This is a genomic window from Methylobacterium sp. 17Sr1-1, from assembly GCF_003173775.1.
Classification (GTDB): Bacteria; Pseudomonadota; Alphaproteobacteria; order Rhizobiales; family Beijerinckiaceae; genus Methylobacterium.
Genome location: NZ_CP029552.1, coordinates 4,152,672 through 4,210,032, shown reverse-complemented (window position 1 = coordinate 4,210,032; position 57,361 = coordinate 4,152,672). Strand labels below are relative to the sequence as shown.

Below are 57,361 nucleotides of genomic sequence, written 5' to 3'. Positions count from 1 at the left end.
GTCGAGATCATCGCCGACAGCGCGCTGTTTCGCGGCGTCTGGCACGTCGGCGAGAAGTACCCGGTCTGGATGAGCCACGGCGACCGGGTGACGAAGCTGCCCGACGGCTTCACCACCGTGGCGATCTCCCCCAACGCCCCCTTCGCGGCGGTGGCCGACGAGGCGCGCCAGTTCTACGCGGTGCAGTTCCACCCCGAGGTGGCGCACACCCCGCACGGCGCGCTCCTCATCCGCAACTTCGTGCGCGACATCGCCGGCTGCACCGGGGACTGGTCGATGGCCGCCTTCCGCGAGGAGGCGATCGAGCGGATCCGCGCCCAGGTCGGCGGCGCCAAGGTGCTGTGCGGCCTCTCGGGCGGCGTCGATTCGGCGGTGGCGGCGGTGCTGATCCACGAGGCGATCGGCGAGCAGCTCACCTGCGTCTTCGTCGATCACGGCCTGCTGCGCCAGGGCGAGGCCGAGGAGGTGGTCCGCCTCTTCCGCGACCACTACAATATCCCGCTCGTCCACGTCGAGGCCTCCGACCTGTTCCTTGGCGAGCTCGCCGGGGTCACCGACCCGGAAGTCAAGCGCAAGACGATCGGCCGCCTGTTCATCGACGTGTTCGAGGCCGAGGCGAAGAAGATCGGCGGCGCCGACTTCCTGGCGCAAGGGACGCTCTATCCCGACGTGATCGAGAGCGTGTCGTTCACCGGCGGTCCGTCGGTGACGATCAAGAGCCACCACAATGTCGGTGGCCTGCCCGCCCGCATGAACATGAAGCTCGTCGAGCCCCTGCGCGAGCTGTTCAAGGACGAGGTGCGGGTGCTCGGCCGCGAGCTCGGCCTGCCCGAGGCCTTCGTCGGCCGCCATCCCTTCCCGGGCCCGGGCCTCGCCATCCGCTGCCCCGGCGAGATCACGGGCGAGAAGCTCGATGCGCTGCGCAAGGCCGACGCGATCTACCTGGAAGAGATCCGCAAGGCCGGTCTCTACGACACGATCTGGCAGGCCTTCGCGGTGATCCTGCCGGTCAAGACCGTCGGCGTGATGGGCGACGGGCGGACCTACGACCACGTCTGTGCGCTGCGTGCCGTCACCTCGGTCGACGGCATGACGGCGGATTTCTATCCCTTCGACATGGCGTTCCTGGGCCGGGTCGCGACCCGGATCATCAACGAGGTCAAGGGCATCAACCGGGTGACCTACGACATCACCTCCAAGCCCCCCGGCACGATCGAGTGGGAGTGAGGGAGTCCGGAGTACCGCGCCGAGACGGCCGTGGGGCATAAGACGAGAATGCGACTCAACCTCCGGCCTTGAATCGCATACCGTAGGGTCTCGTGAGATGCGCGCGGCGGCCCCAGCGCGGCGCGACGGGGCTTATTGGCGATGCGGAGTGAAGCGAGCGCGGTGCGGGTGGACAAATCCGATGTGGGCTCCGCTCTGCACGACGCCTGTTCCCGCCTCGTCTGGAACGCGCCGGACCACGCCCTCTGCCTCCTCGATCCGGACGGCCGGGTGGCGGCCTGGAATCCGGGCGCCGAGCGCCTGACCGGGTTTCCCGCGGCGGAGGTGATCGGCCGCGCCTTCGCGTACGGCGATTCGCCCGAGGAGAGCGCGGCGGCTCTCGCGGCGGCGCGGGAGACCGGGCGCTACGACACGGAAGGATGGTGGCCGCGCCGCGACGGCACCCGGTTCCGCGCCCACACGGTCATCGAGGCGCTTCGCGACGGCGAGGCCCTCGCCGGCTACGCCCAGATCATCCGCGACGCGACCCCGCGCGCGGAGGAGGAGGGCGGCCAGTTCCAGGCCGTGGCGCTGATCCTCGACCTCGCTCTCTCGACCATGTCGCAGGGGCTGTGCCTGTTCGATGCCGACGGCCAGGTGCGGCTCCTCAACCAGCGCTTCTTCTCGCTGTTTCCGGCGGCCGGCGGGCGCGACCTCGTCGGAATGCCGATCGCGGCGCTCTGGGCCCTCGCCTTCGCCGGTCCCGAGGCCGGGCCGCCGGAGGGCACCGTTCTGCTCGCCGGCCACGAGGCGGCGCTCGCCCGCGGCGAGACCGTGGTGGTCCCCGCGCCGGACGGCCGCGCGATCGCCCTGGTGCGCCGGAGCGTGCCCGGCGGAGCGTTCGTCGTCACCTTCGAGGACGTGACGCGCCAGCGCGAGGCCGAACTGGAGATCAGCCGGCTCGCCCATCACGATGCCCTCACCGGCCTCGCCAACCGGGCGAAGCTGTGGCGCCACCTGCACGAGGGCGCCGTCGACGGCGCGCTCCCGGCCGGGACCGCGCTCCTGTTCCTCGACCTCGACGGCTTCAAGGCCGTCAACGACGATCTCGGGCACCAGGCGGGCGACGCGCTGCTGCAGCAGGTGGCCGAGCGCCTGCGCCGCGCCGTGCCGGAGGGAGGGCTCGCCGCCCGGTTCGGCGGCGACGAGTTCGCCCTGCTGCTGCCGGGAGCGGCCGGGAACCTCGCGGTCCCGCTCGCCGAGGGGCTGCTGATCGACCTCGCCCGGCCCTACGCGATCGAGGACCAGCGGCCGCGCCACGTCACGGCGAGCATCGGCATCGCCTTCGCGGACGGCGCCACCACGCCGGACGCGATGCTGCACCAGGCCGATTGCGCGCTCTACGCCGCCAAGGGCGCCGGCAAGGCCGCCTGGCGGCCGTTCACGCCGGAGCTGGAGACCGAGCGCAGCGACGAGGAGCGCCTGGAGCAGGATCTGCGGCACGCCATCGCGGCCGGCCAGCTCGGCGTCGCCTACCAGCCGATCGTCGGGCTGGCCCATGGCGGGGTCAACGCCCAGGAGGCGCTGCTGCGCTGGACGCATCCGGAGCGCGGCCCGGTCTCGCCGCGACGGTTCATCCCGCTCGCCGAGAAGTCGGACATGATCCGGGTGCTCGGCCTGTGGGTGCTCGACCGGGCCTGCCGGGACGCCGCCGGTTGGACCGATCCGGCCCGGGTCTGCGTCAACGTCTCGGTGCGTCAGCTCGGCGATGGCAGCCTGCCGCGGGCGGTGGGCGAGATCCTGCGGCAGACCGGCCTCGCCCCGCGGCGCCTCGAACTCGAGATCACCGAGACGGTGCTGAGCAACACCGCCGACGGGATCGTCGACGACCTGCACCTCCTCCACGCCATGGGCGTGCGCATCTCGCTCGACGATTTCGGCGTCGGCTTCTCGTCCCTCGGGCGCCTGCGCGCCTACCCGTTCGACCGCATCAAGCTCGACGCCTCGTTCGTGCGCGACGCCGTCGAGCGGCCGGATTGCCGGGCGATCGTCGGCGTCGTCGCCGAGCTCGGCCGCCGCCTCGGCATCGAGACGGTGGCGGAGGGCGTCGAGACGCCGGCCCAGCTCGCGGTGATCCACGAGGAGGGCTTCACCGAGGCGCAGGGCTACCTGTTCGGCCGCGCCGTGCTCGCCCCGGCGGCGTGACGCCGCCGGAGCGCGCCGGTGAGCCTTGCCGCCGTCAGGCGATCGGCCCGGTGTGCTTCTCCAAGAGCGCCCAGGCGTCGTCGCCGAACTTGCCCTTCCACTCCTTGTAGAAGCCGGCCGATTGCAGCTTGGCCTGGAACGCCTTGGTGTCGACGTCCTGGATCGTGAGGCCGCGGGCGCGCAGGTCCTGCTCGGTCGTGCTCGCGCGCTTGGCCATGTCCTCGCGCTGCGCCACCGCCTGGGCGTTGAAGTGCTTGGCGATCACGGTCTTCACGTCCTGCGGCAGGCCGCGCCAGACCTTGCCGTTCGACAGGAGCCAGAAGCCGTCCCACATGTGGTTGGTCTTCGAGAGGTACTTCTGTACCTCGTAGAGCTTGGCGGTGTCGATCAGCGTCAGCGGGTTCTCCTGACCCTCGGCGATCTTGGTCTGCAGCGCCGAGTAGACTTCCGCGAAGTTGATCGTCATCGGGGCGGCGTCGAAGGCCTTGAACATCGAGGTCCACATCGGGCTCGGCGGGACCCGGATCTTGAAGCCCTTGAAGTCCTCCGGCTTCAGGATCGGCCGGGTCGACGAGGTGGTCTGGCGGAAGCCGTTCTCCCAGATGCGGTCGAAGGCGAAGAGGCCCGACTTCTCGATCTGCGCCCGCACATGGGCGCCGAAGTCGCCGTCCATCGCCGGCCACAGCTTGTCGTAGCCGTTCCAGGCGAAGCCCACGCCGCTGATCGAGGCCGCCGGCACCAGGGTGGCGAGGATCAGGGGCGAGAGGGTGAAGAATTCCAGCGCGCCGGAGCGCAGCTGGCTCAGCATGTCGGTGTCGCCGCCGAGCTGATTGTTGGGAAACAGCTTGACGTCGACCTTGCCGCCGGTCTCCTCGCGGATCGCGTCCGTCGCCTTGGTCATGTAGACCGTGAGGGGATGGCTGATCGGCGTGTTGTTGGCCGCCTTCAGGGTGTACTCGGCCGCGTGCGCCCGGGTGATGCGCAACACCGCCGGGCCCGCGACGGCGCCGGCGACGGCGAGATGGAGCGCGCGGCGGCGCGTGAGCGTGGTCATGGGTTCCTCCCTCGGATGGGCCCGGCTGTCCGGACCGATGGCGTGCTCCCCGCGTCTCGTGCGCGGGTCCGTCGAGGCTTAAAGCACGTTTTTTCCGCCCCGGCATCCGTCCGGACGGTGCGCCGCCGCCCCCCATTCACTGTTACGCGCGGGCGGAAATGCTCTAAGGAGGGCCGACCGCATCCCGCGGGCGGCGCTTCGACCTCGACGCCGCATCCCCGTCCGTCCGCGGCCGGCCTCACGGGCCCGGCCCGAAGGTTCGCCGTTGCCGTTCGCTATGCCCCTCGTCCGCTCGATCCTGTTCACCGTCGCCTTCTACCTCGTCACCGCCGCGCTGCTGATCGGCGGCCTGCCGGCCCTCGCCACCCGGCGCAGCGTGGTGTGGCTGGCCCAGACCTGGGGCCGGATCACCCTCCGGCTGCTCGAGGCCATCGTCGGCCTCAGGGTCGAGTTTCGCGGGCTGGAGCATCGCCCGGCCGGGGCGTGCCTCGTAGCTGCCAAGCACCAGTCGGCCCTCGAGACCGTGGCCCTCGTCACGGTGCTCGACGACTTCAGCTACATCCTCAAGCGCGAGCTGATGTGGCTGCCTCTGTTCGGCTGGTACCTCGGCCGCAGCGAGATGGTGGCGATCGACCGCTCGAAGGGCTCACGGGCGCTGGCGCTGATGAACGAGGAGGCCGCCGCCGCCATGGCGGACGGCCGCCGCCTGATCATCTTCCCCGAGGGCACGCGGCGCGCGCCGGATGCGCCGCCGGCCTACAAGTACGGCGTCGTGCACATGTACGACCGGCTCGGCGTGCCGTGCCTGCCGGTCGCGCTCAATACCGGGGTGTTCTGGGGGCGCCGCCGCCTGACCTACCGGCCGGGCACGGCCGTCATCGAGTTCCTGCCCGCGATTCCGCCGGGCCTGCCGAAGGACCGGTTCTTCGCCGAGCTGCAGGAGCGGATCGAGACCGCCTCGGATGCCCTGGTGCGGGAAGCGGGGATGCCCAAGTCGGCGCACGCCGCAGCGCGGTCGCAGGAGACGTAAGGGGCCGGGTCCTTCGGAACCATCCCATCCCACTCACGACCGCTGGATGAGGATGGAGGTTGGAAGGCGCAGAAATCTCGGCCATCAAGCGATTATAGTTCAAAAATACCAGTAATTTCTTGGTTTTCTGTACGACCGGACGTCGCGCAAGCACAGCCGTTGCGCGGATGCGCGCCGCGAAACATGAACTCTTCGTAATCCGCGAAACGATTTCGCCCCCTCGTGCATTTCATGGGCCTCACTCCACAGGAGGCTATGATGCGTTGGAGCATGATTGCTGGCGCCGCGATCCTGTCCGTCGGCGCCTTCGTCGGCACGGGAACGACCGCGGAGGCGCGTGACGGCTGCGGCCCCGGGTTCCACCGGAACTGGCACGGCTGGTGCCGTCCGAATTTCGGGCCGCGGGTCGTCTACGCCCCGGTCGTGGGCTACCGCCCGGTCGTCGTCGGCCCGCGCTGGGGCTACGGTTATCGGCGCGTCGGCTGGCATCGGCCGTGGGGTTACGGCTACCGCCCCGTCGGCTGGCACAGACCCTGGGGCTACGGTTACCGCCGGGTCGGCTGGGGCGGTGGCTGGGGTCACCACGGGTGGCATCATCGCTGGTGAACGACCGCGCCGCGGCCGGGAAAACCCGGCCGCGGCGCCCTTTCACGCACCCTCCGCCGACCCCGGCCTTGAACCCGGCGCACCGCCTCTCCAGATCCGGTGAACTCCGATCGTTCGCGCTTGACGGACCTCCGGAATCGGAACTAGGCTGGAACAAATGGCGAACAAACGAGCCCTGTCCTGGTCTGTGGCGATGCGGGACATCCAGAACGACCGCGCGAGGAGAATGGACGTGCGTGAGGAGCGCCTGAGAACGGCCAACGGCCTGCGCGGCACCCCGGCCCTGCCGCTGAGCGCCTGGCGCGGCCGCTCCGGCCGCCGCTACGTGGTGGGGATCCACGCCCTCGAGGACGATCCGGCGGAGGTCGGCGAGGCGGTGGTGATCGCGGTGCGCCGCGGCGGCGACGGCACCGCCGAGCTGGTGGCGGTGGCCGCTGCCGGCGAGAGCCCGCGCGAGCGCCTCGCCCGCGGCTGGCTCACCCGCGCCCGCGCCCGCGGCGCGACCGAGATGCACCTCCACCGCCTGGCCGAGGACGCGGCGGCGCGCCGTGCCGTGGTGGCGGATCTCGGCGGCGCGCCGGCCTGAGACTTCTCAGTAGATCGGTCCCGACGACCAGGTCGGGCTGCCGAGCGGCAGCGGCTCCGGCAGGGCGCGGGGCTCGGCGGCCAGAGCCGGCCGCGAGACGGGCGGCGGGGCGTAGGCTTGGACCGGTGCCGGGCGAGGGGAGGGCGCACGGGCGACCTTCGTGCCGGTCTCCCGGGCGCTCGTCGGCGACAGGCCGTAGGGATCGTCCTCCTCGACGTCGATCGGCGCCGGATCGGGGGCGGGTTGCCAGGCCGGCTTCTTGCGGATCGGCGAGAGTGGGGTGCCGGGCGGCGGCAGCCGCGACTCGTACTTGATCAGCGGCTTGCAGATCCGGCGCAGGCCCCTCGGGTCGTGCCGCGCCAGGTCGAGATGCAGGTGGTCGTAGTGGTAGACGTTCGACCCCGGTGCCAGCACGGTCGTGAAGTGGTTGCAGGCGCCGAGGAAGACCTCGCGCAAGAAGCCCTGCTCGGCCTCGGTGCCGCGCCAGCCGCCCTTGACGGTCACGACGTAGCCGTCGGCGAAGCGGAAGGACATCACGTCGACGGCGTTGCCGAACGAGTGCTCCGAGAGCTTCGCGCCGACCTGGTTGTTGCGGCCGCGGCAGGAATACGAGCCGGAATTGATCTCCACGACCGGCTGGCCGAAATACACTTCCGCCGCCGGCTGCACCGTGCCGGCGAGCCAGGCCTCGACCTCGGGAATGATCGGGCAGGCCAGCGTCATGCGCTGCTTGAGCGCCACGGTGCCGCCCGCGAGCCGGGTGACCCGGAACGGGTGCACCATGCCGCAGACGCCCGGCCCGTCGATCTCCTTGACCGGCTGGATGTCCTCGCTCGGACGAACGAGTTTCTGGGCGAGGCAGACCTCTTCGGCCTGATTCCGCCAGGGTTCGCGCTGCTCAAACCGGTTGAGCGCGCATCCGGTGAGCCCCAGGCCGAAAAGCGTGAAGGCTGAGAACGCTACGATGCCACGACGCATGGTGCGTAAGATGCGCACGATGCCGTAAACAGCTCGTCAACCGTCGCCGTCAGAGCTTGGCCCGGGATGGGGCGGTTTCCTCACGCGAACCACGTTCCTTGCTATGGGCGGTTCGCTCACGCGAACCGCTTGGCTCCGGCGACGCAGAGGACCACCAGCCCGGTCACGACGACCATCGACGGCGCGACCGGCTCGCCGAGCAGCAGCCCCGCCAGCAGGAGGCCGAGGAAGGGCTGGAGCAGTTGCAACTGCCCCACCCCGGCGATGCCGCCCCGCGCCAGGCCGCGGTACCAGAACACGAACCCGACCAGCATGCTGAACACCGAGACGTAGGCGAGGCCCAGCCAGGCGGGAGCGCCGACCCCCGCCACGCCCGCCGGCCGGGTCGCCAGCGCCAGGACCAGCATCGCCGGCAGGGCGAGGACCAGCGCCCAGGAGATCACCTGCCAGCCGCCGAGGCGACGCGACAGGGCCGCGCCCTCGGCGTAGCCGAGCCCGCACAGCAGGATCGCGGCGAGCATCAGCAGGTCTCCGGCGAGCGAGCCGGCGCCGCTCTGGAGGAGGGCGAACCCCGCCACTGCGCCGCTGCCGAGGAGCGAGAACAGCCAGAACGCCGGCCGCGGCCGCTCGCCCCCGCGCAGGACCCCGAACAGGGCGGTGGCGAGCGGCAGGAGGCCGATGAACACGATCGAGTGCGCCGAGGTGACGTGCTGGAGCGCGAGCGCCGTCAGGAGCGGGAAGCCCAGGACCACCCCGAGCGCCACGATGGCCAGCGAGGCGAGGTCGGACCGGGCCGGCCGCGCCTGCCGCAAGCCCCACAGCAGGGCCGCCCCCAGAATGGCGGCGATCACCGCCCGGGCCGAGGTGAGGAACAGCGGCGAGAAGCCCCCCACCGCCACCCGCGTCGCCGGCAGCGAGCCGCTGAAGATCACCACCCCGAGGAGCCCGCTGCCCCACCCGTCCGCCGACCGCTGCATGGTGCGAATCACTTCCCCGAAAGCTCTGCATGCTGCCGGAGAGATACCGCGCGACGAACTACCCCACGAAGGTACGGTCCCATACAGTCGCGCCGAACTGTACGGGTCGGATCACCCACACTGTCGGGAGACGAGGGGCGATGGCGGAAGGCGGCCGGACGGCGGCGGTGATGGCGGCGATCCGGGGGCGGATCGCCGCGCGGGGGCTGGCGCCGGGCGAGACGCTGCCGTCGATCCGCGGGCTCGCCAAAGCCATGGGCGTCTCGCCCTCGACGGTGGTCGAGGCCTACGAGCGCCTGGCGGCGGAAGGGGCGGTGCGCTCGCGGCCCGGTGCCGGCTTCTACGCCGCGGCGCCGGCCTCAGCCCCGGCGGTCGCCGAGGCCGGCCCGCGCCTCGACCGGGCGGTGGACCCGCTCTGGGTCTCGCGGCAATCCCTCGACGGCGAGCCCGCGATCCCGAAGCCCGGCTGCGGCTGGCTGCCGCCGGCCTGGATGCCGGTGGCGGCGCTCCGCCGGGCCGCCCGCGGCCTCGCCCGGACCGAGGACGCGGTGCTTACCGATTACGGCGCCACGCGGGGGCCGCTGCCCCTGCGCCGGCTGCTGGCGCGGCAATGCGCCGGCGAGGGGCTGGCGGTCGGTCCCGACCAGGTCCTGCTCACCGGCTCGGGCACGCAGGCGATCGACCTGATCTGCCGCCTGCTGCTGCGGCCGGGCGACACGGTGCTCGTCGACGATCCGTGCTACTTCAATTTCCAGGCGCTGCTGCGCGCCCACCGCGCCACCGTGGTCGGCGTGCCCTATACCGAGGCGGGACCGGACCCGGAGCGTTTCGCGGAGGCCGCGGCCACGCACCGCCCGCGGCTCTACGTCACCAACTCCGCCCTCCATAACCCGACCGGGGCGACGCTCTCGCCGGCCGTCGCCCACCGGATCCTCAACGCGGCCGCCGCTTATGACGTGGGAATCGTCGAGGACGACATCTTCGCGGCCTTCGAGCCGGAGCCCTCGCCGCGGCTCGCCGCCCTCGACGGGCTGGAGCGGGTGATCCGGATCGGCAGCTTCTCCAAGACCCTCTCGGCCTCGATCCGCTGCGGCTACGTCGTGGCGAAGGCCGAGTGGATTGAGGCCCTGATCGACCTCCAGGTGGCGACGAGCTTCGGCGGGGTCAGCCCGGTCGCGGCGGAGCTGGTCGCGGGCGTGCTCGGCGACGGGCAGTACCGCAAGCACCTCGAATCCCTGCGCCGCCGCCTCGACCGGGCCCGGCGCGAGGCCGCCGGACGGCTCGCCCCCCTCGGCATCCGACCCTGGCTGATGCCGCGGGGCGGATTCTATCTCTGGTGCAGCCTGCCGGAGGGCCGCGACGCCGCGGACGTAGCCCGGGCAGCGCTCCGCGAGGGCGTGGTGCTCGCCCCCGGCGACGTGTTCAGCGTCTCGCGCACGGCCGGGGACCGGATGCGCTTCAACGTGGCGCAGATGGCGGATGCGCGGGTGCTGCCGGTGCTGGAGCGGGCGCTGGCGGATCGGTGAGGCATGCACCGAGGTTGCAGCACCTGCCGCGACATTCCCTCAGACGCGGCTCTCCGCCTCGATCGGGACCCTTCCGCCTTGGAACGCCGCGAGGCTGAGCGCCGCCATCGCCCAGGCGCAGAAGGCCGCGTAGAGCATCACCCAGCCGAAGCCGTCGAGCAGCGCTTCGCGCGCCGCCGCGGCGCCCAACTCGACCCCGCCCGGCATCCCGGCCGCGAGGTTGCCGGCGGCGATCGTCTCGGCCAGCCGGTCGAGAAGGTCAGCCTGTGCTTGCGGCAGCAGGCGCGCAAGGCTGGCGCGGATGCCCTGCACCAGGATGAAGCCCATCAGGGCGATGTTGATCGCCAGCGAGATCATCCGGGCGCTCATGTCCATGCCCGAGGCCATGCCGGCCCGCTCGGCCGGGACCGCGGCGGTCGCCGTGTTGGTGACGGGCGTGTTGGTGAGCCCGAGGCCGGCTCCGGCGAGGAGGCAGCCCGGCAGCATCGCGGCCCAGCTCGCCGGATCCATGGCCGTGGCGGTGCGCATCAGCACGAAGCCGAGCCCGATGGTGAAGAGACCGAGCGGGATGACACGGTGCGGCCCATGGCGCCGCAGCAGCGCTTCGGCGACGGGCGGGACGAACAGGGTCGGCAGCGTGTAGGCGAGGAGCGCGAGGCCGGCCCCGACGCTGTCGAGCCCGAGCACCGCCTGGAAGTGGATCGGCAGGTAGATCACGAACGGCCAGAAGCTGAAATTCATGCCGCTCGCGCCGAGGAGGGCGCCCGAGAAGCGGCGGATGCGGAAGGCGCGGAAGTCGAACATCGGCCGGGCCGTCAGGGTCTCGACGGCGACGAACGCGGCGAAGCCCAGCGCGCCGAGGGCGGCCGTGGCGAGCCCGGCCGGATCGTCGGGCGACAGGGCCTGTCCCCTCGTGATGAGGAAGACGAGGCAGAACACCGCCAGCGACAGCGTGACCATGCCGGCGAGGTCGATCCGCACCGCGTGGGGATCGGAGGATTCCTCCACGCCGGCCCGGGCCAGCAGCATCGCGACGACGGCCAGGACGGCGTGGACGAGGAAGACCCAATGCCAGGTCGACAGGGCGACGATGGCGCCGCCGACGAGCGGACCGAAGCCGAGGCCGATGCCGAAGACGATGCCCCACCAGCCGAAGGCCCGGCCGCGATCCGGGCCGTCGCGGAACTGGTGCGAGAGCACGGCGACCTGACAGGCCAGCATCGCCGCGCCGCTGCTGCCCTGGAGGAAGCGGGCGGCGATGAGCAACGATGCGCTGGCGGCGAGCCCGCAGACCAGGGAAGCCGCGCCGAACACCGCGATGCCGGCGAGGAAGACGCGCTTGCGGCCGAAGCGGTCGGCGAGGGCGCCCATCGCCATCAGCCAGGTCGTCATCGCGATGGTGTAGGCGTTCATGATCCATTGCAGCTGCCGGAAGTCGGCCGGCAGAACCTGCTCCAGGGTCGGCAGGATCGCCGGGATGCTGGAGATCTCCAGCCCCAGCATCAGGGCGGACAGGCAAATGGCCGCGAGGGCGAGGACTTTGCGCCGCGGTCGAGGGGTGGACATGGACGGCTCCTGTGCGGGCTGCCGTCGCGGGAGGCACGATGACGGTGCGCGTTGGTCCGTCATCGCGGACGCCCCCGCCGCGGCAGCGTGGGTGACGGCGCCGCAGGTTGTTCCGGTCTCGACCATGACACAACGCGATGGCAGACTATATCAGTGACAACGGAACATGATGGGTGGCGACCGTGCTGACGCTGGATGTCGATGCCGTCCGGGCCTTCGTGCTGGTGGCGGAGCACCGGAGCTTCACCCGCGCGGCGGAGGCTCTGGGCACGACGCAGGGCGCCGTCAGCGTGAAGCTGAAGCGGCTGGAGGACCGGCTCGGCCATCGGCTCATCGAGCGGACGCCCCGGCAGGTGCGGTTGTCGGCGCAGGGCGAGACTTTCATCGGTCCGGCGCAGGACTTCCTGGCGGCGCATGAGCGCGCCGTCGCCGGGCTGACGGTGGCGCGTCGCCGCTTCCGGCTCGGCATCGCCAGTCACGTGATGGGTCCGGAGGTGCCGACCCTGCTCGCGCGGCTGAAGAGCCTCGACCCGGCCCTCACGATCGAGGTCCTGCTCGACAATGCCTGGACGCTGATGGAGGCCTTCGAGGGCGGGACCCTCGACGCCGTGATCATCCGCAGCGACGACGACCGGCGCGAAGGGGAAGTCCTGGGGCCGGAGCATTTCGGCTGGTTCGCCGCCCCGGACTTCGCGCTGCGCGCGGGCGAGCCGTTGCCGCTCGCCACGCTCTCCCCCTGCTGCGCGGTGCGCGACGCGGCGACGCGCCTGCTCGACCGCGCCGGCATTCCCTGGATCGAGGTCTTCGTCGGCGGCACGGCCGCCAACGCGGCGGCCATCTCGGCGGGGCTCGCGGTCGCGGCGTTTCCGTGCCGGCTCGCGCCGTCAGATTCCGTCGAGGTCGGCGGTCAGCTCGGCCTGCCGCCCTTGCCCTCCCACGAGATCGTCCTGCACTCGTCGCTGTCCGATGCGCGGACGAGGGCGACCTTGCGTACCATCACGGCGGCGTTCCGCGAGCACCGCAAGCCGGTAGGCGGAGCGTAGCTGGCGCAGCCAGACTGATGCCGGCGGCAGCGATGGGAGGATCGGGGGTTTCGAGGGAGGTGGTGCGGGCGGTCGGACTCGAACCGACATATCCGTGAGGACGGCGGATTTTGAGTCCGCTGCGTCTACCAATTCCGCCACGCCCGCGCGCGGTGAAGCCCCTCTCCTGTGCCGTGCGAAGCGGGAGCGTGTCAATCCCGTGCGGCGCGGCCATTGCCCTGGCGATGCGAGCCGCGCTGATCCCGGGACGGGTTGTCCTTCGGGGTCTCGGGCGCCTCGTTGATGCCGGGCGCGATGCCGGGCGCGATCTCGTCGGCGCTCGGCCCCGCCCTCGGGTCGGGGGCCGGCAGGGTCGAGACGTCGTGCGGGCCCTTGACCGTGGTGGTGATTCCGGCCGGCGAGACGGCGGCGTCCTCCGGCCGCCTGGGGCCGAGGCGGTCGACGAAGGCGCTGAACACGTCGCGCAGGCGGTCGCCGGGCTCGGCATAGGCGCCGACCGAGACGGTCGCGGTCATGCCGGCGACCAGCGCGATTTCCGGCGGCACCGCCTCGATGCGGATGCGCACCGGCACCCTTTGGGCGAGGCGGACCCAGGTATAGACCGGATCGACGCTGGGGAGGCCTTGCGTGCTCGCCGCGGCGTTCGGGGTGCTGATGCCGCGGGTGATGCTGTCGACTCGGCCGCGGATCGGCGCGGAATAGCCCATCAGGGCCGCGGTCGCCGGATCGCCGACCCGGATGTGCTCCATCTTGGTCTCCTCGAAATAGCCGTCGATCCAGTACGAATCGGCGTCGATGACCGAGATGTTGCGGGTACCGGCGCTGGCGTAGTCGCCGACCCGCAGGAGCAGGTTGGTGACGTAGCCATTGACGGGACTTCTGACCTCCGTGCGCTTCAGGTTGATCTCGGCCTGGGCGACCTGGGCCTGCGCCTGCGCGAAGGCGGCCTCCGCCTGCTTGGCGGTGCCGGCGAATTGCTGCTTCTCCTCGATCGAGGTCGAGACCGTGGTCAGCGCCTCGCGCCGCGCGGCCTGGGCGCGCTTGACCTGGAGGTCGGCGGCCCGGTTCTCGACGTCGGCTTTTGCCGAATCGAGCGCGACCTTGAAGTCGAACGGGTCGATCACGTAGAGCACGTCGCCCTTCTTGACGAGCTGGTTGTCGACGACGCGCAGCTCGGTGATCTGGCCCGAGACCTGGGGGGCGATGCTCGACACCTGCACCCGCACCCGCCCGTCCCGGGTCCAGGGCGCGGTGACGTAGTACTGCCAGACGATCAGCGCCGCGGCGGCGGCCAGAGCCAGCACCACGAGGGTGGCGAGGATCCGCAACAGGCGCCGGCCCCGGGTCGTCCGCTTGACCGCCACGTTTCCCTCCTCAGACCAGCACGATCAGCAGCGCCAGGATGCAGACGTAGAGCCCCGCCTCGGCGAGCGGCGGGTTGGCGAACACCCGCTCGAAGCGCATCAGCCGCAGGAGCGGCCGAAGGCCGAGCAGGATCGCCAGGGCGGCGCCCGCATAGACGACGAAGGGGGAGACCAGCACCCCGCCGATCGTCAGTTCGTGAAACATGGCCTAGCGCGACCTCCACAGGTCGAGGCGCCGCAGCACCCGGCCCTGCCCCTCGACGACATAGGACGCGGTGGCGAGGTCGGCCACGACCCGTGTTGCGATGCGGCGCGATTCGGCCGGCGCGGTGCGGACGGCCGCGAGGAGGGCGGCGCCCGCCTCCCGCAAGGGCTCGGCTTCCGCCCGTCGCAGGGCGGCCCGGGCCTGACGCACCGCCCCGTCATAGGCCGGCGTTCCGGCGAGCTGGTTGAGGCCCGCTTGCGCGCCCGCGGCGGCGGTGTCGAGGGCGGCGAGCGCGAAGGCGTGGCGCAGGGTGGCGCGGCGGACGGCGCCGGCGGTGCCGCCCCAGCCGGCGAACTGCACCAGGCGGTCGGCGTCGAGGTTGACCCGCTCGTCGGCCTCCTGCGGCTCGCCCGACAGGGCGTCGATCACGTCGGCCCGGGCCGCTTGCAACGACCAGCGCCGGCGCTGGGCGTCGGTGGTCGGCAGCACGATCCGGATCACCAGGAACAGGATCAGCCCGGCGACGCAGAACAGCACGCTCGCGTTGACGTAGGATTCCGGGTTGTAGGGCTGGGGGTTGGCCGGCGACAGCACGACGGGGAAGAACACCAGCAGGATGAAGCCGAGGCTCGCGGTCGCCGGCCGCAGGCTGAGCAGGCAGGCGGTGACGATGACGGGGGCCATCGCGATGGCGAGGAGCGGGAAGCCCTGGCCGCCGTCGAGGACGAGGAACTCGACCAATCCGGCGCAGGCCGCGGCGAGCGGCATGCCCCAGAGCGCACCGGTGGCGAAGCCGATCGGGTTCGGGTTGATCGAGGCGAGGGCCGCGAAGGCCGAGACCTGCAGCAGCGCCGAGGAGGTCGCCGGCCAGCCGCTCAGGATGAAGAGGGCGGCGCTGACCGCGATCGTGATGACGACCCGGGCGGCGTTGCGCAACGCATCGGGGAAGTCGCGGTGCACCGGCAGGCGCATGTCGCGGAGCGGCTCGCGGCCGGTCTCCAACGCGGTGATCCCGTCCTCCGCCAGCCTGTCCTGGCGCAGGAGGTCGATGGCGCGCCGGTGGAGCAGCACGGCATCGGTATCCGCGTGATCGCCCGCCGCCAGCGCGTCGAGGCGGGCCACCAGGGCGGGCAGGGCGTCGCGGTCGCCGTCGAGGCCGGCGAGCACTCTGGTCCGCAGGTCGTCAGGGTCGCCCGAGCGCGCCACCGCCAGCGCGAAGGATCGGGCGGCCGCCACCGAGGCGAACAGGGCCGCCACGGCGCTGCGGGCGCCCGCCGCCCGGTTCTCGCCGTCGTGGAACTCCGTCGCCACCACCCCGATCGCGTCGCGGGGCGCGGCCACGAGGCGCATCGCGTCGGCGGCGTCCTCCGGGCCCGGATCGCCGTCCTGCACCGCCCTGCGGACGAAGTCCCTGACCGCGTCGCGGGCCCTGGCTAGGCCGGCGCTGAGCTCGGGGAAGACGTAAGGCGCGCCCAGCGCGTCGTTGATGAAGGTGATCGACACGATGCCGAGCGTGATCGCGGCGACGCGCTCGACGCCGGTGGCGAAGACCGATTGCGGCGCGTCGATGTTGCTGATCGCGATGATCGCCACCGTGTAGCCCGACAGCATGGCGCCGTAGGCCTTGGTGCCCTGCAGGTAGTTGGCGACGAAGACGCACAGCCCCATCCAGGTCGCGAAGGCGACCAGCAGCTCGACCCGGTCCTGCGCGAACAGGGCGGCGAACAGGATCGCGACCGCGAAGCCGATCACCGTGCCGAGGAACCGGTAGGCTGCCTTCGACAGGGCCTGCCCGCGCCGGGGCTGGGCCAGGATCGCCACCGTGACGGCCGCCGAGGACGCGCTCTCGAGCTGGAGCCAGAACCCGGCATAGAGCGCCAGCATCATGGCGAGCCAGATCCGCACGGCGTAGGCCCAGGAGGAGAGCGGCGGCGGCTCGATCCGCTCCAGCACGGCATCGATCCAGCCGCGGCGCGCGGTCGTCACCTCGGCCATGGCCGTCCCCCGTCATCGATCGCGCCCGATTGGGATGCGCCATCCGAATACGATGCTAGGGTGGGGGCGGCCGGGCTACGACCCGGCTCGCGGCTCCGCGCCGCGCCAGAACAGCCAGCCGAGGAAGCGCCGATGAGCAAGCCTGAGATCCGCGTGGCCACGTTCGCGGGCCCGGGGGCGGAACCCGTCATCCAATCGGTGCCCTGGCCGAAGGTTCCGCGCAAGGCCGCCCTGATCAAGGTGGGGGCCTGCGGCGTCTGCGGCACCGACCAGCACATCCTCAAGGGCCATTGGCCGAAGCCCCTGCCGTGGCCCTTCACGCTGGGCCACGAGATCGGCGGCGTCATCGTCGAGAAGGGTGAGGAGTTCACCGCCGACTTCATGGAGAAGCCGCTCCAGGTCGGGTCGAAGGTGATGATCCCGCCGCTGATGCCCTGCGGGCACTGCTATTACTGCGTCCACTACCCGGAGCAGGCCAACAAGTGCCTGACCCCGGTCTATTACGGGCGCTATCTCGGCTTCGACAAGGCACCGCACCTGTGGGGCGGCTGGGCCGAGTACGTCTATGTCGACCTCGAGATGCTGCCGGGCACCAAGGTCTACAAGCTGCCCGACGACATGTCGCTTCGCCTCGGCGCGCTGTCCGAGCCGCTGACCTCCTGCATCCGCGCCTTCAACCGGGCGACGCGGGCCGGCGGGTTCAAGTGGGGCGACACGGTGGTGATCCAGGGCTCCGGGCCGATCGGCATCCTGGCGGTGGCGGCGGCGCAGGAGATGGGGGCCGGCCGCGTCATCTGCGTCGGCGCGCCGGAGGAGCCGCGCCTCGCGCTCGCCCGCAAGTTCGGCGCCGAGGCCACCGTCGACATCACGGAGGTCACGACGCCGGAGGCCCGCATCGCGGCGGTGCGCGAGATCGTCGGCGGCTTCGGCGCCGACCTGGTGATGGATTGCTCCGGCCACCCGAGCGCCGGCCCCGAGGGCATCGAGTTCCTGCGCGACGGCGGCACCTATGTCGAGATGGGCCAGTTCACCGATGCGGGGAAGATCGAGACCTCCTGGCACCGGATCTGCTCCAAGGACCTGAACGTGCTCGGCTCCTGGGCCTTCACCGGCAACGACCTGCCGCTCGGCGTCGACATGCTCTACCGCGCCCGCGACAAGTATCCGTGGCTCGAGATGCAGTCGGTCTATCCGTTCACGCAGGAAGGCGTGTCGCAGGCGGTGAAGGACGCGATGGCGATGAAGACGGTGAAATCCACCATCGTGCCGTTCCCGGAGCTCGTCGCGTGAGCGCCTGACCGCATGGCGGGACGGGCGGGAAGGCGCTAGGTCGGGGCTTCGATTCCGCCGTCTCGGAGCCCTGACCGTTGCGTCCCGTCCGTCTCGCCGCCCTCTTCCTCGCCTGCGCCCCGGCTCTCGCCCACGCGCAGGCGGGTCCCCAGCCCCTAGGGACCTGGCTCACGCCCGCGGGCGACTCGCAGATCCGCATCAGCCGCTGTGGCGCCGCCTATTGCGGTGTCATCTCCAAGGTGATGGCCGGCGAGACCAAGGATGTGAACAACCCCGATCCCGGCTTACGCGGCCGCAGCCTCGTCGGCGTGGCGCTCAGCCGCGACATGCGCCCGTCCGGCGAGGGCTGGGAGGGCTCGCTCTACAATTTTCGCGACGGCAAGACCTATTCGGGCAAGCTCGCCATGAAGGGGCCGAACGTGCTCGAACTGTCGGGCTGCGTGCTCGGCGGGCTGATCTGCAAGAAGCAGATGTGGACGCGGGTGGATTAACGCCGACGGCGGGTGAGGAGGGCGCGATGGGGCTTCTGGTCGACGGCGTCTGGCACGACCAATGGTACGACACCAAGGAGACCGGCGGGCGCTTCGTGCGCAAGGACGCGGCCTTCCGCAACTGGGTCACCCCGGACGGGCGATCCGGCCCGAGCGGGGAGGGCGGCTTTCCGGCGGAGGCGGGGCGCTACCACCTCTACGTCTCGCTCGCCTGCCCGTGGGCGCACCGCACCCTGATCGTGCGGGCCCTCAAGGGGCTCGAGGACGCGGTCTCGGTCTCGGTGGTCGATCCGCATATGGGCCGCGAAGGCTGGGTGTTCGGCGACAGCCCGGGCGCCGGGCCGGACACGCTCAACGGCGCGAGCCGGCTCTACGAGGTCTACCTCAAGGCCGATCCCCACTATACCGGCCGGGTCACCGTGCCGGTCCTGTGGGACAAGGTGCGCGGCACGATCGTGTCGAACGAGTCGGCCGAGATCATCCGGATGCTGAATGGCGCGTTCGGCGGCAGTGGACCCGACCTCTACCCGGAGGACCTGCGACCCGAGATCGATGCCCTCAATGCCCGGGTCTACGACCGGGTCAATAACGGCGTCTACAAGGCCGGCTTCGCGACCGCGCAAGAGGCCTACGAGGAGGCGGTGACGGCGCTCTTCGACGAGCTCGACGCCCTCGACGCCCGCCTCGATCGCGGCCGCTACCTGATGGGTGCGCGGCTGACCGAGGCCGACATCCGGCTGTTCACCACGCTGGTCCGGTTCGATCCCGTGTATGTCGGGCACTTCAAGTGCAACCTGCGCCGGATCGCCGACTACCCGAACCTCGCGCCCTACCTGCGCGACCTCTACCAGACTCCCGGCATCGCCCCGACGGTCAACCTCACCCACATCAAGCGGCACTATTACGAGAGCCACCCGACCATCAACCCGACGGGAATCGTGCCGCTCGGGCCGGTGCTGGATTACGAGGCGCCGCACGGGCGGGCGGAGCGGTTCGGGACGTAAGTCGGCCGGGCAAGCTGGCTTTCACACCACGCTTCCAACGCACAGGGTCATCCCGGGGCCGCGCAGCGGAACCCGGGATCCATAACCGCCGGCGCTTCAGGATGAAGCGGAACGCTGGTCGCCTTGTCCTGAGACGTCAGCGGTTATGGATCCCGGGTTCCCGCCTTCGGCGAGTCCCGGATTGCCGGCTAGGGATTTCGAGCGTCGATCGAGACAGTTACGCCGTCGCCGAAAACACGTCCGGCAGCGACGGCAGCCGCTGCTTGAGCCGCAGCAGCGCGATGGTCTCGATCTCGGCGAGCGCCCGGGCCCGCTCGTCCTCGGGCGAATTGTCCAGCCGTTCTGCCAGTTGCGACAGGATCTCGTCCGGGCTCTTGCCCCGCACCGCCATCACGAACGGGAAGCCGTGCCGCGTGCGGTAGCGCTCGTTGAGGTCGAGGAAGCGGGCGCGGCCCTCGGCATCGAGAGCGTCGAGGCCGGCCGAGGCCTGCTCGGCGCGGGATTCCGGCGCGAGGTCGGCGGCCGCCACCCGGCCGGCGAGGTCGGGATGGGCGCGGATGAGAGCCAGAAGCCGCTCCGGCTCGGCCGCCCGCATCACCTCGACCATCGCGGCATGCAGCCCGTCGGCCGAGTCCTGCATGCCGGAGAGCCCGGCGGCAGCGGCGCCCTCGGCCACCCAGGGCGAGTGCTCGAACACGTCGCCAAAGCTCTCGACGAACAGCGCGCGGCCCATCCGGCTCGGGGTCAGGCCGGCGGGCGCGTGGGTCCTGGCCCAGTGCCGGGCGATGTCGATGCGCCGGGTCACCCAGACGTCGTCATGCGCCGCCACGTGGTCGAGGAAGCGGGCGAGCGCCGCGATCCGCCCGGGCCGGCCGACGAGGCGGCAATGCAGGCCGATCGACAGCATCCGGGGCGTCTCGGCGCCCTCGGCGTAGAGCACGTCGAAGGAATCGCGCAGGTAGGCGAAGAACTGGTCGCCCGCGTTGAAGCCCTGCGGTGTCGCGAACCGCATGTCGTTGGCGTCGAGCGTGTAGGGCACGACGAGCTGGGGCGCCCGCGGGCCCTCGACCCAGTAGGGGAGGTCGTCGGCGTAGGAATCCGCCGAGTAGAGGAAGCCGCCCTCCTCCATCACCAGCCGCAGGGTGTTCTCCGAAGTCCGCCCCGTGTACCAGCCGAGCGGGCGCTCGCCGGTCACCTCGGTGTGGATCCGGATCGCCTCGCTCATGTGGGCCTTCTCCTCCTCGTAGGAGAAGTCGCGGTAGTCGATCCACTTGAGGCCGTGGCAGGCGATCTCCCAGCCGGCCTCGCGCATCGCCGCGACCGCGTCCGGGTTGCGCTGGAGGGCGGTGGCGACACCGTAGACCGTCACCGGCACGCTGCGCTCGGTGAAGAGCCTGTGCAGGCGCCAGAACCCGACCCGGGACCCGTACTCGTAGATCGATTCCATGCTCATGTGGCGCTGGCCCGGCCAGGCCTGCGCGCCGACGATCTCCGACAGGAACGCCTCCGAGGCCCGGTCGCCGTGAAGCAGGCAGTTCTCGCCGCCCTCCTCGTAGTTGATGACGAACTGCACCGCGATGCGGGCGCCGTCCGGCCATTGCGCGTGCGGCGGGGTGCGGCCGTAGCCGACGAGGTCGCGGGGGTAGGGGGAGTCGGTCATCGGCGGATCCGGTCGGGGCCGAGGCCGCGCCGTCCGGCGCCGGGTGAAGCGCGGGATCCCCTCTCCGGTTTGGGAGAGGGGTAGGGGTGAGGGTGGCTCGGCGTCCGGATCGGTCGCTCGGCGTCGAGCTGCGCAGCGCGACGGTTCGAGATTTATCCTGAGCCTGAGCCACCCTCACCCCCGGCCCCTCTCCCAGACGGGAGAGGGGAGCCGCGCCCGACCCGGCACCCGAAGGGAGCGGGACGGCCATGGGGCAATCGTCCTGCAACCTTAGCCGTACGTCAGCCCCGGCGCAAAACCGCCCCGCAACCTCACCCCGCCAGGGCCGCCAGCGCCGGATCGACCCGCGCGAAATGGTCCGCCCAGGTCGGCGCCCGGTACCCCGCGAGGCGCTCCGTCATCGCCGCACGATGCTCCGAGCCCGGCACCGCCAGGTCCTCCACCACCCGCATCCATCCGAGCCCGTCGAGCGGGTGCAGGAACTCGGCGAAGTCTCCCGCGATCTCGCGGTGGACCGGGATGTCGGAGGCGACGACCGGCAGGCCGCTGGCCGCGGCCTCCAGCACCGGCAGGCCGTAGCCCTCGGTGAAAGAGGGCATCAGGAGCGCGGTGGCGTGGCCCATCAGCTCCACCAGCCCGGCGGTCGAGAGGCTCGATGCCTCGACGACGTGGGCGCGCACCGCCGGGCAGCGCTCCAGGAGATCGACCACGTTCTCGCTCTCCCAGCCCCGGCGCCCGACGACGACGAGGCGCGGCGTCGCCTCGCCGTGCCGCGCGGCGAGCTCGCGCCAGGTGCTGAGGAGGCCGATCAGGTTCTTGCGCGGCTCGATCGTGCCGCAGACGAGGAAGAACGGCGGGGGTGGGGCGGCGGAAGCCCCGTCTTCGGGCGAGCGATGGAACGCGGCCTCGATCCCGAGCGGCCCGACGGTGATGGGCGGCACCCGGCGCCCGAGGCCGGCGAGGTAGGCGGAGAAGCGCCCCCTCACATCGGCCGAGTTCACCAGGATGGCTTGCGCGTGGCGCGCCACCGTCTCCATCCGCACCCGGTGCCGTTCGGCCTCGCCGGGGCGGCCGTATTCGGGATACTCGATCGGGATCAGGTCGTGGATGAAGAAGACCGGCCGGATGTCGGGCCGGTCGTACAGCCAGTCGAACCGCGCCGGCTTGTCGAGGCGCAGGTGCGAGGCGTGGAGGTAGATCGCGTTCATCGGCACGCGCTCCGGTCCCGGCGCCCGGAAGGCCGCGAGCCAGGCCCGGAGCTGCCGCTCGCGGCGGGCCCGCGTTCCGTCGGGCCTCGCGGCGCCCGAGCCCGCCGGCGGCACGGGCAGGCCGAGCCGGCCGGCGAGGTCGCGGTAGACCGGGTCGTCGCCGACCGCGACCTCCTCGGTCCAGGACGCCAGCGCCGCCTCGACGAGGCCGGCCATCTGCGCCCGGTCGAGCACCTTCGGGCCGAGCGGAGTCGAGACCACGCCGAAGCGCGGGCCGGGCCGGTCCAGGAGGTGCCGGGCATAGGCGAGCTCGACCCGGTCGATCCCGGTCGGGCTCGCGTGGCGCAGGCGGGTGACGAGGCGGGTGAGGTCGAGGGCGACGGGATGCGGGCGCATTGACACCTTGAACGATGGGACCTTGAACGATGAAGTCCCGCCGAGGGGGACACAGTCGCGGCGTTCCTACACAGCGGCGGCTCACAAGCCGAATCCAGCTTGTGCGGCAGCGCACAAGACGACCCCCGGCCCCGGGATGACCGCTCTTGCAACGCTGAGCGGTGATGATTTATCGCATTCGTCACCGCTCCGTCGCGTCGCGGTGACAAGTGTCGGACGCGCCGATTATGATCGTGGGTCGGCGCTGGGTCGACGTTTCGGGTGAGACAATGGCGATCGTCGACTGGGACCGGGATGCGGTGAAGAGCGGCCTGGCGGACGGATCCGTCCTGCTGATCGACGTGCGCGAGCCCAACGAGTTCGAGGCGGGCCACATTCCGGGCTCCGTTTCCTTCCCGCTCTCGAGCTTCGACGTCGAGCGGCTGCAGGCCATGATCGCCGCGGATGGCCGCCGGCCGGTCCTGTCCTGCGCCGCCGGCGTGCGCTCGGCGCGGGCGCTGCAGTATCTCCAGAGCCAGGGCATCCCCCTCTCGGAGCATTATGCCGGCGGGTTCAAGGACTGGGCCAATGCCGGCGAGACCGTGGACTAGCTGAACCAATACGCCGCCCGCGGGCGGTTCGACATCCTTCAGGCCCCGGGAGGGCCGCGCCGAGAGCGGCGCGGTTCCCGGTCAAGGCCACCCCCTCGACGCGGACGGGCCCCGGCCCGTCTCTTCGCGCGTCCGAGGGGGCCGCATGCACGAGACGAGCGGGAGAGTGAGTATGCGCAGGCTGAGGCTGGCGGCGGTGATCCCGGCGCTCCTGCTGATGGCCGGTATCCCGGCGCGGGCCCAGGCTCCCGGCGGGCCGCCCCCGACGGTCACGGTCGCCAAGCCCGTGGTCAAGGAGGTGGTGGAGCACGACGACTTCACCGGCCGCTTCAACGCGATCGAGTACGTCGAGGTGCGGGCCCGGGTCACCGGCTACCTGCAAAAAATCCATTTCCAGGACGGCGCCGTGGTGAAGAAGGGCGACCTGCTCTTCACCATCGACCGGCGGCCCTACAAGGCGGCCCTCGACCAGGCGAATGCGGCCCTCGATTCGGCCAAGGCCCGGCTGAACTTCAGCCAGACCGATCTCGAGCGCGCCCAGACCCTGAGCCGCTCCGGCAACATCTCCGAGCAGGTCACCGACCAGCGCCGGCAGAACTCGCAGACCGCCCAGGCCGACGTCGACAACGCCACCGCGGCCCTGCGCCAGGCCCAGCTCAACTACGACTTCACCGAGGTGCGCTCGCCGATCGACGGGCGGATCTCGCAGCGCAACGTCACCGAGGGCAACATCGTCATCACCGACCAGACGATGCTGACCACGATCGTCTCCCTCGATCCGATCTACTTCTCGTTCACGGTCGATGAGCGCTCGTTCCTGGCCTATCAGGGGACCCTGCGGATCGGCATGGGGGCGACCCAGAACGAGCACACCGTGCCGATCCTGGTGGCGCTGACCGGGGAAGCGAAGCCCACCCGCAAGGGCGTGCTCAACTTCGTCGACAACCGGGTCGACGAGGCGACCGGCACGGTGCTCCTGCGCGCCACGGTCGAGAATCCGGACCGCTTCATCAAGCCCGGCCTGTTCGGCATCGTCAGCATGCCGGCCTCGAAGCCCTATCGCGGCGTGCTGATCCCCGACGAGGCGATCGGCGCCAACCAGGACAAGCGCCTCGTCTACGTCGTCGGCGACGACAACGTGGTCCAGCCGCGCAACATCCGCCCCGGCCCGAAGATCGACGGCTACCGCGTGGTGCGCGACGGGCTGAAGGGCGACGAGACCATCGTGATCGTCGGCCTGACCCGGGTGCGCCCGGGCGCCAAGATCACGCCCGAGCGCAAGGACCTGCCGCCGGTCCGCGAGTAACCAGACACGCGCCGCCCGTCCGTGCGGCGCTTCCATCAGGACGCCAGCGCCCCGACCGGGAGCGCCACGCCCATGTTGAGGGGCGCGAGAGGCCCACCGATGCGTTTTGCCCACTTCTTCGTCGACCGGCCGATCTTCGCCTCGGTGACCTCGATCGTCATCCTGATCATCGGCTACGTCTCGTACATCTCGCTGCCGGTCTCGCAGTATCCCGAGATCGTGCCGCCGACCGTGGTGGTGCGCGCCTCCTATCCGGGCGCCAACGCCGAGACCGTGGCGGCCACCATCGCGACGCCGATCGAGCAGGAGATCAACGGCGTCGACAACATGCTGTACATGTCGTCGCTGTCGACCAACGACGGCAACATGCAGCTGACCGTCACCTTCGCGCTCGGCACCAACCTCGACATCGCCAACGTGCTGGTCCAGAACCGGCTCTCGGTCGCCCAGCCGCGCCTGCCCGGCGACGTGCGCAACCTCGGCGTCACGGTCCGCAAGTCCTCGCCCGACCTGATGATGGTCGTGCACGTGCTGTCGCCCGACGGCACCTTCGACCAGAACTACCTGGCCAACTACATCTACCTGCGCCTGCGCGATCCGATGTTGCGCCTCAACGGCGTCGGCGACATCACGGTGTTCGGTGGGTCGGAATACGCGCTGCGGCTCTGGCTCGATCCGAACAAGCTCGCGTCCTACCAGCTCTCGACCACCGACGTGCTCAACGCGCTGCAGGAGCAGAACGTCCAGGTCGCGTCGGGCGCGCTCGGCGCGCCGCCGGCGCCGGCCGATCAGGCGTTCCAGCTGACGGTCCAGACGCAAGGCCGGTTCCAGGATCCGAGCGAGTTCCGCAAGGTGATCGTCAAGGCCTCCGACGGGCGCCTGGTGCGGATCTCCGATATCGCCCGGGTCGAGCTCGGCCAGAAGGACTACACGACGAAGTCGTTCCTCAACGGCCAGCCGGCCATCGGCATCGGCGTGTTCCAGCGTCCCGGCACCAACGCCCTCCAGGCGGCCGAGCAGGTCCAGGCGCTGATGAAGACGCTCGCCAAGGACTTCCCGCCCGGCCTCGAGTACAAGATCGCCTACAACCCGACCGAGTTCATCGCCGAGTCGGTGCACGAGGTCTACAAGACCCTCGGCGAGGCGATCGTCCTCGTCGTGGTGGTGATCCTGGTCTTCCTGCAGAGCTGGCGCACCGCGATCATCCCGATCATCGCGATCCCGGTCTCGCTCGTCGGCACCTTCGCGGTGATGGCGCTGCTCGGCTTCTCGCTCAACAACCTGACGCTGTTCGGCCTCGTCCTCGCCATCGGCATCGTGGTCGACGACGCGATCGTGGTGGTGGAGAACGTCGAGCGCAACATGGCCGAGGGGCTCTCGCCCGGCGAGGCGGCCCACAAGACCATGGACGAGGTCGGCGGCGCGGTCGTCGCCATCGCCCTCGTGCTCTCGGCGGTGTTCATCCCGACCGCCTTCATCCCGGGCATCTCGGGCCAGTTCTACCGGCAGTTCGCGCTGACCATCGCGGCCTCGACCATCATCTCGATGTTCAACTCGCTGACGCTGTCGCCGGCGCTCTGCAAGCTGCTGCTGAAGCCCCATTCCGAGCACCACCGGCCGCGCTTCTTCCTGGCGCGCTTCGGCGCCTGGGCGGCCAACACCTTCAACCGCGCCTTCGACGCGACGGCGAACGCCTACGCGGCGACGATCCGCTTCCTCACCGGGCGGCTGGTGCCGCTGCTGGCGATGCTCCTGCTCTATGCCGGCGTCATCTACGGCGTGCTGCATCTGGTGCGTACCACGCCGACCGGCTTCATCCCGCTCCAGGACCAGGGCTACCTGCTGGTGGTGGTGCAATTGCCGCCGGGCTCGGCGCTCGAGCGCACCACCGCGGTGGTCCAGGAGGTGTCGCGCCGCTCCCTCGACATCGACGGCGTCGGCAACACCGTCGTCATCGCGGGCTTCGACGGCGCGACCTTCACCAACACCACCAACGGCGCGGTGATGTTCCTGCCGTTGAAGCCTTTCGCCGAGCGCCTCGCCAAGGGCCGCACCGCCGGCAAGATCCTCCAGGACGTGCTCGCCAAGACCGCGCCGATGCAGGAGGCGCGGATCATCGCGATCCCGCCGCCGCCGGTGCGGGGCCTCGGCAATGCCGGCGGCTTCAAGATGCAGGTGCAGAGCCGCGAGGGCTCGGACATCGCCCGGCTGCTCCAGGTCTCGGGCGACCTCATCGGCGCGGCCAACCGCGATCCCAACCTGACCCGCGTCTTCACCACCTTCGGCAACGACACGCCGCAGATCTACCTCGACATCGACCGCACGGTGGCGCGGATGCTGAACGTGCCGCTCGCCAACGTGTTCTCGACGCTGCAGGTCAATCTCGGCGGCGCCTACGTCAACGACTTCAACACCTTCGGGCGCATCTACCAGGTCCGGGCCCAGGCCGACGCCAAGTACCGGATGGAGAAGGAGGACATCGAGCGGCTCAAGGTTCGCTCCTCCACCGGCGCGCTGGTGCCGATGGGGACGCTCGCCAACATCCGCGACATCTCCGGCCCGCAGATCGTCCAGCGCTACAACCTGTACTACTCGATCCCGGTACAGGGCGATTCGCGGCCGGGCGTGTCCTCCGGCCAGTCCCTCGACGCGATGGAGAAACTCGCCCGACAGACCCTGCCCGACGGCATGAGCTTCGAGTGGACCGAGATCGCGTTCCAGGAGAAGGCGGTCGGCAACACGGCGATCTACGTCTTCGCCCTCGGCGTGCTCCTGGTCTTCCTGGTGCTCGCCGCGCAGTACGAATCCTGGGCGCTGCCGCTCTCGATCCTGCTCGTGGTGCCGACGGGCGTGCTCGCGGCGCTGGCCGGCGTGCAGTTCCGGGCGCAGGACAACAACATCCTGACCCAGATCGGCCTCATCGTGCTCATCGGTCTCGCGGCCAAGAACGCGATTCTGATCGTCGAGTTCGCGCACCAGATCGAAGAGAGCGAACGCCGCGGGCCGGTCGCGGCCGCCGTCGAGGCGTGCCGGCTTCGCCTGCGGCCGATCCTGATGACCGCCTTCGCGTTCATCCTCGGCGTGGTGCCGCTCGCCTTCGCCACCGGCCCCGGCGCCGAGATGCGTCAGGCGCTCGGCACCGCGGTGCTGTTCGGCATGCTCGGGGCGACGATCTTCGGCCTGTTCCTGACGCCGGTCTTCTACGTGGTGATCCGCAACCTCTCGATCCGGATCAACCGCTGGCGCGGGGTGGACGACCACCACGGCGAGCCGGAGCCGGCGCGCTGAAGGTGCATCTCTGCGGTCTCATCTAATGTCCGCTCAAACCTCCCAATACATTGAAGCGCGGGATCCCCTCTCCAGGCGATGCCGGGCTTGCCAGAGATCCTTGCCCGGTATCGCCTGGAGAGGGGTAGGGGCGATCGAAGATCGCGCAGGGTGGCGCGGTTCCGTATGAGGCTCCGAGCGTCCAGCTGCGCAGCTCGACAGTTCAGGGTCATTGCGGAAACCGAGCCACCCTCACGCGGGATCTTCGATCCCCACGGCCCCTCTTCCAAACGGGAGAGGGGAGATGCGCCTTATCCTTCGCTCTTCAGCATTCGGGGACTTTGCGTGTGGCGGTGCGTCACCGCCGCACCCGAACCTCCCGCCCGCCCTCCGCATTGCCCGGCAGCTTCTTCAAGCCTTCGGGAGGTGCGCGTGGCGCGGGTGGCGGTGGTGACGGGCGGCACGGCGGGGATCGGTCTGGCGACCGCCCACGCCTTCGCCAGGGAGGGCTGGTCGGTCGGCATTGTCGCCCGCGACGAGGGGCGCCTGCGCGATGCGGAGGCCGCGCTCCGCCGGCACGGCGGCGCCGTCCTGGCGATCTCCGCCGACGTGGCCGACGTCGAGGCCGTGAACGACGCCGCCGACCGGTTCGAGGCCGAGCTCGGGCCGATCGACAGCTGGGTCAACAACGCGATGTCGTCGATCGTGGCGCCGGTGCCCGAGATCGCCCCCGAGGAGTGGCGGCGGGTCACCGAGACCACCTATCTGAGCCAGGTCTGGGGCACGCTCGCGGCGCTCCGCCACATGCGGAGGCGCAACCGCGGCACCATCGTGCAGGTGAGTTCGGGCCTGGGGCTCCGGTCGATGCCGCTCCAGGTGCCCTACTGCGCCGCCAAGCACGCGGTGACCGGCTTCACCGACGGCCTGCGCTCGGAGCTCCTGCACGAGCGGGTCGACGTCAATCTGACGGTCGTCTACCTGCCCGCGGTGAACACGCCGCAATTCGGCTGGGCCCGCACCCGCACGGGCGCCGAGCAGGACATCCCGGCCCCGGTCTTCGACCCCCGGCTCTGCGCCGACGCGATCCTGTTCGCCGCCAACAATCGGCGCCGGGATATCTGGGTCGGCCGCTCGACAGTGCAGATGGGGCTGATGCAGGTGGTGTCGCCGGCGCTCTCCGACCGGATGATGGCCCGCGGCTGGGACGCGCAGATCGGCGAGGCGGCGCCCGACAAGCCCGGCAACCTGTTTAAGCCCGCGCCCGGTCCGGCGGCGATCGACGGAAAATTCTCCGACAAGACGACGCCGACCCGCAGCGAGTTCTTCACCGACCGCCAGCGCGACGTCCTCGTCACCGGTCTTGCGGCCGTGTGCCTCGGCGGCGCGGCGGCGCTCGCCCTCGGCGCGGGGGCGGCGCGGCGGCTCGGCCGGCGGCGCCGGCTGCTGCCGCGGCTGTTCTGACGCGCGCCGTCGCCGGCGCGGCGGCGGCGCCCTATCTCGGGAACTCCCCTCAAGGCTGCCCGATAGGTCTCGCGTGCCCGGTTACCTGCCCTTCGCGGGCGCCCTCAAGCTTCCGAGCTTCGTCTGCGACAATTGCGGCTTCTGGCAACGCCACTTCGCGGCGCCGCCGAGCTGCCCGATGTGCCTCGACGCGCGCCACGTCGTACCGCAGGACGGCTGGCGCTTCCGCGACGTCGCGGAGGCGCAAGCCTCGTTCCCTTGCCACTGGGAGGAGGTCGAGGCGGGCGTGTGGAAGTTCTGGAACGAGCCGGTCACCGGCATCGGGCCGAGCGCCTACCTGATCGTGACCCCTGAGGGCAACATGGGCTTCGAGGGCTGCCCGGTCTTCAGCGAGGCGGCCCTCGACCACATCGAGGCCCTGGGCGGCATGAAGATCCTGTCGGCCTCGCATCCGCACAGCTACGGCGCGCTGCCCCAGCTCCAGGACCGCTTCGACCCCGAACTCTGCCTGCCGGCCGCCGACTTCACCTGGAGCGCGGCGCTCCAGGTCTCCTGGCCCTACGACGATGGGCTGGAGCCCCTGCCGGGCCTGGTTCTTCACCGCACCGCCGGCCATTTCGACGGCCATGCCGTGCTGCACGACACGACCCGCGGCATCGTGTTCTGCGGCGACGCGCTGAAGTTCGAGCTGAACCCGAAGAACTCGCGCGAGGCGCTGACGATCTCGGCCCACAAGGCCTTCGTGCGCGGCGTGCCGCTGACCCCCGCCGAACTGACCCGCTACCGCGCGGTCTTCGCCGCTCTCGACTTCCACCAGACCTGGACGCCGTTCGAGCAGGCGGCCAATGTCGGGCGGGAGGAGGTGCTGGCCCTCATCGACGCGATGCTGGCCTCGCGGCCGCACGCCTATCCGGTGCCGGTCGCGGAGTTGGCGTGAGGACGGGCAGCGCAGGTCTTCGTCGACGCCAGGACCGGCGCCTTGCCGGCTCCGGTCGCATGCCCTAAGGGCAAATCGGGGTCCGTGGAGGCCGAAATTTGCGATGCCGAACATGGTCGGGTTGCCCGAGGCCGCTGCGCTGCTCCGCGATGCTCGACGCGTGTTGGTCTTCGGCAGCTCCGGCGCCGGAAAGTCGACGCTCTCCTCGGCCCTCGGTCGCCAGCTCGGCCTGCCGCACCTCTCCATGGACCGGGACTTCTACTGGCTTCCTGGTTGGGTAGCTCGGCCCCGCGAGGAGTCCCGCGCACTGATCGCCGCAGCGGTCGCGAGCGAGCGCTGGATCATAGACGGCAGCTTTCCGTCGAGCCTGGATCTGCGCCTGCCGCGCACCGATCTCGCGATCTGGCTGCGCCTGCCGCGACTAAGCTGCCTCACCGGCGTGATTCGCCGCGGGTTCGTGCATCGCGGTCGGACCCGCCCTGACATGGCGCCGGGTTGCCCTGAGAGACTGCCGGACCGGGAATTCCTGAGCTACGTCTGGAACTTTGAACGGGACACGGTCCCGGCGATCATCCGCGGCCTCGACGCTCACGGCTCGCACGTGCCCACTCTCGTGATCCGGTCGCGCCGTGAAGCCGACAAGCTTGTCGCAGCGGTCGCGACCCAGTCGGGGTGCCCGGATCACGCGACGATGTAGCCAGGATTGAACGCCTAGTTCGCCGGCTCACAGCCCGAACTGCGCGCCCGTATCCCCCGGAGTGACGAGGCTCCGGGCCCGGCTGCGCGAGGGCAGGAAGGGCAGGGCGGCGCAGGTGGCCCCGACGCTGTCGCAGAGCCGCTCGACCGCCCGCACGATGTCGGGCGGGCCGGCGACGTGGACGGTGTCGCTGCCGCGCAAGGTGGGCAGGTGGGCGGTGACGGGGCCGTGGCGCACGTCCGACTGGCCGCGGCGATCGCGGCTCGCCGCCAGGGTGACCTGCTGCACGCCGGTGCCGCGCAGCCAGGCAAGGGCGGGGCGCATGTAGAGGTCGTCGGCATCCGTTGCGCCGGCCACCACCACCATCTCGCGGCCGATCTCGAGGTGGCGCGCCGCCCGGGCGATGGCCCAGATCGGCGCGAAGCCGGTCTCGGCCGAGACCAGGATCAGGCGTCCGGGGCCGGGCCGGTAGGGCGTGCCGCCGGCCGGTCCCTTGATCCGCACGGCGTGGCCGGGATGCACCGCCTCGCCGAGGGCGGGGCCGAGCGCACCGCGGTCGCGGCGCAGGTGGAAGACGAGTTCGTTGAGCTCGGTGTTGCCGTCGATGCGCTGGGTCGGGCAGTAGGGCCGGGCCGGCAGCCCCGCGAAGGCGACTTCCACGGCCTGGCCGGGGGCGACGTCGAGGCTGCGCGAGACCGTGACCACCACCTCCATCACCGCGCCCGTGAGCGGGGTGGCGGAGAGCAGCGTGCCGGCGCGCTTGGCGGTACGCAGGACCGCGAGGGGCGAGGGGGCGGGTCCCGGCCGGGTCGCGGCGCCGTCGCCGAGGCGAGGCCGGGCGCGGCTGGTGTTGCGCAGGCGCGGCAGAGCCTCCTGCAGCATGGAATCCTGGATCACGCCGTCGCGGCCGGCCGCGACCGTCCGGGGCAAGGCGGCGTCGAGGGGCGTGTCGCCGGTCGCCACACGGACGGGCTTGCCGTTGACGACGAGCGAGCAGCGGGGGCTCATGGCCGTCTCCGTGCGACTGATCGGGCTTTGGGGCGTGACGGGGGGAGGGGCCACGCTCGTCTAGCGCGGCGCGAACAGCAGGCGCTCGACCAGGGAGGCCCAGCGGTCGCGGTCGGCGCGCAGGTCCTCCTGCGTGTCCTCGCCTTCAGCCTGCTGGATCGACAGAGCCGCGACCTGGGCGCGCAGCTCCGCCGCGGCCTCGCGCTCGGAGCGCAGCACGGCCTTCATCACCTTGTTCTCGGCCTCGAGCTGGGCGACGAGATCGTCGATCTCCTCGAACTCGTCCTCGTCGGGCAGGGGCAGCCGGTAGGGCCGGGGGCCGAGCCAGCCCGGCGGGAGCAGCAGGCGCCGCACCAGATCGAAATCCGGGCCGGTCCGTCCCTTGAGATCCGGGCCGCCCCGTTCCTGGCCCGAGATGTCAAACGCCGCCTCGCCCATCGCCGCCTCTCCGCGCCTCGTGCCGGCCGACCGGATCGCACCCGTCCGGGTGCGCCGCCTCCGATCACGGCCAGGCTGACGATGCTGTCGTCATGGTTAAGGAGCGTTTAAGCGCGACCCTCGCATTCGCGCGATTGACCGAACGGAGCCGGCGACACACTCTCGCCCCGCGACCCGGAGCGGACGCTGATTCGCCCGCCCCGGAACCCTTGGAGATCGCGATGCTGGACGGACGACGGGTGCTGATCGTCGAGGACGAGGCGCTCGTCGCCCTGGAGCTGACCGAGATCGTGACCGGCTCGAACGCCCATGCCGTCGGCCCGGCCCGCACCAACCGCGAGGCCCTGGCGCTGATCGACCTGGAGGAGATCGACGTCGCGATCCTCGACCTCAACCTCGCCGACGGCGAGGCGACGCCCACGGCCGAGTGCCTGATCGGCCGGGGCGTGCCGGTGCTGATCTGCACGGGCGGCGTGCTGCCGCGCGCGATGCGGCTGATGTGGCCGGACCTGCCGATGTTGCGAAAGCCCCTCAACCCCGACCGCCTGATCGAGGCCCTGGGCGCGCTCTGCGCCGAGCCGGTGGGCGGGGGGCGGATGTAGGGCGCGCGCCGCCCGATCCGACGCCTACTCGCCCCAGCGCAGCGCCGCCGCCGCCGCCAGCGTCCCCACCACGCCCGCCGTGAGGCTGAGCGCCGCCAGGATCGCCAGCGGCGTCGTGAACGGCACCGTGCCGACGAGCGCCGCATCCGCCGCCGAGACGCCGAAGATCAGGGTCGGCACCATCAGGGGCAGAACCACCACGGCGAGGATCAAGCCGCCGCGGCGGATCGAGGCGGTGAGCGCGGCGCCGACGGCGCCGATGAAGGTGAGCGCCGGGGTGCCGACCAGCAGCGTCAGGCTCGTCGCCGCCATGCCGGTGGGGCTGAGCGCGACGAGGAGCCCGAACAGGGGTGTGGCGAGCGCCAGCGGCAGGCCGGTGGTGAGCCAGTGCGCCGTGACCTTGGCGAGCACCAGGAGTTCCAGCGGCGCGGGCGCGCCGGAGAGGAGGTCGAGGGAGCCGTCCTCCTCGTCGGCCTGGAACAGCCGGTCGAGGCCGATCAAGGTCGCCAGCACCGCGGCGATCCACAGGATGCCGGGCCCGATCCGGGCGAGCAGGTTGAGGTCGGGCCCGAGGCCGAACGGCACCAGGGCGACGATCATCAGGAAGAACACCAGGGACAGGGCCCCCGAGCCGCCGATGCGGCCGGCGAGACGCAGGTCGCGGGCGACCACGGCCAGGAAGGCGCGGCCCATCAGAACGCCTCCGCGAAGGGATCGGCCGCGATCTCGGACCGGCCGGTGCGGAACGCCTCGACGGAGAGGTCCCGGGCCGTCTCGAGCCCGAGCGCCTGGTGGGTGGCCGCGACGACGAGGCCGCCTTGCGCCAGATGCTCGCGCATCAGCCCGGCCAGCGCCCCTTGCGAGGCCACGTCGAGGGCGGCGGTCGGCTCGTCGAGGAGCCAGAGCGGCCGGCGGCACACGAGGAGCCGGGCGAGGGCCACGCGCCGGCGCTGCCCCGCCGAGAGATAGGCCACCGGCAGGCCCGCCGCGTGGGCGAGGCCGAGGCGGGCGAGCGCCGCGCGGGGCCCGAGGTCGGCGTCGCCCAGGAGGTCGCGGGCGAAGGCGAGGTTCTCCTCCGCGGTCAGCGCGCCTTTCAGCCCGTCGCGGTGGCCGACGACGTGGAGGCATTCCGGGATCGTGCGCTCGCCCACCTCCTCGGCGACGAGGCGCCCGGCCTCCGGCCGCAGCCGCCCGGCGAGGATCGCGAGCAGCGACGACTTGCCGGCGCCGTTGCGGCCGGTGACGGTCAGCGCTTCACCGGCCTCCAGGGTGAAGGAGAGCCCGGAGAAGATCCGGCGGCCGGAGCGCCGGCAGGCGAGGTCCTCGGCGATCAGGCGCAAGGGCGGGATCCGAAGGCAGGGGGTGGGAGGGCGGGGGGCTGTCGGCGAGCGGAGGCGAATGCCCGCGTTTACGCTATGCCCGTCCCGGCGAGAATGCGTGAATCCGCGGCCACCAGACCCGTAGCGGCCAGTTTCGAAGTGTTCTATACGCAGTCCCGGCTGCGCCGCGCGACCTTCAGAGGCGTCCAAACCGTCCTTCGCGCATCCCAGTCCGGGCACCCCCGGGGCGGCGCGCGCACCGTCCGATTCTCGGCCGCAAGGCGAGGGCGGGCGGCACACGGGTCTTCCCTGCGTCAGCCAGGGTCGAATCCGCAGCGCATCCGGCCGAACACTTCTGAGTGGCGCAGGTCCTGCCTGTGCCGTGTTCGACAACCCCTCGCGAGGACCACGCCGTGGCATCCATCGACAGCTTCAAGGCCCGCCAGACCATCCAGGCCGGCGCGAAGACCTACACCATCTACTCCATCCCCGAGGCCGAGAAGAACGGCCTGCCGGATGCGAGCCGCCTGCCCTTCTCGATGAAGGTGCTGCTCGAGAACCTGCTCCGCTACGAGGACGACCGCTCGGTCAAGAAGGCCGACATCGAGGCCGTGGTCGGCTGGCTGGAGAACCGCGGCAAGACCGAGGTCGAGATCGCCTTCCGCCCCGCCCGCGTGCTGATGCAGGACTTCACCGGCGTGCCGGCGGTGGTCGATCTCGCGGCGATGCGCGACGCCATGGTGGCGCTCGGCGGCGACCCGCAGAAGATCAACCCGCTCGTCCCGGTCGACCTCGTCATCGACCACTCGGTCATCGTCGACGAGTTCGGCACCCCGAAGGCGCTCGCCGACAACGTCGCGCTGGAATACGAGCGCAACGGCGAGCGCTACACCTTCCTGAAGTGGGGCCAGTCGGCCTTCGACAATTTTTCCGTCGTGCCCCCGGGCACCGGCATCTGCCACCAGGTCAACCTCGAGTACCTGTCGCAGACCGTCTGGACCAAGCCCTTCGAAGGCCATGAGGTCGCCTACCCGGATTCGCTCGTCGGCACCGACTCGCACACCACGATGGTCAACGGCCTGGCCGTGCTGGGCTGGGGCGTCGGCGGCATCGAGGCCGAGGCCGCGATGCTCGGCCAGCCGCTGTCGATGCTGATCCCCGAGGTCGTCGGCTTCAAGCTGTCGGGCAAGCTGCCCGAGGGCACCACCGCCACCGACCTCGTGCTCACCGTCACGCAGATGCTGCGCAAGAAGGGCGTGGTCGGCAAGTTCGTGGAGTTCTACGGCCCGGGCCTCGACGACATGTCGGTCGCCGACCGCGCCACGATCTCCAACATGGCGCCCGAATACGGCGCGACCTGCGGCTTCTTCCCCGTCGACCAGAAGACCATCGACTTCCTGAAGGTCACCGGCCGCGCCGACGACCGCATCGCCCTCGTCGAGGCCTACGCCAAGGCGCAGGGCATGTGGCGCGACGCCCAGACCCCGGACCCGGTCTTCACCGACACGCTCGAACTCGACATGGGCGACGTGAAGCCCTCGCTCGCCGGGCCGAAGCGTCCCCAGGACCGCGTGCTCCTCAATGGCGCGAAGCCCGGCTTCGCCCAGTCGATGGAGACCGAGTTCAAGAAGGCGGCCGACATCGCCAAGCGCTACCCGGTCGAGGGCGCGAACTTCGACATCGGCCACGGCGACGTGGTGATCGCGGCGATCACGAGCTGCACCAACACCTCGAACCCGAGCGTGATGATCGGCGCCGGCCTGCTCGCCCGCAACGCCGTCGCCAAGGGCCTGCGCTCGAAGCCGTGGGTGAAGACCTCGCTCGCCCCCGGCTCTCAGGTCGTCGCGGAGTACCTCGACAAGGCCGGCCTGCAGCCGAGCCTCGACGCGCTGGGCTTCAACCTCGTCGGCTTCGGCTGCACCACCTGCATCGGCAATTCGGGCCCGCTGCCGGCGGCCATCTCGAAGTCGATCAACGACAACGACGTCGTCGCCGCCGCGGTGCTCTCGGGCAACCGCAACTTCGAGGGCCGGGTGAACCCCGACGTGCGGGCGAACTACCTCGCCTCGCCGCCGCTCGTCGTCGCCTACGCGCTCGCCGGCTCGATGCAGATCGACATCACCTCCGAGCCCCTCGGCACCGGCTCGGACGGCAAGCCCGTCTACCTGAAGGACATCTGGCCCTCGACCGCCGAGGTGCAGGAGTTCATCGAGGCCAACATCACCTCGACCCTGTTCAAGTCGCGCTACGCCGACGTGTTCGGCGGTGACCAGAACTGGAAGAACGTCGAGGTCACGGAGGCCGAGACCTTCGCGTGGAACGGCGGCTCGACCTACGTCCAGAACCCGCCCTACTTCGTCGGGATGGAGAAGACCCCGAAGCCGGTGGAGGACGTGGTCAATGCCCGCATCCTCGGCCTGTTCCTCGACTCGATCACCACCGACCACATCTCGCCGGCCGGCAACATCCGGGCGGCGTCTCCGGCGGGCCACTACCTGCAGGAGCACCAGGTCCGGGTGCAGGACTTCAACCAGTACGGCACCCGCCGCGGCAACCACGAAGTCATGATGCGGGGCACCTTCGCCAACATCCGCATCAAGAACCAGATGGTGAGGGACGAGTCCGGCTCCGTGGTCGAGGGCGGCTACACCCTCTACCAGCCGTCGGGCGAGCGGATGTTCATCTACGACGCGGCGATGCGCTACGAGCAGGAGGGCACCCCGCTGGTGGTGTTCGCCGGCAAGGAGTACGGCACCGGCTCGTCGCGCGACTGGGCGGCGAAGGGCACCAAGCTGCTGGGCGTCCGCGCCGTGATCGCCGAGAGCTTCGAGCGCATCCATCGCTCGAACCTCGTCGGCATGGGCGTGGTGCCGCTGGTGTTCCAGGGCGACACGTCCTGGGCCTCGCTCGGCCTGAAGGGCGACGAGACCGTGACGATCGAGGGCCTGGCCGGCGAGCTGAAGCCGCGCCAGACGCTCACCGCCAAGATCACCTCGGCCGACGGCTCGGTGAAGGAGGTCCCGCTGACCTGCCGCATCGATACGCTCGACGAGCTCGAGTACTTCCGCAACGGCGGCATCCTTCCTTACGTCCTGCGCCAGCTCGCAGCGTAAGGATTGGTCCTCTCCCCTCGGATGAATCCGGAGGGAGAGGTTCAAAAGACCCGGGAGCCCGTGACAGGCTCCGGGGGAGCCGCCACATGACGGGGGCCTTTCCGGCGGGAAGGGCCCCCGTCCCATTCTCGGGAGAGCTTGCGATGAGCCCGGACGACAAGATCAACGGCCTGACCACGCTCTCGGCCCGCCACGGCGAGATGATCGCCCGGCTCTCCGAGGCGCAATCGGACGTCGCCGCCAAGCAGGTGGCTTTGCAGATGGCGGTGCGCTTCGTCGCCGGCATCCTGCGCGGCGTCGATTCAGACCATTACCGCCACCAGCTCGGCGGCTTCCTCGCCATGCTGGAGGACGCGCTGACCCGCGAGGACCCGGATTCCGACCTCGCCCGGCGGGTGCTCGACACCGTCAAGGCGACCCTGGAGCCGGAGGAGGACGAGGACGCGTGAGGCGGCCTCGCGCGATCACTTGTGCGCGAGACGATGGCCGGCACCGGGGGTGCGGACCATAACAGCCGGGGCTTCCTCGCATCCCGAGCCCTGACTCCCCCGGAGCTTTCATGACCATCCTCAGGACGATCGCGGCCGCTGGCCTGACCTTGGCGTCAAGCGTCGCCGCCCTGGCCGCGCCGCAGGTCGAGCGCCTGCGCGGCACGATCGAGCGCGTCGAGGCGGACGCCGTCACCATCCGCACCCGCGCCGGCGCGACCGAGACGATCCGCCTCGGCGCCGGCACCCGGGTGTCGCAGCTGGCGCCGGCGAGCCTCGACCAGGTCAAGGACGGCAGCTTCATCGGCACCGCCGCCAAGGCCGGCGACAAACCCGGCGATCCGCCGGTCGCCCTCGAAGTGCTGATCTTCCCCGAGGCCCTGCGCGGCGCCGGCGAGGGCCACTACCCCTGGGACCGGCTGCCGGACAGTTCCGGCACAGGCCCGGTCGAAACGAGCATGACCAACGGCACGGTCAGGGCGCCCGAGGTCGAGACCAGCATGACCAACGGCACCGTCGCGGGCGGTGTCGGCGTCGGCAACGGCCGCACCATCACGGTCTCGTACAAGGGCCAGAGCCTGGCCGTCGCGGTGCCGCCGGGCACCCCGGTGGTGATGCTGGAGCCGGCCGACCGGGCGGTGCTGGTGCCGGGCGCCAAGATCTTCGCCTCGGCTGTGCGCGACGGCGATCGGTTCGAGGCGCGCAGCATCTCGGTCGGCAAGGACGGCCTGACGCCACCGATGTAAGACGGGATCGGATCCTCGATCACGGCCATGGTTAACGGGGGTTAACCCACGCGAATCACGACGAGAACGGGTCCGGCCCCGGGCGGAAACGCTCGGGGCTGCACCTGTTCCATGTGTGTGCCCGAAAATCGGGCGCAACTGCCCCCCGGGAAGCGCGTTGTCCAGGGCAAGCCGGGGATCCGGCGCCGGAAATCAACCTCAAGTCGTCGAGCTGCCCGGCGCCAGTCAGCGTCGCAGATCCCACCCCTTTTTCCTGACGGAGCCGGGACCCCCGTTCCCGTAATCGCGCCATGAAGATGATTCCGAGCAATCACGCCGCGAGCTTCGGCCAGACGCACCCGACCGCGTCGTCCCTGGCCGACGCGTTGCTGCTCGCCAAGCTCGGACACGACTTGCGGGCGATGTACACCGACGTGACCGACGAGCCGGTGCCGCAGGAACTCGACGCCCTGATCGGCCGGCTGCACGTCGTACTCGGCGACGAGCCGGAGGGGCGGGGCTAGCTCCGGCCCGAACTCCGTCCTGCTCTCCCGCGGATTGGAGCATGACTGTACCACGGAAGCGACAAGCCACAGAACGGTGACGCTCCCCGCGCGATCACGCCTTGAGTGCGGGCGCGAAACAGTGTGGGGTGCGCCTCCCGAGCCGTCAGCCCCCCAGCCTCATGCCATCGCTCTCCCGCACCCGCCTCGCCCTTCCGCTCGCCCTCGCCCTCGCGGCGTTCGGGGCTGCGCCCGGCGCGGGGGCCGCCACGCCGCCCGCCCAGCCGAAGGAGGGGCCGGGAGGCCAGGCCTACGCCGCCGCGAGCGTGGTGAAGCGGGCGCTCGGTCGGGCCGGCGCGGTGACGCTCGCCTATTACGGCAACGGCGCGGCGCCGGCGCAGGGGCGGCCGGTGGCGGTGATGCTGCACGCCTGGGGCGCGGTGAATCCGCAGGCCTACGGCGCCTGGATCGAGCATCTGGCGCGCTCGGGCTATCTCGTGCTGTTCCCGCGCTTCCAGGAGGTGGGCCGCACGCGGCCGGTGGACGCGAGCGGCCTCGCCGCGACCCTGGTCAAGGACGCGCTCGCCGAACTCGCCGGCGACCAGGAGGCCAAGCCCGATACGGGCCGGGTGGCGTTCATCGGCCACCTCGCCGGCGTGCCGCTGGCGGCGAACCTCGCGGCCCACGCCAAGGAAACCGGGCTGCCGGTGCCGCGGCTGATCTTCGGCGCGATGCCGGGCGGCATCGCCCGGGACGACAAGGCCCGGGGCATCGCGCTCCACGACCTCAACGCCATCGACCCCGCCACACTGATCGTCACGGTGATCGGCGACCGGGACGCCCGCGCCGCCGACATCGCCGCGAGGCGGGTGATGCGGGAGGCGAGCGCCGTGCCGGTCGACCACAAGCTGATGGTCCGCGCCCTCTCCGACGACCACGGCTTCCCGGCGCTCTCGGCGACCCTCGCCGCGCCGGCCGGCGGCAACCCGGCCTACGATGTCGGCCAGCTGAAGCTGCCGACCCCCGACCCGAAGCAGAAGCCGGCCCCGTTCAAATGGTCGGCCGACATGACCCTCACCGGCGAGCAGACCGTCCTGGTCGGGCAGATCAACGCCGCGGGCACCGACAGCCTCGACTACCTCGCCTTCTGGAAGACCTTCGACATGGCGGCGGCCGCCGCGTTCTCGGGCCAGAACGCCGCGAGCCTGAAGAGCAACCCGCGCTTCATCGACATGGAGCGCTGGAGCGACGGCTGGCCGGTGCGCCGCCTCAGCCTCGAGACCCCGCGCCCGCCGGCTCCGGCGAAGCCCGCGGCGGCCGGTGCCGCGCCGCCGGCCCCGGCCGCGCAGAAGCCCTCCGCGAAGCCGGCAGCGGCCGGGCGGGGGCAGTGAGCAAGGCGCCGGATCGGGAGCCGAAACGCGTCGAGACCACGGATTCATCCCATCTGCGCCTTCATCCTGAGGTGCGAGCTTTGCTCGCCTCGAAGGAGGCCTCCTTCGAGGCGGCTGCCAGCAGCAGCACCTCAGGATGAGGTCGCGATTGGGATCGTATAAGATAAAATGACAGGAGGAAGTCCCATGAAGCTCTTCTACGCCAAGACCTCGCCCTTCGTCCGCAAGGTGCTGGTCGTCGCCCACGAACTTGGATTGTTCGAGCGCCTGGAGCTGCTGCCGGCGGCCGCCCATCCGATCAACCGCGACGCCAACATCCGGGCGCAGAACCCGCTGGCGCAGGTGCCGACCCTGATCCTCGACGACGGCACGGCGCTCGCCGACAGCCGGGTGATCTGCGAGTACCTCGACCACCTCGGACAGGGCGGCTTTTTCCCGGCCCCGGGCCCGGCGCGGTGGGCGGCGCTCACCGCGCAATCGACCGGCGACGGCCTGCTCGATGCGGCCCTGCTCTGCGTCTACGAGACCCGGGTGCGTCAGGAGAACGAGCGCTCGCCGGCCTGGGTCGGCGGTCAGCGGGAGAAGATCGTCGACGCGCTGGCGCGGATCGAGGCGGCGGCGCCCGGCCTCGGCGAGCGGGTCGACATCGCCAGCATCACGTATGGCTGCGCCCTCGGCTACCTCGACCTGCGCCTGCCCGACCTCGGCTGGCGCGAGCGCGCTCCGGCCGCGGCGGCGTGGTACGCGGGCTTCGGCGAGCGCCCGTCGATGCAGACGACCCGGCCGGAGTGATGCCATAGCCGGAAGGGATCCTCCGGCCATGGCAACGCGAGCCCGCGCGGCGGAGCCTCAAGGCTTTACACGCTTGAGCGATGCGAAATCCGGAGTGAGGGCGGCTCTGGCGCGCCTCTTGCTCCCTCTCGGGACAGATCGGCCCCGGACAAGCTTGCCCGGGTCTCATGGTCGCGCCGCGTTCCGCCGGCCGGCGGGATGACGCGGCGGCTTCCTCGTCCGTGGGGTCTCTCGCTCATGAACGACTTCGTCGCACTCCTCCTCGCCGCCCTGACCTTCTGCCTCGGCTACTGGGCCGCCGGCCTCGTCGTCCGCTTCGCCGTGCGGCACGAGCTCGGCCACGTCCATCTGGGGGAGGGAAGCCTGGCCCAGCTCTGCCTCGCCCTGGCGGTCGCGGTCACGGCCTGGCGCTTCACCAGGAGGGCCGGTCCCGCCGGCGCCTGATCCCGGGCGCCGGACCATCCGCGGGGTGCGTCATCCATGCGGGCGGCGTCTGGCCGCCCTGCTTCGCCGCCCGTTGCGCGGCGCGGGCCTTTTGCGAGTCTCCGTCGAGGACGGAGGCTCGGGCCATGTCGACACGCCTGCTGAAGAAGACCGCGATCGTGTTCGGGGCGGGCTCCGCCGGCACCGGCTGGGGCAACGGCAAGGCGGTGGCGGTCGCCTTCGCCCGGGAGGGTGCCCGGGTGATCTGCGTCGATCGCGGCCTCGCCGCCGCCGAGGAGACGGCGCAGCTCATCGCCGAGGAGGGCAACGAGGCCGTGGCGCTCTGCGCCGACGTCACCGATTACGACGCGGTGGCGGGTGCGGTGGCGCTCGGCGAGAGCCGCTTCGGCCGCATCGACATCCTGCACAACAATGTCGGCCTGCCGGAGGCCGGCGGCCCGGAGGATCTGGACGAGGAGACCTGGCGGCGGGCGATCGAGGTCAATGTCGGCGGCGTCTGGCGCACCTGCAAGGCGGTGCTGCCGGGGATGCGGGCCCGGCGCTCGGGCGCGGTGGTCAACATCTCGTCGGTCGCCTCCCGCCGCTGGACCGGCACCCCGGCCTTCGCCTACGCGGCCGCCAAGGCGGCGGTGAACCAGGCGACGGTATCGGTGGCGATGCAGTATGCCCGCGACGGCATCCGGGCGAACGCGATCCTGCCGGGCCTCCTCGACACGACGCTGGCCGACGAGTGCCGGGGCGCCGGCACCCCGGAATCCGGCCGTGACCGCCGGGTGCCCCTCGGCCGCCTCGGCGAGGCTTGGGACATCGCCCACGCGGCGGTGTTCCTCGCCTCCGACGAGGCCCGCTTCATCACCGGCGTGTGCCTGCCGGTCGATGGCGGCCAGAGCTGCAGCATGGCGGCGCTCGCCTGACCGGTCCCGGTGGGGTCCTGCCCCACGGAAACAATGTGGCCGAAGCGTTACAGCTCGGGCCGAAGCGCGCGTTCCGGCCAAGCTCGACTTCCCCCCTCTCGCGGCGAAGGTTAGGCTCAAACGCATAACGGCGCGGCGAGTCCGGATGGGCCCGCCCTTGCGCCGCCGGGAGCCGGCCTCCGGGAGCCTTCGTCGGGCTCCCGTGGGTGCGGCTTCGCGCGATCCGGGAAAGCGACCGAATGCGGACGACCATCAAGGCTGCCTTGAACGCGCGGGCCGCCCGCCGCGTCGCGGCCGTGACGACCCTGGCGCTGCTCGCGGGCTGCGCCACGCCGGTTCTGACCCAGACCGGCCTGCTGACCCGCTACGATCACCTGACGCCGAGCGAGGCGACCGCCACCAAGTCGCGGATCTTCATCGACAAGGCGGCGATGGCCCGGGTGCGGACCGTCCGCATCATCCCCACCGCCTTCACCGCCGCCGTCTCCGGCCCGGGCGTGACCGAGCAGGAGCGCCGGGTCGTCGCCAACGCCGCCGACCGGGCGCTCTGCTACGAGCTGTCGCTGCGCTACGACGTGGTCTCCTCCGGCCCGGCCGACCTGACCGTGCGGGCCAACATCACCCGCGCCGGCCTCACCAATGTGCCGGCCTCCGGCGTCGCGGTCGGCGCCTCGGCGGCGATCACGATCGCCGCGCAGGTCGGCGTCGGCTTCGCCGACACGATCGGCAAGGTGCCGGTGCCGCGCCTGCCGATCGGGCTCGGCGACCTCACGGTGGAGGCCGAGGCCCTCGACGCCCGCCGCCAGCAGCGCGCCGCGATGGTGTGGGCCGGGGGCGCCAACTCCTTCACCAACCAGGCCCGGTTCTCCCCGGTCGCCGACATCTACGACCTCGCCGGCGATTTCGGCCAGGATTTCGGCTCGTACCTCACCACCGGCGTGGACCCGTTCGAGTCCGAGCTCACCATCCCGACCTACGAGCGCATCCGCGTGACGATGCTCGGCGAGATGCCCCGCGATCCCGACTGCCAGGCCTTCGGCCGGGCGCCGGGCATCGACGGCATCGTCGGCGACTCGTTCGGCCTGCCGCCGGACTGGACCGACAAGGGTCCGACGGCCGGGCGGTAGCAGGGCCAGGCGGTTCAGACGAGAGAGGGCTCAGCCCAGAGAGGGTTTGGCGGTCATCAGCCAGAGGATCGCCAGCATCGCCGCGAAGGCCGGCCAGCCGCAGGCGAACCAGATCCGGAAGAGCCGGTCATAGGCCAACGGCAGCGGCCGCCCTGCCGCGGCGGCCGCCCGCGCCAGGTCGCGCATCCGCAGCTGGATCGCCACCACTGGCAGCCAGAACAGGCCGACGACGCCATAGAGCGCGATCGAGGCGAGGAGCCAGCCCTCGCCGAGCGGCCAGCCGACGCGATGGGCAAGCGCCAGGCCGGTCAGCGGCTGCGCCACGGCGGCGGTCGCCGTGAACAGAGCGTCGGCGATCACCACGGTGCCTGAGACATGCGCGACGAGGCCTGCATCGCGGGTGCGGTGCGCCACCAGCATGAAGAAGGCGATGCCGGCGCCGGTGCCGAACAGCACCGTCGCGCCGATCACGTGCAGCCAGCGCAACAGTTCGGTCCAAGGAATGAGGTCGATCCACGGCATCGCTCAGCGTTCCGCGGCGAGCGCCAGCGCGACCAGCGCCAGGAGCGCTGCGGGCAGCGTCTTCACGTAAGGACCGAGCGGATCGGCCCAGAGGTCGGGAGCGAGCACCGTCCCGGCCGCCAGATAGGCCAGCGTGCCGCCGATCATCGCCAATGCGGCGAGCGGCATCAGGCGCCGCACCAGCATCGCGCCCCGAGGACGAGATCGAGGACGATGCCGCCCGCGACCGCCGCCTGGGCAGAGGCCGCGCCGACACCGCGCTCCGTCAGCACCGCCGCCGCCGCGTCGAACCGCAGGAGCCCGACGAGGCCCGAGACGATCCAGAACAGGGCGAGGCCGCCGACGATCACCGGCTTCAGGAGCCAGAGCCGGCCGAACCAGCTTTCCTGCACCGTGGACGGCAGGCGGCGCAGGCTGGCGCGCAAGCCCGTCGCGCGCGGCCCGCCGGCTCGGCGCCAGGGTTCGGGATCGCCGGTCACGCCCTCGGTGACCTGGACGAGGGCGGTGCTGCGCAGCGGCGAGCGCCAGCCGAGCCGGCCAAGCCCGTCGCAGATCGCCACCACCGGCCGCACGAGGAGGCGCGGCACCGCGACGACCGGGGCCGGCTCGTGGCCGAGCCAGGCCCTGAACGCCGCCGCCACGTCGCCCAAGCCGTGGGCTTCGTCCTCGACGAGGTCGTAGGCTGCCCGGGCCGCGACCCGTCCCTCCAGGCCGAGGCGGACGGCCTCGGCGACGTCGTCCACGTGCACGGTCTGGATCGGGCCGGCGCCGCCGACCACGGCCAAGACCAGCGGTGTGGAGGCGAGCGCCCGCAGGAAGGCGGTCCCGCCATAGGCGGTGGGGGCGAGCACGAGGCCGGGACGCAGGATGATCCAGTCGAGGTCGAGCTGGCCCAAGGCGGCATCGGCCGCGGCCTTGGTGCGCATGAAGGCGGTCCGCGCGTCGGGCATGGCGCCGACGGCCGAGACCTGCACGACCCGCCGGAGCCTGGCTTCGGCGCAGGCGCGGAACAGGGCCCGCATGGCGGTGTCCTGGACGGCGCGTACGTCGTCGCGGGGTCCGTCCTGCAGCGCGCCGGCGCAGTTCACCACCGCGTCGCAGCCGGCGATCAGCGGATGCCACGCCGCGGGCTCGCGCAAGGTCGCGATGTCGCGCTCGATCCAGGTCGCCTCGGGGAAGCGGCGCCGCGCGCCTCTTGTGTCGCGCCCGAGGCTGACCACCGCGTGACCGGCCTCGATCAGGCGCACGAGCACGGCGGAGCCGATCAGGCCGTAGCCGCCGAGTACCAGGATCCTCATCGGGCGACGGCCTTCGGGTGGCGGACGGCTCTGCGCCGACCTCCTCCATGACCGGCCGATCGTAACGAAACCGCGAACGGGATCGGGGCATCGTCCCGGGATCCGCTGGGCGGTCCCGGGACGATGCGGGCGTTCTCGAACGCCTCCGGCGCCTAAGTCGCTCGTCCTAGAAGTACGACTTCAGCGGGCCGCGCCGGCGCACGTCGAGCGTGGCGCAGTGGAACGAGCCGCCGAACGGTCCGTAGGACAGGAAGGGCGTCGGGATCGGGTCGAAGCCCCAATCCTTGAGCGCCTTGATTAGCGTCGGCTGGCTCGCATCGACCACGATCTTCTTCTCGTCGATGGCGAGCACGTTGATCGAGGTCCAGGGCGAGCACATCGAGATCTTGCTCATGAAGCCCTCGACGGGGTCGGGGCGGGGCGCGATCAGCACGTCCCACTTCTTGAGCACCGCCGGCAGCTTCTCGACGTCGATGTAGTCGGGGTTGACCAGCACCTTGCCGGGGGCGAGCGGCATGAACGACGAGTCGATGTGCATCGGCTGCGGGCAGCGGCTCTCGATCTCGTGGATGCGGAAGCCCGGGCCGAGGTGGCGGCGCAGCCACTCGATGCCCATCAGGTTCGTCACGTTCGAGCGGGTGACGAACAGGTCGCGGCCGCAGCGCACGAAGTCGGCCGCGTCGAAGACGGGCTCGAACTCGTTCACCGTGAACTGCATCGGCTCGCCGGCCTTCAGGTTCGGCACCCGGTAGTCGTAGTTGTAGAGCTCGTCGGTGAGCTGCGGCCGCGGCGCCGAGGTCCAGCGCGCGCCGGCCCGGAAATACTCCTTGAACAGCGAGCGGTAGGCGTCGCCCTCGAAGTAGCGCGAGCGCCAGCACATCGGGCTCTCGATGATCTCGTCGCCGATCACCAGGTACGGGTCGCGCGGGCAGGCGACGCAGAAGCCGCGCGACGACCAGCGCGGGGCGCGGAACTTCTTCGAGAAGTCCACGGAGTCCGGACGGCGGATCTTCACGCCCTCGCCGGCCAGGATCTTGATGAAGCCGTCGAGCTCCTGCTGGGCGAGCTTCTTCATGAAGCCGGGATATTTCCAGCCCGAGGCGAGCCGGTAGAACGGCTGGGCGGCCCGCGGCAGGTTGAAGATCACCGTCAGGTGGTGGGTCGGGATCGTGGCGCCGTCGAGCGAGCCGACGATCACCTCCTCCAGCGGATCCCACTCGTTCCAGGCCATCACCGGCGATTGCGGCGCCGGCGCCCGGCCGGGCGCGTCGCCCCCGAAGGCCGTCAGGTCATGCGCGGCGGCCTCGTCGAGCGCGCCACCGCGCTCGGCCTCGAAGGTCGTCTCCCGATCCATGCTGTTCATCCCTTGGCGGCCGTCACGAGCGGCCTTCTTTCGCGGTTCCGGCCCCCGCCGGCCGAATCGGGGCGGGGAGGACGATGCGCCGTAATGTAGGCTTGCGGCATTGCTTGGGCGGCGGTGCTTTGGGCTGGCCCGCCGCGCCGGTGATGGATGCCGGTTTCGCCGGCACTGTGTCCGGCCGGTGATAGACAGCGCCCATCAAAGCTGCAACGTGCCGGGATGCAACGGCGCTGCTTTGTTTCGACTCCGTTGCCGGAATGGCGCGCCCCCTGAGGGCCGCTGCCGCTGCGACAGAAAGAGGGTCATGAAGCGACTGACGACACTGGGCCTGATCGCCGGCCTCTGCACCGTGATCGGCCTGTTCGTCTCCTCGGGGCCGGAGGCGGTCGCGGCGGCCCTGTGGGCGTCCGGCTGGGGCGCCGTGCTGGTCGTGGTGGCGCGCTTCGTCGCCGTCGCCTGGGCGGGTCTCGGCTGGTGGGTGGTGTTTCCCCGCGGCGAGAGGCCGCTGCTGCGGGCCTGCGTCAGCGTGCGCTTCGTGCGAGAGGGCATCAACACGCTCCTGCCCGTGGCGCAGGTCGGCGGCGACCTGATCGGCGCCCGGCTGCTGACGCGCGAGCGGGTGTCCGGCGCCCTGTCGGGCGCCTCCACCCTCGTCGACCTGATGGTCCAGGCGCTGACCCAGTTCCTGTTCACGCTGGCCGGCCTCGGCATCCTGGTGGCGCTGGGCGGCGACGGGCCGATCGTGCACTACGTGGGCCTCGGCCTCGTGGTGGCGGCGCCGGCCCTCGTGGCGTTCTACCTGGTGCAGCGCCGCTTCGGGCAGAGCCTGCTCCAGGCGGCGATCAACCGCTTCGCCGGGGGGCGCGAGTGGCGCATCTTCGGCGCGGTCGACGTGATGTTCGAGCGCCTGCGCGGCCTCTACGCCGCCCGCGGCCGCATTCTCACCGCCATCGGCACGCATCTGTTCGGCTGGATCATCGGCACCTTCGAGGTCTGGATCGCGCTCCGCTTCATGGGCTACGAGGTCGGCTTCCTCGAGGCGATCGTGATCGAGAGCCTGGCGCAAGCCGTGCGCGGCGCGGCCTTCGCGGTGCCGGGCGCGCTCGGGGCCCAGGAGGGCGGCCTGATCGCGCTCTGCGCCGTGTTCGGCATCCCGGCCGAGGCGGCTTTGGCCCTCTCGCTGATCAAGCGCCTGGCCGACCTCGCCGTCGGGCTGCCGAGCCTGATGCTGTGGCACGCCATGGAGAACGAGGCCGACCCGGGCCGTCCGGCGGCCGGGATCGGCGCGGCCCTGCGGGCATGGATGCGCCCGCGCGACACCCAGCTGCGTCAGGCGCCGATGCCTGCTTACGGCTACGCCGCGGCGCCCGCCGACGGCAAAGGAGAGTGACCTGGTGCAGACCCGACGCGAGACCCTGCGCAGCCTGACGATCGCCGGCCTCCTCACGGCGGCGCTGCCGACCCTGGCCCAAACTCCCGCCGCTGCCCCCGCGGCCGGGGAGGGCGATCCGGCGGTCGCGACCGTGCGGCGCATGACCGACGCCCTCGAGGCCGCGCTCAAGGCCGGCGACGTGCGTGCCCGGGCCGAGACCCTGTCCGGCCCGATGAAGGAGTCGTTCGACCTGCCGGCGATGCTGCGCCTCGGCGTCGGCACCCGCTGGAAGGACATCCCGGCCGACAAGCAGCAAGCCCTGGTCACCGCCTTCGAGGCCTATCTCCCGGCGACCTACGCCACGCGGCTCAGCGCCGCGACGGGCAGCAAATTCGCCATCGACCCGAAGAGCGAGCCGCGCGGCAACGGCCATATCGTCCACGTCACGGTGACCGACGGCAGCGGCGACACCTCGCCGGTCGATTACGTGCTGAACGCCGAGAACCGGATCACCGACGTCTACCTCCAGGGCACGGTGAGCGAGGCCGGCACCCTGCGCACCGGCTTCTCCGAGCCGCTGCAGGAGGGCGGGGCCGACGGTCTGCTCGCCCATCTGCGGAAGTCCACCGAGACGATGCTGGCGGCGCCGGCACCGAAGGCCCCGGCGGCCAAGTAGCCCGCCGGGTCGCCTGCCAAGTCGTCTGCCGGCCCGTGACGGCCGGCGGTCACGAAGTGCTTACCCTCCGCCCGCACCCTCAACCCACAACACAGCCCGCCGCGCGCCTGCCGCGCGGCCAACTCCTCCCAGGGATCGCCGCCACGCCATGGAATGGACCTGGATCTCCGCCCTCCTGCTCGTCCTGGCGCTCGCCGGATGCGTGTACGGCCTGACGACCGCCTGGCTCGCCGGGCGCCTCGCCGGGCAGCCGGTGCCGCGCCTCGCGCCCGACGCGCCCCGCCCCTCCGTGACCCTGCTCAAGCCGCTCTGCGGCGACGAGCCGAACCTGCACCACAACCTCACCACCTTCTGCGCCCAGGCCTATGCGGGCGCCGTCCAGGTGGTGTTCGGGGTGCAGAACGCCGCCGATCCGGCGATCGCCGTGGTGCACCGGCTCCAGGCCGAGCACCCCGAGTTGCGCATCGACCTGGTGATCGACGCCCGCCAGCACGGCGCGAACCGCAAGGTCTCGAACCTGATCAACATGGCGGGGCTGATCGCCCACGACGTCGTGGTGCTGGCCGACAGCGACATGGTGGTGGCGCCCGACTACCTCGAGCGCATCGTCGCGGAGCTCGCCCGCCCCGGCGTGTCCGGCGTCACCTGCCTCTATCACGGCGTGCCGGCGAATGGCGGCGTCTGGGCGCATCTCTCGGCGCTCGCCATCGACACGCAGTTCCTGCCCAACGTCCTGATGGGCACGGGCCTCGGCCTCGCCGATCCGTGCTTCGGCTCCACCATCGCGTTCCGCACCGAGGTGCTCGCCCGCATCGGCGGCTTCGAGGCGATCCGCGACGATCTCGCCGACGACTACACCCTCGGGGCGGCGCTCCGCGCTGAAGGAGGCATCGTGGCGATCCCGAACTTCACCATCGGGCATACCTGCGTCGACACCTCGCTCGCCGGCCTGTGGCGCCACGAGACCCGGTGGAACCGCACCATCCGCAACGTCGATCCGGCCGGCTACGCCGGCACGCTCGTCACCCACGCCTTCCCGCTGGCGCTGATCGCCGCGCTCCTGCCCGATTCGGGCGCCTACACGCTCGCCACCGCGGCGCTCGCGCTCGCCTGCCGGATCGTGCTGTGCGTGCGGGTCGAGCGGGCCTTCGGTCTCGAGCCGCATCCCTACTGGCTCCTGCCGATCCGCGACCTCCTGTCCTTCGCCGGCTTCGCCTGGTGCTTCATGTCCGGTGCCGTGACTTGGAAAGGTCATGATTATCGGGTCGTTGCGGACGGTACGCTGATCCCGGAATCCGGCCTCGCCCGCGAGTCCGGCGCTCCCTCGACTTAAAGACACCTCATCGGGCCGCCCGGCGGCCTCACCGGCCGTGACCGCGGCTTCCTGCTCAAGAGACGATTCCCCCGATGATGCGGACCCTCTTCCTCCAGGCCCCCACCTTCGACGGCTTCGACGGCGGCGCCGGCTCGCGCTACCAGGCCAAGCGCGAGATCAAGTCGTTCTGGTACCCGACCTGGCTCGCCCAGCCGGCGGCGCTCGTGCCGAACTCCAAGCTGATCGACGCGCCGCCGCACGACATCAAGCTGCCGGAGATCGTCGCCCAGGCCAACGACTTCGACCTCGTGGTGCTGCACACCTCGGTGCCGTCGTTCAAGTCGGACGTGAAGACGATCGAGGCGCTGAAGGCGGCCAACCCGAAGCTGATCGCCGGCCTGATCGGCGCCAAGGTCGCGGTGGACGCCGCCGGCGCCATGGCCCAGGCCCCCGCGGTCGATTTCTGCGCCCGCAACGAGTTCGACTTCACCGTCAAGGAGGTCGCCGACGGCGTGCCGATGGCGGAGATCAAGGGTCTCTCCTATCGCGACGCCGACGGTGTCGTGGTCCACAACCCGGACCGCGAGATCATGACCGACATGGACCAGCTGCCGTTCGTGACCTCGGTCTACAAGCGCGACCTGCAGATGGAGAAGTACTTCATCGGCTACCTGAAGCACCCCTACATCTCGTTCTATTCGGGCCGGGGCTGCAAGTCGCGCTGCACCTTCTGCCTGTGGCCGCAGACGGTCGGCGGCCACACCTACCGCACCCGCTCGGTCGCGCACGTGATCGAGGAGATCAAGTACTGCCTGAAGGAGTTCCCGCAGACCAAGGAGTTCTTCTTCGACGACGACACCTTCACCGACAACCTCCCGCGCGCGGAGGAGATCGCCCGCGAGCTCGGCAAGCTCGGCGTGACCTGGTCGTGCAACGCCAAGGCCAACGTGCCGCGCGAGACCCTGAAGGTGCTCAAGGAGAACGGCCTGCGCCTGCTGCTGGTCGGCTACGAGTCCGGCAACCAGCAGATCCTGCACAACATCAAGAAGGGCATGAGGGTCGAGGTCGCGGAGAAGTTCACGCAGGATTGCCACGATCTCGGCATCGCGATCCACGGCACCTTCATCCTCGGCCTGCCCGGCGAGACCAAGGAGACGATCCAGGAGACGATCGCCTTCGCCAAGCGGATCAACCCGCACACCATCCAGGTCTCGCTCGCAGCGCCCTACCCGGGCACCTTCCTGTACAAGCAGGCCGTGGAGAACGGCTGGCTCGACAAGGACAACGCCGAGCTGGTCGACGAGAACGGCGTGCAGATCGCGCCGCTGCATTACCCGCACCTGTCCCACACCGAGATCTTCAACTCGGTGGAGGAGTTCTACAAGAAATTCTACTTCCGCGCCCCGAAGATCGCCTCGATCGTCAGCGAGATGGTGCGCTCGCCCGACATGATGAAGCGCCGCCTGCGCGAGGGCGTCGAGTTCTGGCACTTCCTGCGCGAGCGCCAGGGCGTCGCCAAGAAGGCGGCGTAAGCTCTTAAGACCGACGATCCCGTACAAGCGGGCGCGAGCCTCCCCGTCCGGCCGGACGGGGAGGCTCTTTCGCATCGCGAGACATGAAGCCGACCATGACCACGCCCGTGCCCCGCAAGTGCCTCGTCGTCACCTCGGACGATTTCGGCCTGTCGCCCCAGGTCAACGCGGCGGTGGAGCAGGCCCATCGCCATGGCATCCTCACCGCCGCGAGCCTGATGGTGTCGGCGCCCGGCGCTGCCGACGCGCTGGCGCGGGCGCAGGCGATGCCGTCCCTGCGGGTCGGCCTGCACCTCGTGATGGTCGAGGCCTGGCCGACCCTGCCGGCGGCGCAGTTGCCCGACCTCACCGACGGCGCCGGGCTGATGCGGGCCGACCAGGCGCGGCTCGGGCTCGATCTCGCCCTCAAGCCCCGCGCCCGCCGCCAGCTCGAGGCCGAGATCCGGGCCCAGTTCGAGGCCTTCCGGACGACCGGGCTGCCCCTCGACCACGTCAACGCGCACAAGCACTTCCACATCCACCCGATCATCGCCGGCATGGTGCTGCGGGTCGGGCGCGACTACGGCATGCGGGCGATCCGGGTGCCGCGCGAGCCGCGCGACACCTTGCGTCGCGCCGAGCCCGGGGCGCGCCCTAGCCTCGCCCTCGACACCGCGCCGTGGTCGGCGCTGCTGCGCGCCCGGGCCCGGCGCGCCGGGCTCCTGGTCCCGGACCACGTGCTCGGCCTCGCCTGGTCGGGGGAGATGACGCCCGTCCGGGTCCAAGCCCTGCTGGGCCAACTGCCGAACGGGCTGACCGAGCTCTACCTGCACCCCGCCACCGAGGGCGGCTTTCCCGGCGAGGCACCTGGCTACGCCTATGCGCAGGAACTCGCCGCCCTGGTGGCGCCCGCGAGCCGGGCGGCGCTGGCGGCCTCCGGCGCCGTCACCGGCGGCTTCTCGGATTTCGCTCGCTGAACGGAGACCGGGTCGGCTACCGAGGGGCGGGGCCGGGCACGCGGCCCGTTCTCCGGGAGCCTCCTGCATGCGCCGCGTCACGATTCCGATCCGCGCCTTGCGCCGCGTCGGTACCGTCTGCCTCGTCCTCGCCCTGGTCGCCCCCGCGCGGGCGGCCGAGATCACGCTGCTGACCACCGGCGCCTACAAGCCCGTCGCGGCCGCCCTGGTGCCGGATTTCGAGCGGCGCACCGGCCACACGGTCACGATCCGCAACGACACCGCCGGGGCGGTGGCGCAGGCGATCCGCGACGGGGCGCGGCCCGACCTCGTGGTGCTGACCCCGGGCGGCTTCGAGGCGCTGATCCGGGAGCAGCGCCTCGCCGGCGGGCCGCCGGTGCCGCTCGCGAAGGTCGGCATCGGCGTCGCGGTCCGCGACGGCGCGCCGCTCCCCGACATCGCCACGGTGGCGGGTTTTCGCGAGGCGCTCCTGCGGGCGCGGGCCGTCGCGATGGTCGATCCGGCCTCCGGCGGGTCGAGCGGGATCTACCTCGCGCAGCTCTTCGCGCGCCTCGGCATCGCCGACGCCATGAAGGGCAAGCTCGTCCTCGTGCGCGGGGGGCTGGCCGCCGCGCGCCTCGTCACGGGCGAGGCCGACCTCGCGCTCCAGCAGACGAGCGAGCTCTTGGCGGTCGCGGGCGCCCGTCTCGTCGGCCCGATCCCCGCGGAAGTGCAGAACTACACCGTCTATGCCGGGATGGTCCCGGCGGGGGCGGCGGAGCCAGAGGCCGCGTCCGCGCTCCTGCGCGACCTCGCCGGCCCGCAGGCCGCCCCGGTCCTGGCGGGGAAGGGCATGGTGCCGCCGGGCCCGTGACCTTTCCGGGCCGACAGACGAAGGGCGCGGCTCGTGTGCCGCGCCCCCTTCATGTCGGGGCGATCAGAACCGGTAGGTGAAGGTGCCCTTCACCGCGTGGTCCTCCGCCCGCGAGCCGACCTGGCCGGTATACGACACGCCGAGCGTCGCCGCCGAGGATACCCGCAGGTCCACCCCCGCCGAGGCGATCAGCGCGTCCCGGGTGATCGGGATGCCGGCCGTCACGAAGCTCGGGCCGGTACCGAAGGCCAGCACCGCCGTCGGGATCACGTCCCCGAACGCCCGCCGGTAGCCGACGAGGCCGTGCAGCGACACCGGGGCTCCGAAGCCCAGATCCACCTCGGTCCGACCCCGCACGCCCGCCGTCAGCGTCGGGATCTCCGACAGCCGCGACGCGCCGGTCAGGGCCGCGACGCCGCCGGTCTCGGCGAACCGGTCCCGGTCGATGCCAACGTAAGCCCCGCCCACGAACGGCTCGATATACGAGGGGGTAATCGGCGCCGCTCTGCCGAGAACGCCCGCGCCGAGCGCGATCCGGTAGCCGATCTCGCCGAAGCCCTGCACCACGGAGCCGCCGTAGCGCGCACTCTCCGTCTCCGAGACGCCGGGGAAGACCACGCTGCGGCGCAGCCGCAGGCTGGTATCGGCGTAGGAAGCGCCGAGCCGCAGGGCGAACGGCCCGGCCTCGTAGCCGCCATAGACGCCGCCGAAGCCGCCCTCGATCGTGCCGCTCGCGGTGCGGCCGGGGCTGTCGAGGCTCGTGCTGGTATAGCCGCCGGCCACGCCGAGCTTGATCCCGTTCTCCAGCCGCACGTCGGCACCGAGCACGAAGCCGGCGGTGTCGCGGTCGAGCGTCACCGCGTTGCCGTCCGTCCTCGCCCGGCCGAAGCTGCCGAAGCCCTGGCCCCACAGGCCGAACACCCGGGGATCGAGCACCCGCACCGGCACCGGGGCGATCGGCGCGGCGCGGCCGGGCAGGTCGGCGGTGTAGGTGGCCGGCAGGCTGCCGTAATCGCGGGTGGCGTCGCCGGCCCAGCGCAGGCGGTCGAGGATGGCCTCGCGCACGAAGAAGGCGGTCTCGTAGGAGGCCGAGACCGAGCTGGCATGGATGTCGCCGGTGAGCGCCTGGAAGGCGGTGACGGCCTCCGGCGTGGTGAGCCCGACGGTGCGACCGTAGAGGCCGCTGCCCGCGCCGGCCCCCTCGATGGCACCGGCGACGGCGGCCTGGTTGCGGGTCTGGGCGATGGCGGCGAAGGGGGTGTCGTTGCGGGTCAGCGTGAGGTCGACCTGCGTCGGCTGGTAGCGCAGCGTCGGGGTGAGGAAGGCGAGGTTGGAGGAGACACCCCCGAAGGTGCCCGACACGCCGGTATTGGCGGACAGGATGGTGTACCGGGTGCGCGGGTCGTAAGCGCCGTTTTGCGCCAGCACCTGGACGGTGCCGCCCTGGAGCGTGGCGGTGCCGGTGGCCGAAAGGCGGTCGGCCTGGCCGCTCGCGTTGGTCTCGACCTGGAAGGTGGAGCCTGCCGCCAAGGTGGCGTTGCCGGCCACCGTCAGGGTTCCGATGGAATTGCCGGGGGCAACGGTCGATCCGGACTGCGCCACGACCCCGCCGACCACGCCGGTGCCGCCGAGGCCGGCACCCTGGCCGACGGTGACGACCGAGCCGGCGAGCGACCCGTTCACCGCGAGGCGCCCGCCGAGGATTGCCGTCGCGCCGGTGAGGCTGCTCTGACCGGTGAGGCTCAAGGTGCCGGCGTTGAGCTTGGTCAGGCTGCCGGTCCCGGAGAGGGCATTGGCCATGCCGGCATCGCTCGCCTGGTCGAGGACCAGGCTGGCGTCGTTGCGGATCGCGCCCGACCCGAAGGCCTGGGCGTGGCCGACCAGCGTGCCGCCCGAGACGGTGGTGCCGCCCGCATACGTGTTGGTGCCGGTGAGCACCAGGGTGCCGGTGCCGGCCTTGGTGAGCGAGCCCGATCCCGCGATGTCGTTGCGCCAGGTGTCGAAGGCCGAATACCCGCCCTGCGCGGCGTCCATGGTGACGGTGACGTTGCGGGCGAAGGCGCCGTAGCCGTCGAAGGCGGCGTAGAGGTTGAGCCGGCCCCAGCCGTCATAGGTGTTGCCGCCGAGCACGGGGATGCCGGAGGGCAGGCCGGTGCTCGCCAGCACCTCTGTGCGCTGCGCGTCGGTGAGGTAGGGGAAGCGAGTGAGCAGCAGCACCTGCGCCTGGAGCGGCACGTCGGCGGTGGTCATCGGCGTGACCGTGCCGCCCGGCTGGAAGCCGTAGGTCAGGCGGGCGGTGTAATCCGCCTTGTTCTGCGCCGCGTTGCCGAAGGCGTCGCCGCTGCCGGAGGCCGCGTTGAGGCAGGCGGTGACGCTCGACGCGCCGCAAGCGGAGGCCAGGTAGGACTGCGTCTGCCGGTAGGCCTGGTAGACCCCGTAGGCCGTCGTGTTCGCCGGGTTCGTCCAGTCGACCCGGTTGCCGCTCGCGTCGTAGAGCGCGCCGTAGAGGTTGGTGGCGACGATCGCCGAGGATTCGATCCGGCCGCCCATCACGTCGAAGGGCGAGTGCATGCCGGCGAGGACCCGGTTGTTGCCGAGCTCCGAGGCCCGGGTCAGGAGCTGCTGGCCCCGCTGCGGCACCAGGAAGGCGGTGGCGAGCGCCTGAAGATATCCCGAATTGGTGTGGCCGCTCGGATAGGCGCCGTCGGCGTAGGGGTTGGTGCTGTTGACGATCGGCTGCAGCAGGGTCGGGACGGCGACCGCGGTCGAGACCCGGTAGGGCCGCGGCGAGGTGCCGATGCCCGGCACGAAGTCGCCGACGCCGAAGGTCGCCGGAGTGAAGACGCCGCCCGAGAAGGTGCCGACATTCGGCGCGGTGAGCGGCCGGCCGCCATTGGCGTCGATCATCGCCTGCGTGACGGTGAAGCCGCGCACCCATTGCGCCGTCGTGCCGTAGACCGCCGGCACGGAAAAGTTCGACAGGTAGGTCGGCACCACCAGGCCCGCGGTGTCGCGGGTCGTGAGGCCGGCCTTGTTCGCCGTCGCGCTGTAGGTGTTGAAGCGGGCGTCGAGCGGGTCGATCGCCGGGTTGGCGCCCTGGTAGCGGGCGAAGATCCGCTTGGCCGGCTCGGTCGAGGCGTTGGCGCGGGCAATGGTGTTGATGAAGTCGACGGCGCTCGCCAGCGGCGTCGCGGTGCCGTTGCCGAAGCTCGTCACCCCCGCATTGGCGTTGTTGCCGGTGTTGATGTTTGCTGCGTAATCGGCGAGCGTCGTATTGACGTAGCTCGTCGGCGTCAGGCTGGTCGGCGCCGTGCCGGTGAACGAGGCGCCCGCCCCGGTGAGGTAGGACGAGGTCAGCGGCCCGAGGCCGTTGAGGATGCTGTAGGCCTGGCCGGTACGGTCGTCGTGGATCGCCGCCAGGGTCTGCGCGTCGGTCCGCCCCTGCGTCAGGGTGACGACGGTCTGGTAGTTCCGGGTCAGCGCCGCCGGGTCGCCCGTGAGGAGCCCGGCATAGGAATCGAGCACGCGGTTCATCACCGTGCCCGGATTGACCGAGGTGCTGTTGGCGAATCCCACCGGCGGCGAGGTCGGCACGCCTTGCGCCCACGCATCGGCCGGGAAAAGACAGGTCGCCGCCAGCAGCGCGGCGCTGAGTTTCGGATTCATGAGCCCCTCGAATATACTTTTGCCGTTCGGGGTCGGCGCCTAGCTTGGCCGTATGAAGGGCCGATGACGGGATAAGGACGGATACGCTGGGGAAACGCGGTCCGGCCGTCGAGGTGACGCCCTGTGTTCCGGAGATGACGGTCCGTGCACGACCCCTCCGAACGAGGCTTCGACAGTCGAGGGGAACAGCACTCCGTGCCGGCATCGCCGCACGGACGGGTTGCAGGCGGGCGTCCCTGCGACGGGCCCTTCCGCGCGCCGCACCGCTGTCGCCCGACCGCTGCGAGGACCCTTCCCCA

Annotated in this window: 49 protein-coding genes, 1 tRNA gene and 1 pseudogene (1 of these 51 running past the window's edge); 32 read left to right on the top strand and 19 right to left on the bottom strand. The window is 71.3% G+C overall.

Annotated elements, in window-relative coordinates; genetic code table 11:
- Together guaA and DK412_RS18905 are read left to right on the top strand one after the other, a co-directional pair.
- Positions 1–1,227, top strand: partial view of a glutamine-hydrolyzing GMP synthase gene (gene guaA, locus DK412_RS18910; RefSeq protein WP_109973206.1) — the 3' portion only. 330 nt of this gene lie to the left of the window's left edge; only the last 1,227 of its 1,557 coding nucleotides appear in the window; its start codon lies off the left edge, out of view; it ends in the stop codon at positions 1,225–1,227.
- A gap of 168 nt (positions 1,228–1,395) precedes the next feature.
- A complete protein-coding gene (locus DK412_RS18905) occupies positions 1,396–3,411 on the top strand; it encodes an EAL domain-containing protein (RefSeq protein WP_162596244.1) in 2,016 nt (671 codons plus the stop codon).
- A 34-nt stretch (positions 3,412–3,445) separates the two neighbouring features.
- Here the strand turns inward: DK412_RS18905 and DK412_RS18900 are convergent, their stop codons facing one another.
- Positions 3,446–4,465, bottom strand: coding sequence for a TRAP transporter substrate-binding protein (locus DK412_RS18900; protein WP_109973204.1), 1,020 nt, complete (start codon positions 4,463–4,465; stop codon positions 3,446–3,448).
- A gap of 277 nt (positions 4,466–4,742) precedes the next feature.
- On the opposite strand from DK412_RS18900, the gene DK412_RS18895 reads away from it, so the two are divergent.
- The 3 genes from DK412_RS18895 (at position 4,743) to DK412_RS18885 (ending at position 6,687) form a co-directional block, all read left to right on the top strand.
- Positions 4,743–5,495, top strand: a complete 753-nt coding sequence (locus DK412_RS18895; protein ID WP_109973203.1) for a lysophospholipid acyltransferase family protein — start codon at positions 4,743–4,745, stop codon at positions 5,493–5,495.
- Positions 5,496–5,750: 255 nt separating this feature from the next.
- A complete protein-coding gene (locus DK412_RS18890) occupies positions 5,751–6,101 on the top strand; it encodes a hypothetical protein (protein ID WP_204165400.1) in 351 nt (116 codons plus the stop codon).
- A 232-nt stretch (positions 6,102–6,333) separates the two neighbouring features.
- Positions 6,334–6,687, top strand: coding sequence for a hypothetical protein (locus DK412_RS18885; protein ID WP_245447082.1), 354 nt, complete (start codon positions 6,334–6,336; stop codon positions 6,685–6,687).
- A gap of 6 nt (positions 6,688–6,693) precedes the next feature.
- Here DK412_RS18885 and DK412_RS18880 read toward each other — a convergent pair whose 3' ends face one another.
- Both DK412_RS18880 and DK412_RS18875 read right to left on the bottom strand, forming a co-directional pair.
- Positions 6,694–7,665, bottom strand: coding sequence for an extensin family protein (locus tag DK412_RS18880; RefSeq protein WP_109973200.1), 972 nt, complete (start codon positions 7,663–7,665; stop codon positions 6,694–6,696).
- Between the two features lie 116 nt (positions 7,666–7,781).
- On the bottom strand, positions 7,782–8,642 hold the full coding sequence (locus DK412_RS18875; protein ID WP_109973199.1) for a DMT family transporter: 861 nt from the start codon (positions 8,640–8,642) through the stop codon (positions 7,782–7,784).
- Positions 8,643–8,782: 140 nt separating this feature from the next.
- Between DK412_RS18875 and DK412_RS18870 the strand changes: the two genes are divergently transcribed.
- Positions 8,783–10,168 carry a PLP-dependent aminotransferase family protein gene (locus DK412_RS18870; protein WP_109973198.1) on the top strand — a complete coding sequence of 462 codons (1,386 nt, stop codon included), beginning with the start codon at positions 8,783–8,785 and terminating at the stop codon, positions 10,166–10,168.
- Between the two features lie 39 nt (positions 10,169–10,207).
- On the opposite strand, the gene DK412_RS18865 is transcribed toward DK412_RS18870, so the two are convergent.
- Entirely contained in the window at positions 10,208–11,734 is a 1,527-nt protein-coding gene (locus tag DK412_RS18865) for an MFS transporter (protein WP_109973197.1), read from the bottom strand.
- Positions 11,735–11,916: 182 nt separating this feature from the next.
- Between DK412_RS18865 and DK412_RS18860 the strand changes: the two genes are divergently transcribed.
- Positions 11,917–12,777, top strand: a complete 861-nt coding sequence (locus DK412_RS18860; protein WP_204165618.1) for a LysR family transcriptional regulator — start codon at positions 11,917–11,919, stop codon at positions 12,775–12,777.
- 60 nt (positions 12,778–12,837) lie between these two features.
- Here DK412_RS18860 and DK412_RS18855 read toward each other — a convergent pair.
- From DK412_RS18855 to DK412_RS18840, 4 genes and pseudogenes are all read right to left on the bottom strand, one after another.
- Positions 12,838–12,924, bottom strand: a tRNA-Leu gene (locus DK412_RS18855).
- Between the two features lie 344 nt (positions 12,925–13,268).
- Positions 13,269–14,141: pseudogene (locus DK412_RS18850) on the bottom strand (HlyD family secretion protein); the annotation flags it as partial.
- 10 nt (positions 14,142–14,151) lie between these two features.
- Positions 14,152–14,346, bottom strand: coding sequence for a DUF1656 domain-containing protein (locus tag DK412_RS18845; RefSeq protein WP_109973194.1), 195 nt, complete (start codon positions 14,344–14,346; stop codon positions 14,152–14,154).
- 3 nt (positions 14,347–14,349) lie between these two features.
- Entirely contained in the window at positions 14,350–16,341 is a 1,992-nt protein-coding gene (locus DK412_RS18840) for an FUSC family protein (protein WP_109973193.1), read from the bottom strand.
- A 132-nt stretch (positions 16,342–16,473) separates the two neighbouring features.
- On the opposite strand from DK412_RS18840, the gene DK412_RS18835 reads away from it, so the two are divergent.
- The 3 genes from DK412_RS18835 to DK412_RS18825 all read left to right on the top strand — a co-directional run bounded on the left by DK412_RS18835 (position 16,474) and on the right by DK412_RS18825 (position 19,126).
- Positions 16,474–17,631, top strand: a complete 1,158-nt coding sequence (locus DK412_RS18835; protein WP_109973192.1) for a zinc-binding dehydrogenase — start codon at positions 16,474–16,476, stop codon at positions 17,629–17,631.
- 77 nt (positions 17,632–17,708) lie between these two features.
- Positions 17,709–18,122: a DUF2147 domain-containing protein gene (locus DK412_RS18830; protein ID WP_109973191.1), complete on the top strand. Its 414-nt coding sequence runs from the start codon at positions 17,709–17,711 to the stop codon at positions 18,120–18,122.
- A gap of 26 nt (positions 18,123–18,148) precedes the next feature.
- Positions 18,149–19,126, top strand: coding sequence for a glutathione S-transferase family protein (locus tag DK412_RS18825; RefSeq protein WP_109973190.1), 978 nt, complete (start codon positions 18,149–18,151; stop codon positions 19,124–19,126).
- 217 nt (positions 19,127–19,343) lie between these two features.
- On the opposite strand, the gene puuE is transcribed toward DK412_RS18825, so the two are convergent.
- Complete coding sequence (gene puuE / locus DK412_RS18820; RefSeq protein WP_109973189.1) at positions 19,344–20,786, bottom strand: allantoinase PuuE; 1,443 nt, start codon at positions 20,784–20,786, stop codon at positions 19,344–19,346.
- Positions 20,787–21,097: 311 nt separating this feature from the next.
- Positions 21,098–22,390, bottom strand: a complete 1,293-nt coding sequence (locus DK412_RS18815; RefSeq protein ID WP_109973188.1) for a glycosyltransferase family 1 protein — start codon at positions 22,388–22,390, stop codon at positions 21,098–21,100.
- Positions 22,391–22,659: 269 nt separating this feature from the next.
- Between DK412_RS18815 and DK412_RS18810 the strand changes: the two genes are divergently transcribed.
- From DK412_RS18810 to DK412_RS18785, 6 genes are all read left to right on the top strand, one after another.
- Positions 22,660–22,980, top strand: a complete 321-nt coding sequence (locus DK412_RS18810; protein ID WP_093568831.1) for a rhodanese-like domain-containing protein — start codon at positions 22,660–22,662, stop codon at positions 22,978–22,980.
- A 172-nt stretch (positions 22,981–23,152) separates the two neighbouring features.
- Positions 23,153–24,286, top strand: a complete 1,134-nt coding sequence (locus DK412_RS18805; protein ID WP_093568830.1) for an efflux RND transporter periplasmic adaptor subunit — start codon at positions 23,153–23,155, stop codon at positions 24,284–24,286.
- A gap of 99 nt (positions 24,287–24,385) precedes the next feature.
- Complete coding sequence (locus tag DK412_RS18800; RefSeq protein ID WP_109973187.1) at positions 24,386–27,574, top strand: multidrug efflux RND transporter permease subunit; 3,189 nt, start codon at positions 24,386–24,388, stop codon at positions 27,572–27,574.
- 411 nt (positions 27,575–27,985) lie between these two features.
- Positions 27,986–29,014 carry an SDR family oxidoreductase gene (locus tag DK412_RS18795; RefSeq protein WP_204165398.1) on the top strand — a complete coding sequence of 343 codons (1,029 nt, stop codon included), beginning with the start codon at positions 27,986–27,988 and terminating at the stop codon, positions 29,012–29,014.
- A gap of 73 nt (positions 29,015–29,087) precedes the next feature.
- Complete coding sequence (locus tag DK412_RS18790; protein ID WP_109973185.1) at positions 29,088–29,951, top strand: MBL fold metallo-hydrolase; 864 nt, start codon at positions 29,088–29,090, stop codon at positions 29,949–29,951.
- Positions 29,952–30,054: 103 nt separating this feature from the next.
- Positions 30,055–30,648, top strand: a complete 594-nt coding sequence (locus DK412_RS18785) for an AAA family ATPase (RefSeq protein ID WP_109973184.1) — start codon at positions 30,055–30,057, stop codon at positions 30,646–30,648.
- A 27-nt stretch (positions 30,649–30,675) separates the two neighbouring features.
- Here DK412_RS18785 and DK412_RS18780 read toward each other — a convergent pair whose 3' ends face one another.
- Positions 30,676–31,656 carry an oxidoreductase gene (locus DK412_RS18780; RefSeq protein WP_109973183.1) on the bottom strand — a complete coding sequence of 327 codons (981 nt, stop codon included), beginning with the start codon at positions 31,654–31,656 and terminating at the stop codon, positions 30,676–30,678.
- 60 nt (positions 31,657–31,716) lie between these two features.
- On the bottom strand, positions 31,717–32,094 hold the full coding sequence (locus DK412_RS18775; RefSeq protein ID WP_109973182.1) for a hypothetical protein: 378 nt from the start codon (positions 32,092–32,094) through the stop codon (positions 31,717–31,719).
- A gap of 221 nt (positions 32,095–32,315) precedes the next feature.
- Here DK412_RS18775 and DK412_RS18770 point away from each other — a divergent pair, with 221 nt between their 5' ends.
- The gene (locus DK412_RS18770; protein WP_093568916.1) at positions 32,316–32,696 is read left to right on the top strand and encodes a response regulator; all 381 of its coding nucleotides are present in this window, start codon (positions 32,316–32,318) and stop codon (positions 32,694–32,696) included.
- A gap of 24 nt (positions 32,697–32,720) precedes the next feature.
- Here the strand turns inward: DK412_RS18770 and ccmB are convergent, their stop codons facing one another.
- Positions 32,721–33,389: a heme exporter protein CcmB gene (gene ccmB, locus DK412_RS18765; protein ID WP_109973181.1), complete on the bottom strand. Its 669-nt coding sequence runs from the start codon at positions 33,387–33,389 to the stop codon at positions 32,721–32,723.
- Entirely contained in the window at positions 33,389–34,036 is a 648-nt protein-coding gene (gene ccmA / locus DK412_RS18760) for a heme ABC exporter ATP-binding protein CcmA (protein WP_109973180.1), read from the bottom strand. Before ccmA ends, ccmB begins: the two co-directional genes overlap by 1 nt.
- A 392-nt stretch (positions 34,037–34,428) precedes the next feature.
- Here ccmA and acnA point away from each other — a divergent pair, with 392 nt between their 5' ends.
- The 9 genes from acnA (at position 34,429) to DK412_RS18715 (ending at position 43,512) form a co-directional block, all read left to right on the top strand.
- A complete protein-coding gene (gene acnA / locus DK412_RS18755) occupies positions 34,429–37,128 on the top strand; it encodes an aconitate hydratase AcnA (RefSeq protein ID WP_109973179.1) in 2,700 nt (899 codons plus the stop codon).
- 143 nt (positions 37,129–37,271) lie between these two features.
- On the top strand, positions 37,272–37,577 hold the full coding sequence (locus tag DK412_RS18750; RefSeq protein ID WP_109973178.1) for a hypothetical protein: 306 nt from the start codon (positions 37,272–37,274) through the stop codon (positions 37,575–37,577).
- 110 nt (positions 37,578–37,687) lie between these two features.
- Positions 37,688–38,362 carry a metal ABC transporter permease gene (locus tag DK412_RS18745; RefSeq protein WP_109973177.1) on the top strand — a complete coding sequence of 225 codons (675 nt, stop codon included), beginning with the start codon at positions 37,688–37,690 and terminating at the stop codon, positions 38,360–38,362.
- A gap of 290 nt (positions 38,363–38,652) precedes the next feature.
- On the top strand, positions 38,653–38,865 hold the full coding sequence (locus tag DK412_RS18740; protein ID WP_109973176.1) for a NepR family anti-sigma factor: 213 nt from the start codon (positions 38,653–38,655) through the stop codon (positions 38,863–38,865).
- Positions 38,866–39,026: 161 nt separating this feature from the next.
- Positions 39,027–40,235 (top strand): alpha/beta hydrolase, encoded by a 1,209-nt coding sequence (locus DK412_RS18735; protein WP_109973175.1) that lies wholly within the window; start codon positions 39,027–39,029, stop codon positions 40,233–40,235.
- A 186-nt stretch (positions 40,236–40,421) separates the two neighbouring features.
- Positions 40,422–41,027, top strand: a complete 606-nt coding sequence (locus DK412_RS18730; protein WP_109973174.1) for a glutathione S-transferase — start codon at positions 40,422–40,424, stop codon at positions 41,025–41,027.
- A 237-nt stretch (positions 41,028–41,264) separates the two neighbouring features.
- On the top strand, positions 41,265–41,471 hold the full coding sequence (locus DK412_RS18725) for a hypothetical protein (protein WP_109973173.1): 207 nt from the start codon (positions 41,265–41,267) through the stop codon (positions 41,469–41,471).
- A gap of 125 nt (positions 41,472–41,596) precedes the next feature.
- Positions 41,597–42,385 (top strand): SDR family oxidoreductase, encoded by a 789-nt coding sequence (locus DK412_RS18720; protein WP_109973172.1) that lies wholly within the window; start codon positions 41,597–41,599, stop codon positions 42,383–42,385.
- 239 nt (positions 42,386–42,624) lie between these two features.
- Positions 42,625–43,512, top strand: a complete 888-nt coding sequence (locus tag DK412_RS18715) for a DUF3313 domain-containing protein (RefSeq protein WP_109973171.1) — start codon at positions 42,625–42,627, stop codon at positions 43,510–43,512.
- A gap of 30 nt (positions 43,513–43,542) precedes the next feature.
- Here the strand turns inward: DK412_RS18715 and DK412_RS18710 are convergent, their stop codons facing one another.
- From DK412_RS18710 to DK412_RS18700, 4 genes are all read right to left on the bottom strand, one after another.
- Positions 43,543–44,034: a DUF2269 domain-containing protein gene (locus DK412_RS18710; protein WP_109973170.1), complete on the bottom strand. Its 492-nt coding sequence runs from the start codon at positions 44,032–44,034 to the stop codon at positions 43,543–43,545.
- Positions 44,035–44,037: 3 nt separating this feature from the next.
- Complete coding sequence (locus DK412_RS31070) at positions 44,038–44,214, bottom strand: DoxX-like family protein (RefSeq protein WP_245447080.1); 177 nt, start codon at positions 44,212–44,214, stop codon at positions 44,038–44,040.
- Positions 44,202–45,332 carry an NAD(P)H-binding protein gene (locus tag DK412_RS18705; RefSeq protein WP_245447079.1) on the bottom strand — a complete coding sequence of 377 codons (1,131 nt, stop codon included), beginning with the start codon at positions 45,330–45,332 and terminating at the stop codon, positions 44,202–44,204. The genes DK412_RS31070 and DK412_RS18705 overlap by 13 nt, the downstream gene beginning before the upstream one ends.
- 166 nt (positions 45,333–45,498) lie before the next feature.
- On the bottom strand, positions 45,499–46,686 hold the full coding sequence (locus tag DK412_RS18700) for an amidinotransferase (protein ID WP_109975364.1): 1,188 nt from the start codon (positions 46,684–46,686) through the stop codon (positions 45,499–45,501).
- A 310-nt stretch (positions 46,687–46,996) separates the two neighbouring features.
- On the opposite strand from DK412_RS18700, the gene DK412_RS18695 reads away from it, so the two are divergent.
- From DK412_RS18695 to DK412_RS18670, 6 genes are all read left to right on the top strand, one after another.
- Complete coding sequence (locus tag DK412_RS18695; protein ID WP_109973169.1) at positions 46,997–48,082, top strand: lysylphosphatidylglycerol synthase domain-containing protein; 1,086 nt, start codon at positions 46,997–46,999, stop codon at positions 48,080–48,082.
- 4 nt (positions 48,083–48,086) lie between these two features.
- The gene (locus DK412_RS18690; protein WP_204165397.1) at positions 48,087–48,740 is read left to right on the top strand and encodes an ABC transporter substrate-binding protein; all 654 of its coding nucleotides are present in this window, start codon (positions 48,087–48,089) and stop codon (positions 48,738–48,740) included.
- A gap of 148 nt (positions 48,741–48,888) precedes the next feature.
- Positions 48,889–50,073, top strand: coding sequence for a bacteriohopanetetrol glucosamine biosynthesis glycosyltransferase HpnI (gene hpnI, locus DK412_RS18685; protein WP_109973168.1), 1,185 nt, complete (start codon positions 48,889–48,891; stop codon positions 50,071–50,073).
- Between the two features lie 77 nt (positions 50,074–50,150).
- Positions 50,151–51,587: a hopanoid biosynthesis associated radical SAM protein HpnJ gene (hpnJ, locus tag DK412_RS18680; protein WP_109975362.1), complete on the top strand. Its 1,437-nt coding sequence runs from the start codon at positions 50,151–50,153 to the stop codon at positions 51,585–51,587.
- Positions 51,588–51,682: 95 nt separating this feature from the next.
- Entirely contained in the window at positions 51,683–52,543 is an 861-nt protein-coding gene (gene hpnK, locus DK412_RS18675; RefSeq protein WP_109975361.1) for a hopanoid biosynthesis-associated protein HpnK, read from the top strand.
- Positions 52,544–52,610: 67 nt separating this feature from the next.
- Positions 52,611–53,396, top strand: coding sequence for a substrate-binding domain-containing protein (locus DK412_RS18670; RefSeq protein ID WP_162596243.1), 786 nt, complete (start codon positions 52,611–52,613; stop codon positions 53,394–53,396).
- A 63-nt stretch (positions 53,397–53,459) separates the two neighbouring features.
- On the opposite strand, the gene DK412_RS18665 is transcribed toward DK412_RS18670, so the two are convergent.
- A complete protein-coding gene (locus DK412_RS18665) occupies positions 53,460–57,062 on the bottom strand; it encodes an autotransporter domain-containing protein (protein WP_245447078.1) in 3,603 nt (1,200 codons plus the stop codon).
- Positions 57,063–57,361: the final 299 nt, after the last annotated feature.

Bases quoted from the DNA above. Each gene is read 5' to 3' on its own strand.
- hpnK (WP_109975361.1), top strand. From the start codon at position 51,683: ATGACCACGCCCGTGCCCCGCAAGTGCCTCGTCGTCACCTCGGACGAT.
- DK412_RS18705 (WP_245447079.1), bottom strand. From the start codon at position 45,332: ATGAGGATCCTGGTACTCGGCGGCTACGGCCTGATCGGCTCCGCCGTG.
- DK412_RS18825 (WP_109973190.1), top strand. From the start codon at position 18,149: ATGGGGCTTCTGGTCGACGGCGTCTGGCACGACCAATGGTACGACACC.
- DK412_RS18875 (WP_109973199.1), bottom strand. From the start codon at position 8,642: ATGCAGCGGTCGGCGGACGGGTGGGGCAGCGGGCTCCTCGGGGTGGTG.
- DK412_RS18775 (WP_109973182.1), bottom strand. From the start codon at position 32,094: ATGGGCGAGGCGGCGTTTGACATCTCGGGCCAGGAACGGGGCGGCCCG.
- DK412_RS18870 (WP_109973198.1), top strand. From the start codon at position 8,783: ATGGCGGAAGGCGGCCGGACGGCGGCGGTGATGGCGGCGATCCGGGGG.
- DK412_RS18840 (WP_109973193.1), bottom strand. From the start codon at position 16,341: ATGGCCGAGGTGACGACCGCGCGCCGCGGCTGGATCGATGCCGTGCTG.
- DK412_RS18770 (WP_093568916.1), top strand. From the start codon at position 32,316: ATGCTGGACGGACGACGGGTGCTGATCGTCGAGGACGAGGCGCTCGTC.
- DK412_RS18735 (WP_109973175.1), top strand. From the start codon at position 39,027: ATGCCATCGCTCTCCCGCACCCGCCTCGCCCTTCCGCTCGCCCTCGCC.
- hpnJ (WP_109975362.1), top strand. From the start codon at position 50,151: ATGCGGACCCTCTTCCTCCAGGCCCCCACCTTCGACGGCTTCGACGGC.
- DK412_RS18695 (WP_109973169.1), top strand. From the start codon at position 46,997: ATGAAGCGACTGACGACACTGGGCCTGATCGCCGGCCTCTGCACCGTG.
- DK412_RS18810 (WP_093568831.1), top strand. From the start codon at position 22,660: ATGGCGATCGTCGACTGGGACCGGGATGCGGTGAAGAGCGGCCTGGCG.
- DK412_RS18880 (WP_109973200.1), bottom strand. From the start codon at position 7,665: ATGCGTCGTGGCATCGTAGCGTTCTCAGCCTTCACGCTTTTCGGCCTG.
- DK412_RS18890 (WP_204165400.1), top strand. From the start codon at position 5,751: ATGATGCGTTGGAGCATGATTGCTGGCGCCGCGATCCTGTCCGTCGGC.
- DK412_RS18805 (WP_093568830.1), top strand. From the start codon at position 23,153: ATGCGCAGGCTGAGGCTGGCGGCGGTGATCCCGGCGCTCCTGCTGATG.
- DK412_RS18800 (WP_109973187.1), top strand. From the start codon at position 24,386: ATGCGTTTTGCCCACTTCTTCGTCGACCGGCCGATCTTCGCCTCGGTG.
- DK412_RS18865 (WP_109973197.1), bottom strand. From the start codon at position 11,734: ATGTCCACCCCTCGACCGCGGCGCAAAGTCCTCGCCCTCGCGGCCATT.
- DK412_RS18700 (WP_109975364.1), bottom strand. From the start codon at position 46,686: ATGGATCGGGAGACGACCTTCGAGGCCGAGCGCGGTGGCGCGCTCGAC.
- DK412_RS18730 (WP_109973174.1), top strand. From the start codon at position 40,422: ATGAAGCTCTTCTACGCCAAGACCTCGCCCTTCGTCCGCAAGGTGCTG.
- DK412_RS18670 (WP_162596243.1), top strand. From the start codon at position 52,611: ATGCGCCGCGTCACGATTCCGATCCGCGCCTTGCGCCGCGTCGGTACC.
- DK412_RS18835 (WP_109973192.1), top strand. From the start codon at position 16,474: ATGAGCAAGCCTGAGATCCGCGTGGCCACGTTCGCGGGCCCGGGGGCG.
- DK412_RS18785 (WP_109973184.1), top strand. From the start codon at position 30,055: ATGCCGAACATGGTCGGGTTGCCCGAGGCCGCTGCGCTGCTCCGCGAT.
- DK412_RS18815 (WP_109973188.1), bottom strand. From the start codon at position 22,390: ATGCGCCCGCATCCCGTCGCCCTCGACCTCACCCGCCTCGTCACCCGC.
- DK412_RS18720 (WP_109973172.1), top strand. From the start codon at position 41,597: ATGTCGACACGCCTGCTGAAGAAGACCGCGATCGTGTTCGGGGCGGGC.
- DK412_RS18845 (WP_109973194.1), bottom strand. From the start codon at position 14,346: ATGTTTCACGAACTGACGATCGGCGGGGTGCTGGTCTCCCCCTTCGTC.
- DK412_RS18895 (WP_109973203.1), top strand. From the start codon at position 4,743: ATGCCCCTCGTCCGCTCGATCCTGTTCACCGTCGCCTTCTACCTCGTC.
- DK412_RS18715 (WP_109973171.1), top strand. From the start codon at position 42,625: ATGCGGACGACCATCAAGGCTGCCTTGAACGCGCGGGCCGCCCGCCGC.
- DK412_RS18900 (WP_109973204.1), bottom strand. From the start codon at position 4,465: ATGACCACGCTCACGCGCCGCCGCGCGCTCCATCTCGCCGTCGCCGGC.
- ccmB (WP_109973181.1), bottom strand. From the start codon at position 33,389: ATGGGCCGCGCCTTCCTGGCCGTGGTCGCCCGCGACCTGCGTCTCGCC.
- DK412_RS18725 (WP_109973173.1), top strand. From the start codon at position 41,265: ATGAACGACTTCGTCGCACTCCTCCTCGCCGCCCTGACCTTCTGCCTC.
- DK412_RS18710 (WP_109973170.1), bottom strand. From the start codon at position 44,034: ATGCCGTGGATCGACCTCATTCCTTGGACCGAACTGTTGCGCTGGCTG.
- puuE (WP_109973189.1), bottom strand. From the start codon at position 20,786: ATGACCGACTCCCCCTACCCCCGCGACCTCGTCGGCTACGGCCGCACC.
- DK412_RS18665 (WP_245447078.1), bottom strand. From the start codon at position 57,062: ATGAATCCGAAACTCAGCGCCGCGCTGCTGGCGGCGACCTGTCTTTTC.
- DK412_RS18780 (WP_109973183.1), bottom strand. From the start codon at position 31,656: ATGAGCCCCCGCTGCTCGCTCGTCGTCAACGGCAAGCCCGTCCGTGTG.
- hpnI (WP_109973168.1), top strand. From the start codon at position 48,889: ATGGAATGGACCTGGATCTCCGCCCTCCTGCTCGTCCTGGCGCTCGCC.
- DK412_RS18745 (WP_109973177.1), top strand. From the start codon at position 37,688: ATGACCATCCTCAGGACGATCGCGGCCGCTGGCCTGACCTTGGCGTCA.
- DK412_RS18750 (WP_109973178.1), top strand. From the start codon at position 37,272: ATGAGCCCGGACGACAAGATCAACGGCCTGACCACGCTCTCGGCCCGC.
- DK412_RS18740 (WP_109973176.1), top strand. From the start codon at position 38,653: ATGAAGATGATTCCGAGCAATCACGCCGCGAGCTTCGGCCAGACGCAC.